The organism is Nocardia bhagyanarayanae (assembly GCF_006716565.1).
Lineage (GTDB): Bacteria > Actinomycetota > Actinomycetes > Mycobacteriales > Mycobacteriaceae > Nocardia > Nocardia bhagyanarayanae.
Genome location: NZ_VFPG01000001.1, coordinates 3,562,557 through 3,619,354, shown reverse-complemented (window position 1 = coordinate 3,619,354; position 56,798 = coordinate 3,562,557). Strand labels below are relative to the sequence as shown.

Annotated in this window: 58 protein-coding genes and 1 pseudogene (2 of these 59 cut by a window edge); 14 read left to right on the top strand and 45 right to left on the bottom strand. The window is 69.8% G+C overall.

Annotated features, from left to right (window positions below; genetic code table 11):
* Together FB390_RS15320 and FB390_RS15315 are read left to right on the top strand one after the other, a co-directional pair.
* Positions 1-1,074, top strand: partial view of a BTAD domain-containing putative transcriptional regulator gene (locus FB390_RS15320; protein WP_221639271.1) — the 3' portion only. Its footprint begins 63 nt before the window's first position; only the last 1,074 of its 1,137 coding nucleotides appear in the window; the start codon falls outside the window, past its left edge; its stop codon occupies positions 1,072-1,074.
* A 105-nt stretch (positions 1,075-1,179) separates the two neighbouring features.
* Positions 1,180-1,521 (top strand): peptidoglycan-binding domain-containing protein, encoded by a 342-nt coding sequence (locus tag FB390_RS15315; RefSeq protein ID WP_246124035.1) that lies wholly within the window; start codon positions 1,180-1,182, stop codon positions 1,519-1,521.
* A gap of 70 nt (positions 1,522-1,591) precedes the next feature.
* On the opposite strand, the gene FB390_RS15310 is transcribed toward FB390_RS15315, so the two are convergent.
* The 5 genes from FB390_RS15310 to dxr form a co-directional block, all read right to left on the bottom strand.
* Positions 1,592-3,379 (bottom strand): penicillin-binding transpeptidase domain-containing protein, encoded by a 1,788-nt coding sequence (locus FB390_RS15310; RefSeq protein ID WP_141809550.1) that lies wholly within the window; start codon positions 3,377-3,379, stop codon positions 1,592-1,594.
* A 112-nt stretch (positions 3,380-3,491) separates the two neighbouring features.
* Positions 3,492-4,355, bottom strand: a complete 864-nt coding sequence (locus tag FB390_RS15305) for a GNAT family N-acetyltransferase (RefSeq protein ID WP_141809549.1) — start codon at positions 4,353-4,355, stop codon at positions 3,492-3,494.
* Between the two features lie 69 nt (positions 4,356-4,424).
* On the bottom strand, positions 4,425-5,582 hold the full coding sequence (gene ispG / locus FB390_RS15300) for a flavodoxin-dependent (E)-4-hydroxy-3-methylbut-2-enyl-diphosphate synthase (protein ID WP_141809548.1): 1,158 nt from the start codon (positions 5,580-5,582) through the stop codon (positions 4,425-4,427).
* A 180-nt stretch (positions 5,583-5,762) separates the two neighbouring features.
* Complete coding sequence (locus tag FB390_RS15295) at positions 5,763-6,959, bottom strand: M50 family metallopeptidase (protein ID WP_141809547.1); 1,197 nt, start codon at positions 6,957-6,959, stop codon at positions 5,763-5,765.
* 210 nt (positions 6,960-7,169) lie between these two features.
* Positions 7,170-8,309, bottom strand: a complete 1,140-nt coding sequence (gene dxr / locus FB390_RS15290; protein ID WP_141809546.1) for a 1-deoxy-D-xylulose-5-phosphate reductoisomerase — start codon at positions 8,307-8,309, stop codon at positions 7,170-7,172.
* 152 nt (positions 8,310-8,461) lie between these two features.
* On the opposite strand from dxr, the gene FB390_RS15285 reads away from it, so the two are divergent.
* Both FB390_RS15285 and FB390_RS15280 read left to right on the top strand, forming a co-directional pair.
* Complete coding sequence (locus FB390_RS15285; RefSeq protein ID WP_141809545.1) at positions 8,462-8,731, top strand: DUF2631 domain-containing protein; 270 nt, start codon at positions 8,462-8,464, stop codon at positions 8,729-8,731.
* Positions 8,732-8,763: 32 nt separating this feature from the next.
* Positions 8,764-9,705 (top strand): dihydrodipicolinate synthase family protein, encoded by a 942-nt coding sequence (locus FB390_RS15280; protein WP_141809544.1) that lies wholly within the window; start codon positions 8,764-8,766, stop codon positions 9,703-9,705.
* A gap of 170 nt (positions 9,706-9,875) precedes the next feature.
* Here FB390_RS15280 and FB390_RS15275 read toward each other — a convergent pair whose 3' ends face one another.
* Positions 9,876-10,835, bottom strand: a complete 960-nt coding sequence (locus FB390_RS15275) for a LysR family transcriptional regulator (protein ID WP_141809543.1) — start codon at positions 10,833-10,835, stop codon at positions 9,876-9,878.
* 86 nt (positions 10,836-10,921) lie between these two features.
* On the opposite strand from FB390_RS15275, the gene FB390_RS15270 reads away from it, so the two are divergent.
* Positions 10,922-11,347, top strand: a complete 426-nt coding sequence (locus tag FB390_RS15270) for a DUF5997 family protein (protein ID WP_141809542.1) — start codon at positions 10,922-10,924, stop codon at positions 11,345-11,347.
* Positions 11,348-11,396: 49 nt separating this feature from the next.
* Here FB390_RS15270 and FB390_RS15265 read toward each other — a convergent pair whose 3' ends face one another.
* The 3 genes from FB390_RS15265 to FB390_RS15255 all read right to left on the bottom strand — a co-directional run bounded on the left by FB390_RS15265 (position 11,397) and on the right by FB390_RS15255 (position 14,956).
* Complete coding sequence (locus tag FB390_RS15265; protein ID WP_141809541.1) at positions 11,397-13,022, bottom strand: serine/threonine-protein kinase; 1,626 nt, start codon at positions 13,020-13,022, stop codon at positions 11,397-11,399.
* Positions 13,023-13,039: 17 nt separating this feature from the next.
* Complete coding sequence (rlmN, locus tag FB390_RS15260) at positions 13,040-14,149, bottom strand: dual-specificity RNA methyltransferase RlmN (RefSeq protein WP_141809540.1); 1,110 nt, start codon at positions 14,147-14,149, stop codon at positions 13,040-13,042.
* Positions 14,150-14,257: 108 nt separating this feature from the next.
* On the bottom strand, positions 14,258-14,956 hold the full coding sequence (locus tag FB390_RS15255) for an alpha/beta hydrolase (RefSeq protein ID WP_141809539.1): 699 nt from the start codon (positions 14,954-14,956) through the stop codon (positions 14,258-14,260).
* Positions 14,957-15,132: 176 nt separating this feature from the next.
* Here FB390_RS15255 and FB390_RS15250 point away from each other — a divergent pair, with 176 nt between their 5' ends.
* Positions 15,133-16,077: an AraC family transcriptional regulator gene (locus tag FB390_RS15250; RefSeq protein WP_246124034.1), complete on the top strand. Its 945-nt coding sequence runs from the start codon at positions 15,133-15,135 to the stop codon at positions 16,075-16,077.
* Between the two features lie 3 nt (positions 16,078-16,080).
* Here FB390_RS15250 and FB390_RS15245 read toward each other — a convergent pair whose 3' ends face one another.
* The 6 genes from FB390_RS15245 to rpsB all read right to left on the bottom strand — a co-directional run bounded on the left by FB390_RS15245 (position 16,081) and on the right by rpsB (position 20,893).
* Complete coding sequence (locus tag FB390_RS15245) at positions 16,081-16,449, bottom strand: LapA family protein (protein WP_141809538.1); 369 nt, start codon at positions 16,447-16,449, stop codon at positions 16,081-16,083.
* 69 nt (positions 16,450-16,518) lie between these two features.
* On the bottom strand, positions 16,519-17,514 hold the full coding sequence (locus FB390_RS15240; RefSeq protein ID WP_141809537.1) for a phosphatidate cytidylyltransferase: 996 nt from the start codon (positions 17,512-17,514) through the stop codon (positions 16,519-16,521).
* A gap of 45 nt (positions 17,515-17,559) precedes the next feature.
* Positions 17,560-18,117, bottom strand: coding sequence for a ribosome recycling factor (gene frr / locus FB390_RS15235; RefSeq protein ID WP_141809536.1), 558 nt, complete (start codon positions 18,115-18,117; stop codon positions 17,560-17,562).
* A gap of 50 nt (positions 18,118-18,167) precedes the next feature.
* Positions 18,168-18,896 carry a UMP kinase gene (pyrH, locus tag FB390_RS15230; protein ID WP_141809535.1) on the bottom strand — a complete coding sequence of 243 codons (729 nt, stop codon included), beginning with the start codon at positions 18,894-18,896 and terminating at the stop codon, positions 18,168-18,170.
* A 259-nt stretch (positions 18,897-19,155) separates the two neighbouring features.
* On the bottom strand, positions 19,156-19,980 hold the full coding sequence (gene tsf / locus FB390_RS15225) for a translation elongation factor Ts (RefSeq protein ID WP_141809534.1): 825 nt from the start codon (positions 19,978-19,980) through the stop codon (positions 19,156-19,158).
* Between the two features lie 97 nt (positions 19,981-20,077).
* Positions 20,078-20,893, bottom strand: a complete 816-nt coding sequence (rpsB, locus tag FB390_RS15220) for a 30S ribosomal protein S2 (RefSeq protein ID WP_141809533.1) — start codon at positions 20,891-20,893, stop codon at positions 20,078-20,080.
* Between the two features lie 1,087 nt (positions 20,894-21,980).
* Here rpsB and FB390_RS34255 point away from each other — a divergent pair.
* Positions 21,981-22,472, top strand: a pseudogene (locus tag FB390_RS34255) (M23 family metallopeptidase); the annotation flags it as partial.
* 152 nt (positions 22,473-22,624) lie between these two features.
* The gene (locus tag FB390_RS15210; protein ID WP_141809532.1) at positions 22,625-23,143 is read left to right on the top strand and encodes a DUF1990 domain-containing protein; all 519 of its coding nucleotides are present in this window, start codon (positions 22,625-22,627) and stop codon (positions 23,141-23,143) included.
* Positions 23,144-23,485: 342 nt separating this feature from the next.
* On the opposite strand, the gene FB390_RS15205 is transcribed toward FB390_RS15210, so the two are convergent.
* Positions 23,486-24,448 carry an alpha/beta fold hydrolase gene (locus tag FB390_RS15205; RefSeq protein ID WP_141809531.1) on the bottom strand — a complete coding sequence of 321 codons (963 nt, stop codon included), beginning with the start codon at positions 24,446-24,448 and terminating at the stop codon, positions 23,486-23,488.
* Between the two features lie 168 nt (positions 24,449-24,616).
* Here FB390_RS15205 and FB390_RS15200 point away from each other — a divergent pair, with 168 nt between their 5' ends.
* Positions 24,617-25,255, top strand: a complete 639-nt coding sequence (locus FB390_RS15200) for a TetR/AcrR family transcriptional regulator (RefSeq protein ID WP_141809530.1) — start codon at positions 24,617-24,619, stop codon at positions 25,253-25,255.
* Positions 25,256-25,316: 61 nt separating this feature from the next.
* Here the strand turns inward: FB390_RS15200 and FB390_RS15195 are convergent, their stop codons facing one another.
* On the bottom strand, positions 25,317-25,619 hold the full coding sequence (locus FB390_RS15195) for a GAF domain-containing protein (RefSeq protein ID WP_141809529.1): 303 nt from the start codon (positions 25,617-25,619) through the stop codon (positions 25,317-25,319).
* Positions 25,620-25,852: 233 nt separating this feature from the next.
* On the opposite strand from FB390_RS15195, the gene FB390_RS15190 reads away from it, so the two are divergent.
* Positions 25,853-26,575: a GAF and ANTAR domain-containing protein gene (locus FB390_RS15190; RefSeq protein ID WP_185757040.1), complete on the top strand. Its 723-nt coding sequence runs from the start codon at positions 25,853-25,855 to the stop codon at positions 26,573-26,575.
* Between the two features lie 22 nt (positions 26,576-26,597).
* Here the strand turns inward: FB390_RS15190 and FB390_RS15185 are convergent, their stop codons facing one another.
* From FB390_RS15185 to FB390_RS15115, 17 genes are all read right to left on the bottom strand, one after another.
* The gene (locus FB390_RS15185) at positions 26,598-27,296 is read right to left on the bottom strand and encodes a GAF and ANTAR domain-containing protein (RefSeq protein ID WP_185757039.1); all 699 of its coding nucleotides are present in this window, start codon (positions 27,294-27,296) and stop codon (positions 26,598-26,600) included.
* A 71-nt stretch (positions 27,297-27,367) separates the two neighbouring features.
* Positions 27,368-27,544, bottom strand: a complete 177-nt coding sequence (locus FB390_RS33530; protein WP_185757278.1) for a hypothetical protein — start codon at positions 27,542-27,544, stop codon at positions 27,368-27,370.
* Between the two features lie 61 nt (positions 27,545-27,605).
* Positions 27,606-29,507: an alkyl/aryl-sulfatase gene (locus tag FB390_RS15180; protein ID WP_141809526.1), complete on the bottom strand. Its 1,902-nt coding sequence runs from the start codon at positions 29,505-29,507 to the stop codon at positions 27,606-27,608.
* A 45-nt stretch (positions 29,508-29,552) separates the two neighbouring features.
* Complete coding sequence (locus FB390_RS15175) at positions 29,553-29,867, bottom strand: DUF202 domain-containing protein (RefSeq protein WP_141809525.1); 315 nt, start codon at positions 29,865-29,867, stop codon at positions 29,553-29,555.
* Complete coding sequence (locus FB390_RS15170) at positions 29,864-30,229, bottom strand: YidH family protein (RefSeq protein ID WP_141809524.1); 366 nt, start codon at positions 30,227-30,229, stop codon at positions 29,864-29,866. Before FB390_RS15170 ends, FB390_RS15175 begins: the two co-directional genes overlap by 4 nt.
* Before the next feature lie 230 nt (positions 30,230-30,459).
* Entirely contained in the window at positions 30,460-30,612 is a 153-nt protein-coding gene (locus tag FB390_RS33525; RefSeq protein WP_185757038.1) for a hypothetical protein, read from the bottom strand.
* Between the two features lie 75 nt (positions 30,613-30,687).
* A complete protein-coding gene (locus tag FB390_RS15165; RefSeq protein ID WP_185757037.1) occupies positions 30,688-31,611 on the bottom strand; it encodes a tyrosine recombinase XerC in 924 nt (307 codons plus the stop codon).
* 183 nt (positions 31,612-31,794) lie between these two features.
* The gene (dprA, locus tag FB390_RS15160) at positions 31,795-32,925 is read right to left on the bottom strand and encodes a DNA-processing protein DprA (protein WP_246124033.1); all 1,131 of its coding nucleotides are present in this window, start codon (positions 32,923-32,925) and stop codon (positions 31,795-31,797) included.
* A gap of 313 nt (positions 32,926-33,238) precedes the next feature.
* Complete coding sequence (locus FB390_RS15155; protein ID WP_141809522.1) at positions 33,239-34,747, bottom strand: YifB family Mg chelatase-like AAA ATPase; 1,509 nt, start codon at positions 34,745-34,747, stop codon at positions 33,239-33,241.
* The gene (locus FB390_RS15150) at positions 34,747-35,103 is read right to left on the bottom strand and encodes a YraN family protein (protein WP_141809521.1); all 357 of its coding nucleotides are present in this window, start codon (positions 35,101-35,103) and stop codon (positions 34,747-34,749) included. The genes FB390_RS15155 and FB390_RS15150 overlap by 1 nt, the downstream gene beginning before the upstream one ends.
* A 226-nt stretch (positions 35,104-35,329) precedes the next feature.
* Positions 35,330-35,635, bottom strand: coding sequence for a DUF2469 domain-containing protein (locus FB390_RS15145; protein WP_011210678.1), 306 nt, complete (start codon positions 35,633-35,635; stop codon positions 35,330-35,332).
* Positions 35,636-35,758: 123 nt separating this feature from the next.
* A complete protein-coding gene (locus FB390_RS15140) occupies positions 35,759-36,514 on the bottom strand; it encodes a ribonuclease HII (protein ID WP_141809520.1) in 756 nt (251 codons plus the stop codon).
* Positions 36,515-36,571: 57 nt separating this feature from the next.
* Entirely contained in the window at positions 36,572-37,342 is a 771-nt protein-coding gene (gene lepB, locus FB390_RS15135) for a signal peptidase I (protein ID WP_425465867.1), read from the bottom strand.
* Positions 37,343-37,425: 83 nt separating this feature from the next.
* Positions 37,426-37,767 (bottom strand): 50S ribosomal protein L19, encoded by a 342-nt coding sequence (rplS, locus tag FB390_RS15130; protein WP_011210681.1) that lies wholly within the window; start codon positions 37,765-37,767, stop codon positions 37,426-37,428.
* A gap of 183 nt (positions 37,768-37,950) precedes the next feature.
* Positions 37,951-39,123, bottom strand: coding sequence for a serine hydrolase domain-containing protein (locus FB390_RS15125; RefSeq protein WP_141809519.1), 1,173 nt, complete (start codon positions 39,121-39,123; stop codon positions 37,951-37,953).
* Positions 39,120-40,430, bottom strand: a complete 1,311-nt coding sequence (locus FB390_RS15120) for an FAD-binding oxidoreductase (protein WP_141809518.1) — start codon at positions 40,428-40,430, stop codon at positions 39,120-39,122. The genes FB390_RS15125 and FB390_RS15120 overlap by 4 nt, the downstream gene beginning before the upstream one ends.
* Before the next feature lie 37 nt (positions 40,431-40,467).
* Positions 40,468-40,956 (bottom strand): DoxX family protein, encoded by a 489-nt coding sequence (locus tag FB390_RS15115; RefSeq protein ID WP_246124032.1) that lies wholly within the window; start codon positions 40,954-40,956, stop codon positions 40,468-40,470.
* 181 nt (positions 40,957-41,137) lie between these two features.
* Here FB390_RS15115 and sigJ point away from each other — a divergent pair, with 181 nt between their 5' ends.
* Entirely contained in the window at positions 41,138-42,034 is an 897-nt protein-coding gene (gene sigJ, locus FB390_RS15110) for an RNA polymerase sigma factor SigJ (RefSeq protein WP_141809517.1), read from the top strand.
* Positions 42,035-42,041: 7 nt separating this feature from the next.
* Here sigJ and FB390_RS15105 read toward each other — a convergent pair whose 3' ends face one another.
* From FB390_RS15105 to FB390_RS15090, 4 genes are all read right to left on the bottom strand, one after another.
* Positions 42,042-42,914, bottom strand: a complete 873-nt coding sequence (locus FB390_RS15105) for a hypothetical protein (protein WP_141809516.1) — start codon at positions 42,912-42,914, stop codon at positions 42,042-42,044.
* A 33-nt stretch (positions 42,915-42,947) separates the two neighbouring features.
* Complete coding sequence (locus tag FB390_RS15100; protein WP_185757245.1) at positions 42,948-45,338, bottom strand: Tex family protein; 2,391 nt, start codon at positions 45,336-45,338, stop codon at positions 42,948-42,950.
* A gap of 589 nt (positions 45,339-45,927) precedes the next feature.
* The gene (locus tag FB390_RS15095) at positions 45,928-47,562 is read right to left on the bottom strand and encodes an AMP-binding protein (RefSeq protein ID WP_141809515.1); all 1,635 of its coding nucleotides are present in this window, start codon (positions 47,560-47,562) and stop codon (positions 45,928-45,930) included.
* Positions 47,559-49,202, bottom strand: a complete 1,644-nt coding sequence (locus FB390_RS15090) for an AMP-binding protein (protein ID WP_141809514.1) — start codon at positions 49,200-49,202, stop codon at positions 47,559-47,561. Before FB390_RS15090 ends, FB390_RS15095 begins: the two co-directional genes overlap by 4 nt.
* A gap of 96 nt (positions 49,203-49,298) precedes the next feature.
* On the opposite strand from FB390_RS15090, the gene FB390_RS15085 reads away from it, so the two are divergent.
* The 3 genes from FB390_RS15085 to FB390_RS15075 all read left to right on the top strand — a co-directional run bounded on the left by FB390_RS15085 (position 49,299) and on the right by FB390_RS15075 (position 51,919).
* Positions 49,299-50,150, top strand: coding sequence for a helix-turn-helix transcriptional regulator (locus FB390_RS15085; protein WP_141809513.1), 852 nt, complete (start codon positions 49,299-49,301; stop codon positions 50,148-50,150).
* Between the two features lie 86 nt (positions 50,151-50,236).
* Positions 50,237-51,421: an outer membrane protein assembly factor BamB family protein gene (locus tag FB390_RS15080; RefSeq protein ID WP_141809512.1), complete on the top strand. Its 1,185-nt coding sequence runs from the start codon at positions 50,237-50,239 to the stop codon at positions 51,419-51,421.
* 129 nt (positions 51,422-51,550) lie between these two features.
* Entirely contained in the window at positions 51,551-51,919 is a 369-nt protein-coding gene (locus FB390_RS15075) for a VOC family protein (protein WP_141809511.1), read from the top strand.
* A 76-nt stretch (positions 51,920-51,995) separates the two neighbouring features.
* Here FB390_RS15075 and trmD read toward each other — a convergent pair whose 3' ends face one another.
* From trmD to ffh, 7 genes are all read right to left on the bottom strand, one after another.
* Entirely contained in the window at positions 51,996-52,679 is a 684-nt protein-coding gene (gene trmD, locus FB390_RS15070) for a tRNA (guanosine(37)-N1)-methyltransferase TrmD (RefSeq protein WP_141809510.1), read from the bottom strand.
* A gap of 61 nt (positions 52,680-52,740) precedes the next feature.
* Positions 52,741-53,265: a ribosome maturation factor RimM gene (gene rimM / locus FB390_RS15065; protein ID WP_141809509.1), complete on the bottom strand. Its 525-nt coding sequence runs from the start codon at positions 53,263-53,265 to the stop codon at positions 52,741-52,743.
* Positions 53,266-53,508, bottom strand: coding sequence for an RNA-binding protein (locus FB390_RS15060; RefSeq protein ID WP_067782143.1), 243 nt, complete (start codon positions 53,506-53,508; stop codon positions 53,266-53,268).
* The gene (gene rpsP / locus FB390_RS15055) at positions 53,508-53,939 is read right to left on the bottom strand and encodes a 30S ribosomal protein S16 (RefSeq protein ID WP_067782140.1); all 432 of its coding nucleotides are present in this window, start codon (positions 53,937-53,939) and stop codon (positions 53,508-53,510) included. Before rpsP ends, FB390_RS15060 begins: the two co-directional genes overlap by 1 nt.
* Before the next feature lie 221 nt (positions 53,940-54,160).
* The gene (locus tag FB390_RS15050) at positions 54,161-54,715 is read right to left on the bottom strand and encodes a dihydrofolate reductase family protein (protein WP_141809508.1); all 555 of its coding nucleotides are present in this window, start codon (positions 54,713-54,715) and stop codon (positions 54,161-54,163) included.
* Between the two features lie 102 nt (positions 54,716-54,817).
* Entirely contained in the window at positions 54,818-55,912 is a 1,095-nt protein-coding gene (locus FB390_RS15045; RefSeq protein ID WP_141809507.1) for an amidohydrolase family protein, read from the bottom strand.
* 146 nt (positions 55,913-56,058) lie between these two features.
* Positions 56,059-56,798 carry the 3' portion of a signal recognition particle protein gene (gene ffh / locus FB390_RS15040; RefSeq protein WP_141809506.1) on the bottom strand. It continues 829 nt past the right edge of the window, so only the last 740 of its 1,569 coding nucleotides appear in the window; its start codon lies beyond the right edge, outside the window; its stop codon occupies positions 56,059-56,061.

Here is a 56,798-nt window from a genome sequence, read left to right as displayed (position 1 = left end):
CTGGTCGACGGCCATCACATCGCGCTGTCCGGCGCGAAGCCGCGCGCGCTGCTCGCCGTGCTCGTCGTCAACAGACGCAGGGCGGTCCCGAAAACCGTGCTGCTCGAGGCGGTCTGGGGCGACGACCCGCCGCCGCGCGCCATGGACGGTCTCTACGCGTACGTGTCGAACCTGCGTACCGTCCTGCGCGGGGCCGGAATTCCGGATCGCGACGTCCTGCGCACCGTCGACGCGGGCTATCTCCTCGACATCGCCGACGAGCAGTGCGACGTCGGCCGCTTCGAGGCGGCGCGCGCCCGCGGCGCGGCGGCCGCACGCGACGGCGACTCCCGCACGGCCGCAGCGTGTTTCGCGGCGGCGCTGGACGAGTGGAGCGGCGCGCCACTGACCGGACTGGACGAACTCGCCTTCGCCGCCAACTTCGCCACCGACATGACCGAGCGCAGGCACGACGTGCTCGTCGACCGGATCGCCGCCGACATCGCCGACGGGCGCGCGAGCGCGGTGATCGGCGAGCTGACCGCGACGACCGCCGAACGCACCGTGGACGAGCGGGTGTGGCGGCTGCTGATCAAGGCGCTGTACGTGTCCGGACGGCAAGCCGACGCTCTGACCGCCTGCCTGCGGTTGCGCCGCAACCTGGTGCGCGAGCTCGGCGCCGATCCGCAGCCGGAGACCGTGGACCTGGAGGACGCGGTGCGCAACCACCGGGTGCCGGCGGAGACACCGTCCACCCGCGGCGCCACCACCCGCGACCTGCCGAACATCCGACGCAGGGCCTGGCTCCGCGTCGGCGACGGCGAGCGAATCCCGGTGCCGCCCTCGGGGCTGCGGATCGGCCGCGAGTCCGACAACGACATCGTGCTCGACGACGCGCGGGTCAGCCGCAAGCACGCGCGGATCCTGCACCGCGACGACGGGATCTTCATCAGGGACCGGGATTCGGCCAACGGGGTCTACGTGAACGAGGTGCCGATCCGCGCCGACACCGCGCTCAGCGACGGCGACGTCATCCGGGTCGGTTCGACGCGGCTGCGGTACGGGGCCAACGAGGAGCCCGCGTCACCGGCCTGACCAGGCGATTGCAGAAAGTCTCGAGATTCGCCGAAGGCGAGGGCCATAGCTTGGCGGCAGGGAGCACCGCTCCCGGTCCTTAGCACTCGACAATGGATGGTTCCCATGACTTTTCGTACCCTGATCGCCGCCACCGCCCTCGCCGCCGGACTACTGACGGCGACCGCGCCCGCGTGGGCCGCCCCGGCCCCGAGGGACAGCGATCCCGCCGAGCGCGCCAAGGGCTGCGGATACGGCGACTCGCACCCGACCCTCAGCAGGGGAAGCAGCGGCGACGCCGTCCGGCAGGCCCAGTGCCTGCTGCACCTGCACGGTTACCCGGTGAAGATCGACGGCGCCTTCGGGCCGGACACCGAGCAGGCCGTCGAGAAGTTCCAGTCCGCGCACGGCCTGAAGATCGATGGCGTGGTCGGGCCGGATACGTGGACGGCGTTGTACTTCTACTGATCTCGCGGGCGCCGCACCGGCGCGTGCCGCCCGGTGGCCCGGCGTCGTCGGGCACGCCGGGTGGCCGCCGTCAGTATCCGGTCGGTAGCGCGGCGAACATATCTCTGGTCACCGCGACCGCGTGGTCCGAGCTGCCGCCCTTGACCAGCAATGTCGCGAAGGCCATATCGCCGCGGTAGCCCACGAACCACGAGTGCGAGCCGCCATCGACCTCGGCCTCACCCGTTTTTCCGTACACCTCGCCCTGATCGGCGATGCGCTCGGCGGTGCCGCCGGTGACGACCTTGCGCATCATCGCGCGCAAGCCCTCGATCACCTCCGGCGCGATCGCGGGCCGCTCCCCTTCGACGGCGGTGGGCCGCCCTGCGATCAGGTACGGCACGGGCGCCGAGCCGTGCGCGATGGTCGCGGCCATCACCGCCATGCCGAACGGGCTGACCACCACCTTGCCCTGCCCGATCCCGTCCTCGGTGCGCTGCACCAGATCGTCGGCGGGCGGCACCGATCCGGACGCGGTGGGCAGCCCGACCACCGAATAGTCCTGGCCAACCCCGAGTTTCGCGGCCGTCACCGCCAGCGCGTCGGCGGGCAGCTGGCTGGCGAGCTTGGCGAAGGAGGTGTTGCAGGACCGTTCGTAGGCGGTGGCCATCGGCACGTTGCCGACGGTGAAATGGTTGTAGTTGGGAATGGTGCGCTCGCCGATGACGATGCTGCTCGGACAGGGCAGCACGGTGTCGGGCGTGGCGAGTCCCTCGGCCATGGCCGCGGCGGCGGTCACCGTCTTGAACACCGAGCCGGGCGGATACTGGCCGATGGTGGCCACCGGCCCGTCCCGGTCCGCCGCCGTGTTCTGCGCGACGGCGAGGATCGCGCCGGTGGAGGGGCGCAGCACGACCATCATGGTCTGCTCGGTGCGCAGGTCGACCGCGCGCTGGGCGGCGTTCTGCACGTAGCGATCGATGCTCAGCGCGAACGACGGCGCCGGTTGCGCGGGCACCTCGGTGAGCACGGCGGTGTCGGCGCCGTTGGCGTTCATGGTCACCACGCTCCAACCCGATTTGCCGTCCACCTCGGCGATCACCGTCTGGCGTACCTGCGTCATCAGATCGGGGGCGAACCTGCGGTCGGTGGCCACCATGTCCCACTCCTGGGTCAGCGTCACACCGGGCAGCCCGATGAGTTCCGAGCCGACCTGGTTGTATTCGATCTCGGTGAGCAGCAGCACGGTGTAGGCGCCGTCGGTGTTCCGCGCGGCCTTCAGGATGGTCTCGGGGGTGAGGCGCTCGTCGAAACGCAGCAGTGCTCGCGACAGCGCGGTGGACACCGCGGCGGGATCGGCGGCGTCGGCCGCGGTGAAAGCGACGCGAGAGACCTTGCCGGGCACCAGGACATCACTGCCGGACTGCTCGTTCACCCTGGCGCGCGGGGCCGGGTTCGCGCGCAGCTCCATGGTCTGGGTGTCGCCGAGTTCGGGGTGGATGTTCGAGGACGTCCACCGCACCATCCAGCGGCCGCCGGTGCGGCCCATCTGCAACTGGCCGGTGTAGGTCCAGGTGCGGTCCTTCGGTAGCCGCCACTCGTAGGTGTAGTCGACGGTCGCGGTGTCACCGGTGACGCGGGCCGCGCCCGTGCGCGCGGTCAGTTCCTCCGCCTGTAGGTTCTGCCACGCGGAAGCCAATGCGGCAGTGGCCTTCTCGGGCTGGCTGGTCAGTTCGGCGGCGGCGGTGAGATCGTTCTCGGCGAAGGCGGCGACGAAGGCGTCGGCCGCGGGCGCCGGGCCCTGCGGACCGGCCGAGCAGCCCGCGGCCGCGGCGGCGAGCACCGCGACGGCCAGCGGAATCAACATGCGTGTCGACATCGCTGCCGATGGTACTGGCCACTGGCGGGCAAATGCCTGCGGCGCACCGTTTCTCGGGTGATCGGGTGGTGTCGTTCCCGGCCGCGTGAGCTACCTGTGTCCGGTAAGCCGTTCAGTCCAACAGGACGGTGGCGAACGTCGCGATCTGACGGAATCCGACGCGGCCGTAGGCGCGGCGGGCCACGGTGTTGAAGTCGTTCACGTACAGGCTCGCGGTGCGCCCGGAGGCCACCACCGCGTTGGCCACCGCCGCGGTGCCGCTGGTGCCGACGCCTTTGCCGCGCCGGTCCGGATGCACCCACACGCCCTGGATCTGGCCGGTGCGCCGGGACAGCGACCCGACCTCGGCCTTGAAGACCACCTCGCCGTCCTCGAAACGCGCCCAGGCACGGCCGGATTCGATGAGATTCTGAATGCGGCGCCGATAGCCGCGGCCGCCGTCGCCCGCCCTCGGGTCGACGCCGACCTCCTCGATGAACATGGCGATCGCCGCGCTTAGGTAGCGGTCCAGCTCGTCCGGTCGCGCCCTGCGCACCTGCGGGTCGGCCGTGGCCAGCGCGGGCTGGCCGAGCGCGAGCAGCGGTTGGGCGCCGCGCAGTTCGCGCTCCGGGCCCCAGCTGTCGCTGAGCATCTCCCACAGCGGTAGCGCGAGCTCTTGGCGGCCGACCACCGAGGAGCAGATCCGCGGCCAGCGCGTCGCGCGGTCGGCGAAGGCGCGCAACGCGTCGTTGTCGCCGCGCAGCGGCACCAGGTTCGCTCCGGAGAAGCAGAGGGATTCGGCGGGGCCGCCGCGGCTCCACAGCTCACCGTGCCCGCCCCGGGCGTCCAGCCCGTATTCCTGCAATCGGGCCGCGATCATGCACGAGGCGACCGGATCGCTGTCGAGCACTCGCAGGACCTGCGCCAGATCCCGGTTGGCGAGCTGACGCGCGGGGGCGTACTTCGCTCTTCGCGTCGGCTCCAGCAGACTCCGCACAATCGACAGCCTGCCACGAACGCGCCCAATGCGGTACGGGTATCCGAAACCCGCTGGTCGCGGCGGGTCTCAGCCGACGGTGACGACCGGCTCCCCCGCGCCCGCGCTCTCGCCCATCTCCTCGGCGATCCGCATGGCCTCCTCGATCAGGGTCTCCACGATCTGCGCCTCCGGCACGGTCTTGACGACCTCGCCCTTGACGAAGATCTGCCCCTTGCCGTTGCCCGAGGCCACACCCAGATCCGCTTCGCGCGCCTCACCGGGGCCGTTCACGACGCAGCCCATGACCGCGACCCGCAGCGGCACCTCCATGCCCTCGAGACCGGCGGTCACCTCGTTGGCCAGCGTGTAGACGTCCACCTGGGCGCGACCGCAGGACGGGCAGGAGACGATCTCGAGCTTGCGCGGACGCAGGTTCAGCGACTGCAGGATCTGCCCGCCGACCTTGACCTCCTCGGCGGGCGGGGCGGACAGCGAGACCCGGATGGTGTCGCCGATGCCCTCGCTCAGCAGCGCGCCGAACGCGACGGCGGACTTGATCGTGCCCTGGAACGCCGGACCGGCCTCGGTCACACCGAGGTGCAGCGGGTAGTCGCACTGCGCGGCCAGCTGCCGGTAGGCCTCGACCATGATCACCGGGTCGTTGTGCTTGACCGAGATCTTGATGTCGCCGAAGCCGTGCTCCTCGAACAGGCTCGCCTCCCACAGCGCCGACTCCACCAGCGCCTCGGGGGTGGCCTTGCCGTACTTCTCCATCATCCGCTTGTCCAGCGAACCGGCGTTCACGCCGATGCGGATCGGAATGCCCGCGGCGCCCGCGGCCTTCGCGACCTCCTTGACCCGGCCGTCGAACTCCTTGATGTTGCCCGGGTTCACGCGCACCGCGGCGCAGCCCGCGTCGATGGCGGCGAAGATGTAGCGCGGCTGGAAGTGGATGTCGGCGATGACCGGGATCTGCGACTTGCGGGCGATGGTCGCCAGCGCGTCGGCGTCCTCCTGGCGGGGACAGGCGACCCGGACGATGTCGCAGCCCGAGGCGGTGAGCTCGGCGATCTGCTGCAGGGTCGCGTTGACGTCGTGGGTCTTGGTGGTGGTCATCGACTGCACCGAAATCGGGTGGTCGCTGCCCACGCCGACACCACCAACCATGAGCTGACGGGTCTTGCGCCGGGGCGCGAGAACGGCCGCGGGAGCGGCGGGCATCCCCAGTCCGATTGTGCTGGTCACTTTCGGCTGCCTACTTTCCGTACGTTTGCTGCGGGCCGTTCGCCTACCGAGCTTAGCCGCGCGCGGTGGACCACCACCCTGTGACGCCCGTGACACGGCATGACAACGAGTTGTCCCGCGATTGCCGGCGACAGATTACCCCGCGTCCCCGGCGGATGTTCTTGTGCGTCGGCGGCGCACTCAGGGAAACAGCCGGATCGGGTTGACGATGTCGGCGGCCAGGGTGAGCACCATGTACGCGCCGCCGAGCGCCACGGCGACGTACGTCGCGGGCAACAATTTCAGGTAGTCGACCGGACCGGCGGGCGCCAGACCGCGCCAGCCGCGGATCGTGTTGCGGATCTTCTCGTAGAGCACCACGGCGATGTGACCGCCGTCCAGCGGCAGCAGCGGCAGGATGTTGAACGCGCCGAGGAAGAAGTTCAGGCTCGCCAGCATCAGCACGAACACCTGCCACAGGCCCGCTTGGGCGCTCTCGCCGCCGATGCGGCTGGCGCCGTAGATGCTGACCGGGGTCTCCGGGTCGCGCGTGCCGCCGGTGACCGCGTCCCACAGCGCCGCGACCTTGGCGGGCATCTGCGCCAGCGACTGGAAGGTGCGCACGAACAGGTCGCCGGTGAAGGATGCGGCGGCGGGGATGGCCGTGACGACGTTCTCCTTCTCGATCGGCGGCACGTTCAGGGTGACGCCGACCGCGCTGACCTCGGTCTTCGCGCCTTCCTTCGTGTAGCGCGTCACCGGCTGCGGCGAAACCGTCAGCTGCACCCGCTGTCCGGCGCGGTCCACGGTGTAGGTGATCGGCCCCTGCTGCTTGCGGGTCTGCTCGGTGAACTCCGCCCAGGTGTCGACCGCGACGCCGTTCACGGCGGTGATGGTGTCGCCGGGCTGGAGTCCGCCTTGCTGCGCGGGCCCCGGGCCGGTGCACTGCTGCAGCGTCCCGTCCGGATTCGCGTCCGCGACGCAGCTCAGGGTTCCCACCGTCGGCGTCGGCTCGTCCAGCCGCGGCAGGCCCCATCCGACGGCGAGCACCACGATCAGCAGGAAGCCGAGCACGAAGTTCATGACGATGCCGCCCACCATGACCACGAGCCGCTTCCACGTCGCCTGGCGGTACATCGCGCGGTCGAGGTCTTCGGGCCGCACCTCGTCCAGCGCGGTCATGCCCGCGATGTCGCAGAAGCCGCCGAGCGGGATGGCCTTGACGCCGTATTCGGTCTCGCCGCGCTGGAAGGACCACAGGGTCGGGCCGAAGCCGACGAAGTAGCGGCGCACCTTCATGCCGGTGGCCTGGGCCGCCCACATGTGTCCGCATTCGTGCAGGGCGACCGAGATCAGGATGCCGAGCGCGAACAGCACGAACCCCATGGCGAACACCATTTGCTCTCCAGCCCTCCTGCGTTGCGCAGCTCGTAGACATCCCGCGCACGCGCCGGCGCGGCCGCGAGCACCCAGACCACACTAATGGACGCGGCCGGACCGAGTCCGTACCAAGCCCGCGCGCGGGTACGCGCATGCGGGCGAAGCGCACGCCCGATCCGTACGCCTCAGTCTGCCAGCGCCCCGCCGGGCGCGCCGGATACCGGTGGTTCAGGCTCCGACGACACGCCGGGCGTAGTCGCGCGCCCAGCTGTCGGCGGCGAGCACCTCGGCCAGGCTCTGCGGCTCGGCGCGCCACTGGTCGGCCGCCTCCACCGCGCGGGCCACCGTCCGCACGATCGCCGGGAAGCCGATGAGACCGTCGAGGAAGGCCTGCACCGCGATCTCGTTCGCGGCGTTGTAGACCGCGGTCACGCTGCCGCCCGCGATGCCCGCCTGCCTGGCCAGTTCGACCGCGGGGAACACCTCGCTGTCGACCGGTTCGAAGGTCCAGGTGGCGGCGGTCCCGAAATCACACGGAGCCGCGGCGCCGGGCACCCGGTCCGGCCAGCCGAGGGCCAGCGCGATCGGCAGCTTCATGTCCGGCGGGCTGGCCTGCGCCAGCGTCGAGCCGTCGGTGAAGGTGACCATCGAGTGCACGATCGACTGCGGGTGCACGGTGACGTCGATGCGGTCGTACGGAATGCCGAACAGCAGGTGCGTCTCGATGAGCTCGAGGCCCTTGTTGACCAGCGAGGCCGAGTTCAGCGTATTCATCAGACCCATCGACCAGGTCGGATGCGCCTTGGCCTCGGCGGGGGTGACCGATTCGAGCATCTCGGCGGTCCAGCCGCGGAACGGCCCGCCCGACGCCGTCAGCACCAGCCGGTCCACCTCCTCGGCGCGGCCACCGCGCAAGCACTGCGCCAGCGCCGAATGCTCCGAATCCACCGGCACGATCTGGCCGGGCGCGGCGGCGCGGGTCACCAGCGAACCGCCCGCGACGAGCGACTCCTTGTTGGCCAGCGCGAGGCGGGTGCCCGACTCCAGTGTCGCCAGGGTCGGTTCCAGGCCGAGCGAGCCGACCAGCGCGTTGAGCACCACGTCGGCCTCGGTGCGGCGCACCAGTTCGGTCACCGCCGCGGGGCCTGCGAGCGGAATGTCCAGCGCCGCGGCGGCGGCCGGATCGGCGACGGCGACATTGCGGGTCCCGGTGGCCGCCATCTGCGCGGCGAACAGTTCGGTATTGCCGCCGCGCGCGGCCAATCCGACCACCTCGAACTTGTCGGGGTTGGCGGCGATCACCTCGAGCGCCTGGGTACCAATGGATCCGGTGCTGCCGAGCAGTAGGACTCTCACGATGTCGGACACCCAGTCATTGTGTCCTACCGCGCACGGGGTCTCGTCGTGCCCGTCGAGCGCGGCCCGACTACCAACGACGCGGCGTCGTATGTCACGATATCGACCAGTAGCCCAAGAGTGCGTACCGGAAGTTCGGTACCCGAACCACCTGAGGAGCGATCGTGGCCGCCACGGACATCGAACCCGCCAACAACGAGCGCGCCATCGTCACTCACGTGGACACCGCCGAGGTCCCCTCCGCGGAGTGGGGCTGGAGCGGCGAGTCGCGCCGCACCTTCCGCATCGCCGGTTGGATCGTCGCGTTCATCCTGCTCGCCATGATCATCGGCAACCACAAGGGCTTGATCGAGGACATCTACCTGGTCGGCTTCGCCGCCCTCATCGTGGTCATCCTGGTGCGCGACTCGATCCTGCGGCGCAAGCCCAGGTAAGGCCCCGGCCAGAGCTGCCGCCCGCGCCGCGGATGACAGTCGGAGAGCGGGCGCGGTCCGCGCCACGGTGGCCCGGCACGGTCGAGACCGATCCCATCCTCGCCACAGTCACGCCGTTCGCCCGCGACGGCGCCGTCGATACCGGAGCGCTGCGCGAGTATCTCGGCTTCCTGCACCACGCGGGAGTCCCCGCGATCCTCGTCAACGGCACGACCGGCGAGTTCTCCAGTCTGACTGTCGCCGAACGCAAGTCGATCCTCGAGCACGCCCGCGAGTACTGGCCGGGGCAGCTGATCGCGCACATCGGCGCGACCGCATACGGCGACGCGCTCGAACTGCTCGACCACGCGCGCCACCACGCCGACGCCGTCGCCGCGATCGCACCCTATTTCTTCGCCGATCCGCCGGAAGCAGGGGTCCGCGAGTTCTTCGGCGTGCTGCTCGCTCGCACCGAACTGCCGCTGCTGCTGTACAACTTCCCGCGCCACACGCAGACCCAGATCTCCCCTGCGCTGCTCGCCGCGCTCGCCGCCGAATACCCGATGCTGGCCGGAATCAAGGACTCCGGTGGCGACCTCGAGGTCACCAGCGCCTACGCCGCGACCGGTGCGGCGGTCTTCGTGGGCAGCGACGGCGCCGCCGCCCGGATCCGCGAACTCGGCGTGCACGGCATCGTCTCCGGCGGCGGAAACCCGGTGCCGGAACTGCCTGTCCGCATCGCCGCGGCCGTTCGTGAGGGCGATGTCGACGCGGCCGGGCGCTGGCAAGCGGTGTTCGACGAATGTCGCGCCCTCCGCCACGGTTCCGGACTCACCGACATCGCGTTCGTCAAAGCCGCTCTGGCCGAACGCGTCCCCGGGTTCCCGGCCGCCGTGCGCAGCCCGCTGGTGACCGCGGGCGATGCCGCGATCGCCGAGATCCGTGCGCACCTACGGCACACGATCCTGCCGCGCGTCCACGAGGCCACGCCGTAACGAAGATCGGCATCGCCGGGCCGCATCGCGTCCGTCCAGGCGTTCGCCTCGAACTCGCCGCGGCTGCCGAGACCATCGATGAAAACCGTTGTGCCGAGGCCGTAGCCGGAGCGGAGGGCGCCATCGGCGAACACACGATCTGGCGCGCGTTCCATACGGAATAGCGCCGATCAGCGACCGCGCCGCTTGCCTGGCTTCTTGGCGCCGGAGGAGCGTGCACCGCGCGCCGGGGTCGCGCTCTTCCCGGCTGCGGTTTTCTTCTGTGACGCGGGCTTTTTCGCTTGCTTCGGTCGCTGCGCGTCACCGGCCGACGGCGAACGCGAGCTGCGTTCGGAGCGGCCGCGCACCACGCCGACGAATTCCTCCACGAGCTCGGTGGTCTCGGCTGTCGGCCAGGCCAGGGCGATCTCGGTGTCCGGGTGCTCGGTGACGGTGCGGTAGACCAGGTCGCGGCGGGCGTGCAGGCGCGCGATGGAGTGCGGGACGATGGCGAGTCCGACTCCGGCGGCGACCATTTCGAGGGTGACCGCCGCCGCGTCGATGTCCGAGGCGTCCTGCATGCGCTCGTCGGCCAGGTCCGCCGCGGTGACCTCGGTGAAGAGCGAGATCGGGTGCTCCTTGGGCACCACGACGACCGGCACCTCCCTGTACAGCGGAATCGCGCTGAGCCCCGCGCGGTCGATGGGCAGGCGCACGAAGCACATGTCGACCCGGCCCTCCCGCAGGGCGGTCAGCTGGTCGGCGGCGGCGAGCGGAATCGTCCGCAGGGGGATCTCGGGAAACCGCTCACCCCAGATCCGTTCCCACTTCGACACCGTGACGCCGGGCACGAAACCCACCCGTAGTCCGGCCGAGACCTCCGGCTCCAGTTCCGGCTCGGCCACTTCCCGGCGCGCGATGACCTCGCGGGCGGCGGCGAGCAACTCGCGCCCCTCGTCGGTGAGCTGCGTCGGCTGGGCGCCGGGGACGAACAGCTTCGTGCCGAGTTCGGTCTCCAGATCGATGACCGTCCGGCTGAGCCGCTGACGCGCGATGCCGAGGCCCTTCGCCGCCCGCGCGAAATGCAGCTCCTCGGCCACCGCGACGAACCAGCGCAACCGCTCTACGTCGATCGACTCCACCTGACTCATTCGACCAAGGGTATTGCACGGCGTGCGCGGGCCCGGACGGTCGCCGCGACGACGGGGGCGCTCCGGCGGTCGACTAGGCTGTCCCGGTGAGCCCGGACAAGAAACCGCAGATGATGAAGCCGCTGACCGCGGCGGACAAGCTCGGCATCTACCTCCCCGCCGCGCCGGAGGAGTTCCGGAACTCGCCGATCTCCCGCGCCGACCTCGACCGGCTGCGCACCGATCCCCCGGCCTGGCTCACCGAACTGCGCCGCACCGGCCCCTTCCCGCGCGACATCACCGCGCGCAAGCTCGGCATCTCCAACAGCGGCCTGGCCCGCGGCGGCGTCTCCGACGCCCTCACCGCCGACGAGATCGCCGCCCTGCTCGCCGACCCGCCGGAATGGCTGACCCGCGAACGCGAGAACTACCAAGCCGTCCTCCGCGAGAACGAGCGCGTCAAGGCGAAGGAAGCCGAACGCCGCGCCACCACCAACCGCCCGGCGAAGAACCGCTTCGGCACCGGAGCCTGAGCGGCCGGAGCCCGACGCGGCTCCGGCCCGAGCGGGAGCGGGGTGCGCCTCAGAGTGGAGCGTCGCGGACCTTCGCCGAGAGTTTGTCGTCGAGCGTCGTGGGGCCGTGGAAGGTGAACACCCAGCGGTCGCGCGACGGATCGGAGAAGGTCGAGAGGACCAGTGCGACCTCGCCGTAACCGTCGTTGTAGCGGAAACGTTCGTCGGTCCTGGTGCCCTCGGTGCTTGAGCCTTCGGACTTGGCCCGGGACTTGAACGTGGTCACCGCCCGCCGCGCCGCCTCGGCGCTCGGAAAGGCGTAGAAGGTATACGCGAGCTTCGCACCGTCCGCCAGCAGACACTCCCAGCGCGCCTGCCACTTGTCGAAGGCCGATTCGTCGCCTTTCTCGGCGCGCCAGTCCTTCCACTCGGATGCCGGACGGCACGAGGCGCCGTTGTAGCCCTTACCGGTCTCGCGGTTGCCGCTCGGCAGCATCCCGGGAAACGCCGCCGACATCGCCGACAGATCCTTGTGTCCTTTGGAGCGTCCGGTCAGCTGCGACACCCAGGTCGAATCGTCGGTGAACACAAAGGTTCCGCATCCGGCGAGCAGCACGAAGACGAGGCCGAGAATCACCGCGAGCACCTTCGCGCCGGAACCTCCGCGCCGGGGCGGGACGGGCGGTCGGTATCCGGCGGGGACGGCGCCGTAGCCGGGCGGATAACCCTGCGGCACACCGGCATTCGCATAGTGCGGACCGGGCGGCGCGGGTTGGGCGTAGCGCGGCGGGTGCGCCAACGGCATCGGGTTCGGCGCCGAGCTCTGCGGATGCGGTCTGGGCTGCGCGACGGCGTGCGGCACGCTGACCGGTCCACGCAACGCGTGCTGCACGGCCGCGGCGAACTCCGCGCACGAGTCGAACCGATCCGCGGGCCGCTTGGCGAGCGCGCGATCGAGCACCGCGTCCAACGCGGGCTGCAGACCGGGACGCACCGAACTCAGCGGCGGAGGCGGCTGCTTCAGATGACCCTGGATCACCGCGACGGCCTGCGGCGAGTCGAACGGCACGGTGCCGGAGAGCAACCAGTACAGCGTGCAGGCCAGCGAGTACTGGTCGGTCCGGTGATCGAGCTGCGCGCCCGTCAGCTGTTCCGGCGCGGCATACGCGAGAGTCGCGGTGAAGGTGCCGGTCTGGGTGAGCTGCCTGGTGTCCTCGCGCGGGCGCGCGATGCCGAAATCGGTGAGCAGCACTCGCTCCTGCCCGGCCGAGCGGGAGAGCAGGATATTCGCGGGTTTCACGTCGCGGTGCAGCACGCCCATGCGGTGCGCGTAATCCAGCGCCAGCGCGGTCTCGCCGACGATCTGGGCAGCCCGCTGCGGCGGCAGGGTGGCGGGATCCACCGAGGACGCGTCGACGCCATCGATGAACTGCATGGAGATCCACAGCTGCTCGTCCTCGATGCCGCGGTCGAAGACGGTCACGATATTCGGATGGTCCAGCTGCGCGACCAGGTCGGCCTCCCGCTCGAACCGCGCGCGAATCTCCGCGTCGGAGAACAGTTCCCGATTCAGCAGCTTGAGCGCGGTACGGCGGGGCAGTCGCGGGTGCGCGGCCAGATAGACCGCGCCCATGCCACCCTGCCCCAGCAGTCGTTCGATGGCATATCCGGCGAATACGTCACCTGGCTGCAGCAACGGCCCCCCCTCGGGATTCAGTTCTCGGCGGCCAGCTGCCCGCAGGCGGCGGCGATCTCCTGGCCGCGGGTGTCACGGACGGTGCACGGCACGCCCTGGGCATTGACCCGGCGAACGAACTCCTGCTCGACCGGCTTCGGGCTGGCGTCCCACTTGCTGCCCGGGGTCGGATTGAGCGGGATGACGTTGACGTGCACGCGCGAGCCCAGCGCCTTGTGCAGTTTGGCGCCGAGCATGTCGGCGCGCCACGGCTGATCGTTGATGTCGCGGATGAGCGCGTACTCGACCGAGACGCGACGGCCGGTCGTGTCGGCGTAGTAGCGCGCCGCGTCCAGCACCTCGGAGACCGGCCAGCGGTTGTTCACCGGCACGAGGGTATCGCGCAGTTCGTCGTCGGGCGTGTGCAGCGAGACGGCCAGCGTCACCGACAGACCTTCGTCGGCCAGCTTGCGGATAGCGGGCGCCAGGCCGACGGTCGAGACCACGACGTTGCGCTGCGAGATGCCGAGCCCGTCCGGCGCGGGCGAGGTGATGCGGCGCACCGCGGCGACCACCCGCTTGTAGTTGGCCAGCGGCTCGCCCATGCCCATGAAGACGATGTTCGACAGTCTGCCCTCGCCGCCCGCCACCTCGCCGTCGCGCAGCGCCGCCGCGGCGGCGCGCACCTGGTCGACGATCTCGGCGGTGGACAGGTTGCGGTTCAGCCCACCCTGCCCGGTCGCGCAGAACGGGCAGGCCATGCCGCAACCCGCCTGGCTGGAGATGCACAGGGTGTTGCGGTCGGCGTAGCGCATGAGCACGCTCTCCAACAGGGTGCCGTCACCGGCGCGCCACAGCGTCTTGCGGGTCTGTCCGTCGTCACAGGCGACGTGCTTGACCACCGAGAGCAGCGGCGGGAACAGCGCCGAGCCGACCTTCTCCCGCACCGCGGCGGGCAGATCGGTCATCAGCTCGGGATCGGCCTGCAACCGCCCGAAGTACTGCCGCGCGATCTGGTCGGCGCGAAACTTGGGCAGGCCAAGCTCCTCGACCGCGGCGCGCCGCCCCTCGGCATCGAGATCGGCGAGATGCCGCGGCGGCATGCCACGGCGCGGAGCGTCGAAAACCAGGGGCAGGGAGGCGGTCATAGTCCTTCCAGTCTCTCATCCGCCCCTGGCGCTCGAATGCTCAGGCCGAAACAGTGCGCGACGACACAAACCCGCGCACCGCCGCCGGCCGCCGTTCGGACGCTCGGATCAGGACAATCCGAGGTCGCGGACCGCCTCCTCGATCAAGTCGACGATCGCGCCTGGTCGCGACGCGAGCGAGGCATGGCTCGCGTCCAGCTCGATGATCTTGCGTGGCTTCATGCGCTCGGCCATCCTGCGCTCGTTGTCGGGGTCGATCATCCGGTCGGCAGTCGAGACCTGGTACCAGCTCGGCTTGTTCTTCCACGCGGGCGCGGTGACGGCGTCACCGAACGTCGAGGCCAGCGGAGCTTTCTGCGTGACAGCCATGACCAGCGCCTCGTCGTCGGAGAGATCCTGGGCGAAGCTCTCCTGGAACTTGTCCTGCCTGATCCACAGGTAACCGTCGGAGTCCGGTGCGATGTTGTCGAAGGCCGCGGGCGGCAGTTCCTGACTGATCTGCCCGGGGCTCTCCCCCGCGTCGGGCGCGAAGGCCGCGACGTAGACCAGGCCCACCACGTTCGGCAGGTCACCGGCCTCGGTGATCACCGCCCCGCCGTAGGAGTGGCCGACGAGCAATACCGGCCCGTCGACCTGTTCGATCATCTGTCGCGTGCGGGCCGCGTCGTCGGCCAGCGACGTCAACGGATTCTCGACGGCGCGCAAATTGACGAAGCCGCGCTTGCGCAGTTCGACGATCACTTTGCCCCAGTGGGCGGCCCCGCCCCAGAAACCGTGCACCAAGACGATAGTCGGCTCAGCGGACATCGCGAGTATTCCTTTCGATTGATCGGTCGGGTTCGAACGCATCCGCGGAATCGCCCGCCGCCACCTGTAGGCGCCTGGTGTTCCTGGCGGGCCGAGAACAACGGTATGCGGACATGCGAGCAAAAGCTATGCTCCAAATGCCGAATTTGTTTGCCGATACGCCGGAGTAGTGCACGTTGTTCACTCGTACCGAGACCTTCGACGCACTGTCGGAAATCCTCGACGCGGTCCGTCTGCACGGCGACATCGTGCTGCGCTGCGCGCCTCCGCCGCCGTTCCGCGTGACCGTGCCCGGCGGCGTGCGAATGCTGCACATCGTGGAACAGGGCGAGTTGCGGCTGCGCGCCGAAGGCGGCGGCGAGATGACGCTCGAGCCGGGCGATCTCGTGCTGCTGGCCCGTGGTGACGCGCATACGCTCTACACCGATCCGAACATGCCCGAACGACCGCTGCGCCCCAGCGACTTGTTCCGCACCGACGACGAACTCGCCGACCCCGGTACTCCGCGCTGGGTGACGGGGACCTTCGCCGTTCAAGAAGCGATCGCGGGCCCCTTGCTGTCGGTGCTGCCCGCTGTCGTCCACATTCCGGCGGGTCGCGGCGATCTCGAATGGCTGGCGGTCAGCCTGCGGCTGCTGCTCGCAGAGGTGACCGCCGCGAGCCCCGGCGCGGCCGTGATGATCTCGCGCATCCTCGATCTGCTGTTCATCCACACCCTGCGCACCTGGTTCGCCGGCAACAGCGCATCACCCGGCTGGCTTACCGCGGCCATGGATCCGGCGCTCGGCCCGGTGCTCGCCGCCATCCACCGCGACCCTGGGCGGCCGTGGACGGTGACCGACCTGGCGGCGACGGCCGCGCTGTCCAGGTCGTCCTTCGCCGAGCGGTTCACCCGCCTGCTCGGCAGCCCGCCCGCCGCCTATCTGACCGAACGCAGACTGGATCGCGCCGCGCACCTGCTGCGCGCCACCACCGAGCCGGTATCGAGGATCGCCGACGACGTCGGCTATCGCTCCGACGCGGCGTTCAGCCGAGCCTTTCAACGCAAGTTCGGGGCGCCCCCGCTGCGCTGGCGCCGATCGGGCGCTCGCCCGAACGGGGACGGATTCGCATCGGCCTGAGGCTCAGCGCTTGGCCGCGCGCCGCAACTGCATGATGCGCATGCCGCCGACCAGCGCCATCACCAGTGCCCCGAGGATCACCGAGAGCAGCACGGCGACGCCGAGCGGGAGGTGGAAGTTCCAGAAGAACATGCTGACCTCGACGGTCTGCAAGTTCTGCAGGATGAAGATGAGCAGCAGGATCATGATCAGCGTGCCCGCCACCAGCCCCACCCAGGCGTAGCCGGTCCGCGAGGAGATCGAGGGTTTTGCGCCCGTCATCGGGGGCTTGGTCGCGGGCGGCGACGGTGGAGTACGCGGCGGCGTGGTCGGCGGGACGGTCGGCTTGTCGCGCCGGCTCGCCTCGGGCTCGTGCTCGGCATTCGTGGACATGCCTCGATCATGGACGATCGCTCTCGCGGTCGCCGGGATTTGGCGGCATGTCGTCCGGGGACCGGCCGATCAGAGCAGCGTGCTCAGCACCAGCCAGGAGACGAACGCGGACGGCAGCATCGAGTCGAGCCGGTCCATGATGCCGCCGTGCCCGGGCAACAGGGTGCCCATGTCCTTGATGCCGAGTTCTCGCTTGATCTGCGATTCGATCAGATCACCGACGGTCGCGACCAGCACAAGCCCCACACCGAGCACCACGCCGATCATCGAATTGGCGTCCAGCAGCAGGGTGACCGTCAGCAGACCGCCGATGACGCTGAACACCAGCGAGCCGCCGAAACCCTCCCAGGATTTCTTCGGACTGATCGACGGAACCATCGGATGCTTGCCGAACAGCACACCCGCCACATAGCCGCCCACGTCGGAGCAGACCACCAGGATCATGAAGGTCAGCACCCGCAGGTTGCCGTCGGGCTCGAGCAGCAGCAGCGTGGCGAAGGACGCGAGCAACGGAACCCACGCGAGGGTGAAGACCGCGATCGCCGTGTCGCGCAGGAAGTTCCGCGGCGCGGTCTGCAGACCATGGTCGAACAAACGCCACACCATGCAGGTCAGCGCGGTGGCCGCGAACGCGCCCGCGACACCGCTCGCGCCCCACGGCCAGCCGAGCCAGAACACCGCCTGACCGCCGACGATCAGCGGAATCCGCGGGACGAGCACGTCGGCCTCACGCAGCCGCTTGGCCACCTCCCAAGTCGCCACGCCGACACCCGCCGCGGCGACCGGGATGAACACCAGAGGCGCGAACAGCAGGATCGCGATGAGCGAGAGGCCGAGCCCCAAGCCGACCGCGAGCGCGGCGGGTAGGTTTCGGCCCGCTCGCGACGTCGCGGCGGCGGGCGCCGGGACAACGGGTTCGGCGGGAACGGGATGCTCGGGGAACTGTCCGGCCGTGTAGTCACCCGATTGGCCCGGGGTGTCTGCGGGGGCGCCGCTCCCCGGGGTCGGCTCCTCGGCCGCACCCGTTGCGGCGGCATTGTCGGCCACGATTGTCCCGTCGCTCACTCGTTGTTCCTCGTCCCCCGCCCGTGCGGGCCCTCGGATCTGCCGTCAGACCTCGAGCAGTTCGGCTTCCTTGTGCTTGACCAGCTCGTCGATGCTGTTCACATATTTGGCGGTGGTCTTGTCGAGCTCCTTCTCGGCGCGCCCGACCTCGTCCTCACCCGCCTCGCCATCCTTCTGGATGCGCGAGAGTTCGTCCATGGCCTTGCGGCGCACGTTGCGAATCGCGACCTTGGCGTCCTCGCCCTTGCTCTTGGCCTGCTTGACCAGCTCGCGGCGGCGTTCCTCGGTGAGCTGCGGGATGGAGATGCGCAGGATGTCCCCGTTGTTGGTGGGGTTGACACCGAGATCCGAGTTGCGGATCGCGGTCTCGATCGCACCTAGCTGCCCGGCCTCGTAGGGCTTGATCACCACCATCCGCGGCTCGGGCACCGTGATGCTGGACATCTGGGTGACCGGGGTGGGCGATCCGTAGTAGTCCACGACGACCCGGGAGAACATGCCCGGATTCGCGCGTCCGGTGCGGATGGTCCCGAGATCGTCCTTCGCCACCGAGACGGCCTTCTCCATCTTCTCCTCGGCGTCGAAGAGCGCTTCTTCAATCACGACCGTTTCCTCCACAGCGTCGTCATCGTCATGATCCGCGGGTCGCGGTGTCAGGACCGAACCAATGTGCCGATCTTCTCACCGGCGACCGCTCGGGCGATATTGCCCTTCGTCAACAGATTGAACACCAGGATGGGCATCTGGTTGTCCATACACAGGCTGAAAGCCGTGGCGTCCGCGACCTTCAGGTCGCGCTCGATGGCCTCTTTGTGCGTGATCTCGGTGTACATCGTCGCGGTCGCGTCGACCCGGGGGTCCGCGGTGAAGACGCCGTCGACCGCCTTGGCCATCAGCACCACGTCGGCGCCGATCTCCAGGGCCCGCTGGGCCGCGGTGGTGTCGGTGGAGAAGTACGGCATGCCCATGCCCGCGCCGAAAATGACGACTCGGCCCTTCTCCAGGTGGCGCTTGGCGCGCAGCGGCAGGTACGGCTCCGCGACCTGGCCCATCGTGATCGCGGTCTGCACCCGGGTGTCGATTCCCTGCTTCTGCAGAAAGTCTTGCAGCGCAAGGCTGTTCATCACGGTGCCGAGCATGCCCATGTAGTCGGAGCGGGCCCGCTCCATGCCACGCTCCTCCAGCTCGGCGCCGCGGAAGAAGTTGCCGCCGCCGATGACCACGGCCACCTGCACGCCGGTCGCGACGACCTCGGCGATCTGCTCGGCGACGGTCTGCACGACGTCCGGGTCGAGGCCGACCTTGCCGCCGCCGAACATCTCGCCACCCAGTTTGAGAAGTACCCGGCGATATCCTGGGCGTTCGGTCCCCGGGTCCGTCATCGGTGCTCTTCTCCTTCGGCGATGGTGGTGTTCTCAGCATGCTGAGACATCAGGGGTAAAGCGGATAGGTTTGCGATCCCGCAACACAAGGCGGTCACTATCCTGCCCTACTCGGTTTCGGCGACCGCAGAAGACCCCCTCCGACACCGCGCTCGCGTCGGGAAATGGGGCCGGTCGATGCCGCCGCGTCGCGGCCGGACGCGGACAGCAGAAGGCCCCTCCCCTGTCGGTGGGACGGAGGAGGGGCCTTCGCAGGCTGTCAGGCCTGGCCGACCTCGAACCGCGCGAAGCGGGTCACGGTGACACCGGCCTCGTCCAGCAGGGCCTTGACGGTCTTCTTCGAGTCGGTGACCGACGCCTGCTCGAGCAGGACGACGTCCTTGAAGAAGCCGTTGACGCGGCCCTCGGTGATCTTCGGCAGCGCGGCCTCGGGCTTGCCCTCCTCGCGAGCGGTCTGCTCGGCGATGCGGCGCTCGTTCTCCACGACGTCGGCCGGAACCTCGTCGCGGGTCACGTACTTGGCCTTCAGCGCGGCGATCTGCATGGCGGCGGCGCGAGCGGCCTCGGCGGCAGCCTCGCCCTCACCCTGGTACTCGACCAGCACGCCGACGGCGGGCGGCAGGTCCGAGGAGCGCTTGTGCAGGTAGGTCGCGACCGGGCCCTCGAAGGACACGGCGCGGCGCAGCTCCAGCTTCTCGCCGATCTTCGCGGCGAGCTCCTGCACGGCCTGGTCGGCGGTCTTGCCACCCAGGTCGACGGCCTTGAGCGCGTCCAGGTCGGCGGGGCGGGCCTTGGCGGCCGCCGCGACGATCTGGTTGGCCAGACCCTGGAACTCGTCGTTCTTGGCGACGAAGTCGGTCTCGGAGTTGATCTCGATCAGCACGCCGTCCTGCGCGACGACCAGACCCTCGGCGGTGGCGCGCTCGGCGCGCTTGCCGACGTCCTTGGCGCCCTTGATGCGCAGGACCTCGACGGCCTTGTCGAAGTCACCGTCGGTCTCTTCGAGGGCCTTCTTGCAGTCCATCATCCCGGAGCCGGTCAGCTCCCGGAGCCGCTTCACATCGGCAGCGGTGTAGTTCGCCATCGGTGGCGAGCCTCCTTTGGAGAAGTTCAGTTACTGGGCAGCGGTGATCACCATGGCATTCCTCGGTGATCACCGCTGGAACAGCGGGTTACGAGCCTCAGGCCTCGGCCGGGGTCTCGGCGGTGGGCTCGGCGGCGGGGGCGGCCTGCGCAAGCAGCTCCTGCTCCCACTCGGCGAGCGGCTCGCCCGCACCGGCTTCCGGCTTCTCGTCACCGGAGGCGATACCGGCCCGCGCCTGCACGCCCTCGGCCACCGCGGAGGCGACGACCTTGGTCAGCAGAGCAGCGGAACGGATCGCGTCGTCGTTACCCGGGATCGGGTAGTCGACCAGGTCGGGGTCGCAGTTGGTATCCAGGATCGCGATGACCGGGATGTTCAGCTTGCGCGCCTCGCCGACGGCGATGTGCTCCTTGTTGGTGTCGACGACCCAGATGGCCGAGGGCACCTTCTGCATGTCGCGGATACCGCCGAGGGTCCGCTCCAGCTTGTTCATCTCACGCGTGAGCATGAGGATTTCCTTCTTGGTGCGACCCTCGAAGCCACCGGTCTGCTCCATGGCCTCGAGCTCCTTGAGGCGCTGCAGGCGCTTGTGCACGGTGGAGAAGTTGGTGAGCATGCCGCCCAGCCAACGCTGGTTCACGTAGGGCATCCCGACGCGAGTCGCCTCGGCCGCGATCGACTCCTGGGCCTGCTTCTTGGTGCCGACGAAGAGGACGGTGCCACCGTGGGCGACGGTCTCCTTGACGAACTCGTAGGCCTTGTCGATGTAGGTCAGCGTCTGCTGCAGGTCGATGATGTAGATGCCGTTGCGGTCGGTGAAGATGAACCGCTTCATCTTCGGGTTCCAGCGCCGGGTCTGGTGTCCGAAGTGTGCGCCGCTGTCGAGCAGCTGCTTCATGGTTACGACAGCCATGGCTCCCGTATCTCTCTTTCGTTGCCGGTTGACGCAGTGGGTCGGCGACCCGCTGCCCTGGCGCCTCCGAATCGTCGGACCCGATCGCTTCATCGATCGGGACCAGCCGGCGATTCCCTGTTCCCAACTGGCACTGCCGCGAACGAGCACTCTCGGAATTCGGGAGCTGAGGTTCGAACGGCGCCGCTACGAACAAGCACGGGTGGCGCGCGAAGTCGGTCCGTGCCGGGCACAGACCGCTCGATCAGTCTACGACCAGGTACGTCCCTCACCTAAATCGCCTGGTCGCGAGGTTGTTACCAGGAGAAACGGGCGGTTTCCACAGGTCGGGAAGTTGTCCACACTCGCCGAATCGGGGATGTTCCGCCGACACGGGTCGGGCGAAGGTCGAGTGCATGCACCGACTTTCCCTCTCGATCACCGTGATCCTGCCGTTGCTGTTCGTGCTCGCGCTGTGCGTGGGGTGGCCTGCGACGGCCGACGCTCGGCCGCCTGCGGGTCCCGAGTGTTCGGCAACGACGTGCTTCGCCGATCGCGTGCGAGACGCACCGGGCGCGCCGACGGCCTCCGATCCCGTCGTGGACTGCTGGGACATCCGGTGTCCATCGGATGTGGCGCGGGATGCGCCGAGGCGTACGCCGGGCGCTGTGCCCGACCACCTTTGCTTCGGTTCGGTCTGTCTGCCGCCACGGGCGCGGAATCTGCCTTTCCGTCAGCTCGCGCCACTTCCGCTGCGCGTGCCAGGCGGCCGACCGGGATCCGCTCCCGACGCGTGCGTCGGATCGGTTTGTCTGTCCATTCGCCCCCGAGACATATCGTCACCGCTGCCCGTGGCGCCGACATCCGAGACGTTTCGCGCGGCGCCTGCCTCGGCCGAGATCCCCGGCGGTTCGGCTTCCTCGGTGCCGCGGTAGTGACCGTGACACCGGGCGAGTCGACCCTGCGCCGCGACAGCGAGGTCCGCGTTTCAGGCGCATCGAGGACCGCAGCCGACACGCGGTTCATAGAGCAGCGGCTGGAACGGACGAGGTCGGGCTGCCGCAGCAGGTGTTGCGATACCCGGCTGCGGCGAGCGGCAAGATCGCCGGTGCTGCTGGCGTTGGTCGCGGTCCTGCTCGCGGCCTGCGAAGGGGCCACGGCGGCGGCCGCACCCGGCGGTGAGTTCGGCTGGCCGCTGCGGCCCCGTCCCACGGTGGAGCGACGGTTCGACCGGCCTGCCCAGGACTGGCTGCCCGGCCATCGTGGTGTCGATCTGGCCGGGACGCCGGGCCAGACGGTGGTCGCGGCGGGAGCGGGCATCGTCGTGTTCGCCGGTGAAGTGGCGGGCAAACCAGTCGTATCGATCGACCACCCGGGCGGGCTGCGCACGACCTACGAGCCCGTTCGAGCGCGGGTCTCGGTCGGAGCGCGGGTGGCACGTGGCACTCCGATCGGCACGCTCGAGGAAGGTCACGCGGACTGCGCTGCTCCCGCCTGTCTGCACTGGGGTCTGCGCCGGGAAGCGGGACGGCGCGGACGCCCGGAATATCTCGATCCGCTCGGCCTGGTGCACTTCGCGCCGCTGCGCCTCGAGCCGGTCGAAACGGGTCCGGGTGCGCGGCCGGTCGGAAGCGCCACCTCCGAAGGGGTGGTGCACGATATGTACCGAGTTGCCTGGCAATGGTCTGGCGGTGAGGGAGCGCACGGCACGCGTCGCTTCCTAAGCGTCCGGATGCGGACCATGATCGAGGTATGGAGAACGAACTCGGTGGTCCGTGGTTCACCTATCGGGAGATCGGCGCTACCAGGGGCGAACTTCCGGAGGGCTACCACCGCTTCCGCTTGCGGCGGCGGCTCGGCACCGGCCGGGAACTGTTCGAGCGGGCCGGGGCGGAAATCCTCGCGTACCGAATGCAGAAGGGCGTCGGCATCTTCGGGCACGCGAGCACGCCGACGGCCGAGCCCGGCACGGCGCTCACCGTGCGACTCGGAATCGGTCCGATCGCCCTCGTGGCGCCCTGCCGCGTGGTGTACGTGCTCGAGGACGAGAACCGGCGCGGTTTCGCCTACGGCACGCTGCCCGGCCACCCCGAGATCGGCGAGGAACTGTTCGCGGTGGAGTACGACCCCACCGACGACTCGGTCCACGGCTTGATCACGGCCTTCTCCCGCCCCGCATCCTGGTACACCAAACTCGGCGGCCCAGTGTCCCGCCTCATGCAGCGCGTCATGGCGGGCCGCTACCTGGCCACCCTCCCGACGAGGCCCTAAGACCGCCTCGGGGCTCAGCTCGAGCGCATTCGGCGGCTGCGCCAGCGGCACGAGGACATCGATTTGGGGCCATCGGAGTCGAAGGGGCGTCGATGGGTTGCGTCGCGGTTGGAGTCGTGTTCCAGTCCCTGATCCGGACCGCTACCGGCATGGCAGCTCGAACCGACACCCCGTTCGGCAGAGATGCCCCCTCAGACCGCGACCGAGAGGGCCAGAGCCAGCTGCCCGCGACTTCCTGCCCGGCCACGATAGCCAGGCCACCGCTCGTCACCACCGAAAACTGAAATCGCTGGCGGTCATCTTGCCGCCGAGGGCGCGGCTACCGCCTAGGGATTCGCGAGATTATCTGCGGACGTCCGAGGCAGTCCACCGGTTCCGGTACGGGGCCAGGAACGCGGTCAGCGCCGCCAGCATCGCCCCGGGGGCTTCCTCGGCGGGATAGTGGCCGCACTCGGGCAGGACGAGGCTGTCCACGTCGTCGGCGGCGAGTGTCATCGTTTCGCCGACCGAGGCGCCCAGGTTCTGCGCTCCCCCGATCGCCAGGACAGGCAGGGTCAGCCGCCGGGTCTTGCGGTCCTGGTTCTGCGCGATGGTCGTATCGAGTGCGCGGTAGAACTCGAAGCTGCCTCGCAGCGCCGCGGGGTCGGTCGCGAGGGTGTCGATGTAGTGCTGGACGGCGTAGGCGGGCAGCGGTCTGGCGGATTTTGTGGCGAACTGGTGGCCGAAGAAGAGGTGTTCGCGTCCGCTGATCAGCTGCTCGTTGAGATTGGCGTGGCGGTTGAAGGCGAAATGCCAGAGGCGGTCGTTGGCCTGCTGGCTGCCGAACAGCGGCGGTGAGGGCGACAGTCCTGGGATCGCGGCTTCGGCGACGGCGAGGCGGTCGAGCCTGGTTGGGTGATCGGCTGCCAGGGCATAGCCGGTCCACATCCCGATGTCGTGGCCGACCATGGCGAAGTGCTCATGCCCGAGCGCGTCCATCAGCGCCACCATGTCGCGGGCGAGCGTGCCGGTGTCGTACCCGCCGCGGGGCTTGTCGGACAGCCCGACACCGCGCGGATCGACCGCGACGACCTGGAAGTCGCGGGCCAGCGCAGGCATCAGCAGCCGCCAGGCATACCAGGTCTGGGGCCAGCCGGCCAGCAGCAGCAACGCCGGGCCTTCACCGCCGGTGACCGCGTGCAGGTGTAGTTCGCCGATGTCGACATAGCGGCTGGTGAAGGTGTCGGTGAATCCGGTCGGAAGGTTGGGCACTTGTGAGACGGATCCGGGGCCATCGGGGGTGGGCAGTCCTGGCGACAGAGTCATGATCATCCTTGGTTGCGGGGCTGGACAGGGGTTCATGAGATGGCCGAGGCGGCGGTTGCGGTGGTCACGCTAACCATCTTGGATCGATCAGTCAAAGATAGTTGGACTGTTCGATCCAAGATGGGGGTAGGCTCATATCGCACGTCACACACGACAGGAGGGTGCGGTATGTCGGGCCGCAAGCAGTTCGATGTCGATGCGGCCCTGGACCGGGCCATGCGAGTCTTCTGGCAGCTCGGGTACGCCGACGCCTCACTCGATGCTCTCGGTTCGGCCACCGGTCTGGGCCGCGGTTCGCTCTACGGCACCTTCGGCACCAAGGAAGTGCTGTTCCGCCGATGCCTGGACCACTATTCCTCGATCTACGGCGCGCAGTACGAGCACGCGCTCTGCGCGCACCCCCATGATCCGGTGCGGGCGGTGCAAGCATTCTTCGACGTCACGCTGGACCGTATCGCCGATCCTTCGGTCCCCGGGGGGTGTCTGATCGCCCAGTCCGCCGCACAGTCCCCGACGCTGACACAGGACAGCGGCATGCAGGTGCGCGGGCTGCTCGAGACGCAGCGCCGGCGGATCCGCACCGCGCTGACGCACACTCAGGCCGACACCGCAACCCTCGACGAGCTGGCGACCTATGTCGTCGCGGTCAACCAGTCGCTCGCGGTCCTGAGCCGTGCCGGCGCACCGGTGGCCGAGCTGCGCGTCGTGGCCCGGCTGGCCGCCACCACGGTGGCGCACACCCTCGCCACGGCAGCGACCCCCGACGTCGCCGAGACCGGGTTCCCCCCGGGCACGCCGGGGCAATAGACCAGGCCGAGGTCGTCGTCATCGGCCCAGCCATGACGCCGGCGGTGAGCCGGAAAGATCTTCACGCGGAATGGTGCTCGCGAACGTCGGCGACGGCGACCGGTTCGCCGTGGCGCAGCGCGTCCAGCGCGGGTCCGCGCTCGCTGCTGCGCTGGCTGAGGGCGACGTCCGCCAGCGCGGCCGGCGTCGCCGTGACGACGCCGGAGTATCCGTCGGCGACGAGCAGCACCGCGCAGCCCGCCAGATCGAGCGCGTCGGTGGCGCTGTCGATCACCCGGTGCAGCGGTTCGACGAGATCGCCCGGTTCGGGCAGCAGCCCGACGAGCCCGGACAAGGCTGTGACAAGCAGCTCGCTGTCAGACATACCGAACCACCCCTGTACCGGCGAACCCCGCGCGCCCGCCTCGGAGATACCGCACCGCATCTGCCAACCCTCCATGGTATGGACGGTCGGCGACACGCCGAAACACTCGGCCGCCATGGCGATTCGACGCATGACGCCGCAAGTGCGGTCGACACGAACGCTATTCGGGTGCAAACATGAAAGGCGAGGCTCCACTTCCGCTCGACTCATTGCGATCACTCAGGGAGACCCCCATGGGAGCGCACGCGCCGCTGCTGGACGTGCTTGTGCGGTCGGTCGGCACACTGGCGAGCGATTTCGATGTCGTGGAGCTATCGCAGCAATTGGTCGACGCGTGTGCCGAACTGACGGGCGGCGCCGAGGCCGGTTTGTTCCTCGGCGACCATCGCGGCGAGCTGCGGGTGCTCGCGGCCACCGACGAGCGAGCGCGCTGGCTTGTCGAAACCGTCGACGGACCGACCAGGCAGGCCTACCGCACCAGCAGCCCCGCGATCGTGGACGACCTCGCCGCCGCCACCCTGGTCTGGCCCGAATTCGCCAGGCACGCACTGGAACACGGCTACCGCTCGACCTACGCCCTGCCGCTGCGGCTGCGCGCCGACAACATCGGCGCCCTGACCATCTTCGGCGCCGCGCCGGGAGCGCTGGACCGGGCCGCCGTGCGGTCGGGACAGATCCTCGCCGACCTCGCGGCCATCGGCATCGCGCAGCACGTGCTGCGACCGAGGATCGAGCCGATGCAGGCCAGACTGCCGGTGGCGTTGCAGGACCGGGTGGTCGTCGAGCAGGCCAAAGGGGTGCTCGCCGAGCGCGGCGACCTCGATATGACCGAGGCGTTCGGCCGCCTGCGCGCGCACGCGCGACGGTGCGGGCTACGGCTCGCCGAACTGGCGGGCGCCATCGTGGCGGGCAGCGTCGATGCGGCGGTCGTGCTGGCCACGCCCGCCGAGCGCTAGGCCTGGGCGTAGCGGTGGTGGTTCAGCGGGCTTCCTTGTCGAAACGGATGCGCCGCCGCAGCACGCGCTCGGCCGCCTCCGCCAGCGAGATGCCCTGGCGCACCGCGTAAGTCCGCAGCGTGGCGTACGCGTCCCTGGGGCAGACTCCGCGCTGGGCGATCACCATGCCCGCCGCCTGGTGGATCGACGCGCTCGTCAGCGGCCGGCGCAGCCACTCCCCCGCCTGCTCGGCGGCACCGGACCTGGCCGAGACCAGGTGGGCGGTGATGATGTCGGCGATGTGGAGTCCGGCGGACATCATCGACCTGTTCGGGCGACCGGGGCTGGCCCGGTACAGATCGAGCGCGCCGAACCGCACCGCGCCCGAGCGCAAGGGCATCGCGGTCATCGCGCCGGAAACCGGTTCCCGGGCCAGCGCGGCGGCGAAGCCCGGCCAGCGCCCGCAGTTCGCGGTCAGATCGACGACCGAGACCGGCACGCCGGTGGCCACCGCGTCCACCGCGGGCCCCTCGCCGACCGTCGCCTGCACCGTCTCGACCCGCGCCGCGACCTCGTCGCTGCTGCACCAGGGCTGCACGCCCACATCGCGTTCGTCGATCATGATGGCGGCCCGCTGCACCGGAAGCACCTGCACGGCGGCCTGGCACGCGGCCGAGATGTCGCCCCCGCCTCGGCGCAGCGCCGAGAGAAATCTCTCGGTGAGTAACTCGAACTCCGCCACGCCCATCCTATGAACCGCCTGGAATCGACCGGCAGCCGCCAGAATAGCGAACTTCGCTCGCGGCGTGGCGGCTACAGCAGGGCGGTCAGCGCCTCGCCGAGCGCAGCGGCCTCGGCGTTGTCGATGGCGGCGAGGGCCGAGCGCAGCGCCGCGGCCGCGTGGCGATCGCGCGCCTTCGTCGCGGCGGGCAACGCCGTGCGCAGTCGCTCGCGTAGCGGCCCGGACCTGTCGACGGTTTCGGTCGACATGGGCACCGACCGTACGCGGGCCCGGCTACGCCGGTCGAGGGGATTTCCGGCCCTCGGCGGCTCACGGTGTCACGATGGCGAAGTCCGGGTCCGGCTCGTCGAACACACCGACCAGGGCGGCGAGCTTGGTCGGATCGCCCTCGATGCCGATGTCGCCCGCGGCGGCGGCCACACCGAAGTCCTCGCCCTGCAACAGGACTCGGATCATGGTCGCCCTGGTGAGGGTGAACTCGGCGTCGGCGTCGGGCAGCGCGACGCCCTCCGGCCGGTCGTAGTGGGTCAGCCTGCCGTTGCGCAGTTCCAGCCGGTGCACGCGGCCCTCGTCGGTGAGGTCCCAGTCGGTGATCACGTGCATGTCCCATGCCTTGGGACCGTCCACGCGCAGCGCCATGGCGTCGAAGATCTGCTCGATGGTGAGCGCGCCGAGCATGGACTGCGAACTCGTCTTGGTCGGCGTGCCGAACGAGCCGTAGCGCAATTCGTACGCGCCGCTGAGGTAGAAGTTGCGCCACGTCGCGTTCTCGGCGCCGTAGCCGAGCTGCTCGTAGGCCGCGGCGAGCAGGTCCTTCGCCGCCTCGTTGCCGGGTTCGGCGAAGACCACGTAATCGACCACCTGCGCCACCCAGCGGTAGTCACCCTCGGCGTACGACTCGCGCGCCTTGCGCAGCACCTCCTCGGCGCCGCCCATGAATTCTACGTGGCGACGGGCGGATTCGACCGGCGGGTGCTCCCACAGGTGGGCCGGATTGCCGTCGAACCAGCCGAGGTAGCGCTGGTAGATCGCCTTGACGTTGTGGTTGACCGAGCCGTAGTACCCGCGCGCGTGCCAGGCGTTCTCGATCGCGGGGGGCAGCGTCAGCTGCTCGGCGATCTCGGCGCCGACGTAGCCCTGGTTCAACATGCGCAGCGTCTGGTCGTGCAGGTAACCGTATAAATCACGTTGCAGGGCAAGGTATTCCACCAGGCGTTCGGTGCCCCAGGTCGGCCAGTGGTGCGAGGCGAACACGACGTCGGACTCGCGCGCGAACAGATTGATGGCCTCGGTGAGGTACTTGGCCCACACATGCGGATCGCGCACCAGCGCGCCGCGCAGGGTCACGATGTTGTGCAGGGTGTGGGTGGCGTTCTCGGCCATGCAGAGGGCGCGGCGATCGGGGAAATAGAAGTTCATCTCGGCGGGCGCCTCGGTGCCCGGCGTGATCTGGAAGACGATCCGCACGCCGTCGACGGTCAGTTCCTGGCCGGTCTCGGTGATGTCCACCGTCGGCGCGATCAGGGTGACCGTGCCGATCGAGGTGGTCTGGCCGAGACCCGCACCCACCTGACCGAGCGGGCCCCTGGGCAGCACGGCGCCGTACATGTAGGCGGCGCGGCGCGCCATCGCGGTGCCCGCGTAGACGTTCTCCGACACCGCGTGCTCCAGGAACCCGGCGGGCGCGATGACCGGAATCCCGCTCGTCGCAGCGTCTTCCGGAGTGACCACCCCGTGAGCGCCGCCGAAGTGGTCGACGTGCGAGTGGGTGTAGATCAGCCCGGTGACCGGACGGTCGCCGCGATGCTCGCGATACAACCGCAGACCCGCGGCCGCGGTTTCGGCGGAGATCAGCGGATCGATCACGATGACACCCTGATCGCCTTCGACCAGCGTCATGTTCGACAGGTCCAAGCCGCGGATCTGGTAGATCCCCTCGGTCACCTCGAACAGTCCCTGCGCGGCGACCAGCCCGGACTGCCGCCACAGGCTGGGGTGGACGGAAGCGGGGCACGGCTCACGCAGGAAGCCGTAGGAATCGTTGTCCCACACCACGGATCCGTCGTCCTGGGTGACCACGCCGGGCTCGAGCGCGGCGAGGAAGCCGCGGTGGGCGTCGGCCAGGTCGGCATCATCGGCGAACGGCAGCATCGTCTCGGCGCGCTGCCGCGCGGCGACGATCACCTCGGTCGGCTCGGTCACGTCGGGCATCGTCCTCCTCCTTCTTCTCTGCCGAATCGTCTGTCCTGGAATGGATCACCTCGGTGGTTCGGTGAAACCCAATGCGATTGCGACGCCGCCGGCGAACAAGATCGCCAGCGCCGTCGCGGCGATGACGCCGTCGGGTCGGCCGCGGCGGCCGTGGCGCAACCACCGGCTGCGCAGATAGCCGGCGACCGCCACCGCGAACATCGTCAGCGCCGCGACGGCGGGGGCGATCGCGGCGTCACGCCAGCCGGAACCCAGCACGTGGTCGATGCACAGCGCGGCCACGACCATCGCGCTGATGGCCGTGCGCCGCCAGGCGAGCGCGGTCCGCTCGGCGGCCAGACCCACGTCCCTGGCGGTCATCGCAGCAGCACCGCGATACACGCCATGATCGACACGATGCCGATGCCCGCCGACAGGACCGGCACCAGCACCGTCTCCGGCAGCGGTTCCGCGCGGCGAATCGCGCGGCCGACCCGGCGCCAATGCAGGTAGCCGCCGAGCGCGACGACGACCGCGAGGACGATGCAGCTGAGCGCGAGTACCCGCCGCAGACCGGACATGTGGAACGGCTGGACCAGAGTGTGCACCGCGACACCGCCGGCGAGCAGGCCGAGAGAGGTGCGCATCCAGGCCAGAAAGGTCCGTTCGTTGGCGAGGGTGAAGCGGTAGTCGACGCCTTCCTCGCCGTCCTCCGATTCCGAGCCGACTTCCGGGAGCGTCACGCCGCCCCCTCGCCGACGGCCCTGGCGACGGGCACGGCCACGATCGAATCGCCCGGGCGGTCAAGGACGTCCGGGGTCACGCTTCCGCCGCCAGGGTGCACGGGCACCACTCCGTCTCTGGTCAGTTTCGTACCGCAAGCAAACGTTCCGCAACGTCAGCGTAGTGGCAGACCGAGCGGTCGTCCACGAGCCTCGCGGCAGCGCGCCACCCGCCGCGTCGCGCCCCGGAATCACACCGAAGCGGCGTCGTGGAAGGTCATCGCGAGCCGGTCCACGGTCGAGGTCAGCGGCGCGCGAGTGGGCAACTCCAGCGCGGCCAGTTCCGCGGCGCTGGGGTGGTCGCCGGGTGAACTCGCCGTCGACGGCAGCCGATGGATGAACACCCCCGCGGTGCCGCCGGACAGTGCCCGAAGGTCCGGCGCCCTCGGGTCGTCGCGGGCGCGACGCCGACCGGTGGCTCACGCGCGAGGGTGGGCCTGGTCGTGGACCTTCTTCAGACGTTCGATGGAGACGTGCGTGTAGAGCTGGGTGGTGGCCATGCTGGCGTGGCCGAGCACCTCCTGCACCACACGCAGGTCCGCGCCGCCCTCCAGCAGATGGGTGGCCGCGCTGTGGCGGAGGCCGTGCGGACCGATGTCCGGAGCGCCGGGGATCGCCGAGACGACCTCGTGCACCACGGTCCTGGCCTGCCGCTGGTCGAGCCGTCTGCCGCGCCTGCCGAGCAGCAGCGCGCGCCCCGATTCGGCGGTCGCGAGCGCGGGGCGGCCGTAGCGCAGCCACTCCCCCACCGCGCGGTCGGCGGGTGCGCCGAACGGCACCGAGCGCTCCTTGTTCCCCTTGCCGAGCACCCGGACCAGGTGCCGCTCCCGGTCCACGTCGTCGACGTCCAGACCGCAGAGTTCGCTCACCCGGATTCCGGTCGAATACAGCAGCTCGACGATCAGCCGGTCCCGCAGCGCCATCGGATCGTGCTGCGCCGCACCGGATTCCGCCGCGTCCATGGCCTCCACCGCCTGCTGCCTGCCCAGCACCGCGGGCAGCGTCCGGTGCGCCTTGGGCGAGCCGAGCCGCAGGCCGGGATCCACTTCCAGCCTGCCGGTCTTGGTGAGCCATCCGGTGAACGTGCGCGCCGAGGACGCACGCCGCGCCATCGTCGTGCGGGCCGCGCCGTTCGCCGACTGCGCGGCGAGCCACGACCGCAGCAGCGTCAGGTCCAGCTCCCGGACCGCCGAATCCGGGGAGCGGGCGTACAGGTGCGCCAGCAGCGACCGCGCATCGCCGAGGTAGGCGCGCACGGTGTGCGCCGAGCGGTTGCGGCCGAGCCGCAGGTGTCGGCCGTACTCCGTCAACAGCGCGTCCAGGTCCTCCGGCAACTCTTCCACCCCACCACCGTCGCCCGCTGCGCAGCCGTTGGCAAGAAACCGCGCCGGGCTGTACGTCTCGACGTGCCGTACGTCGCAGGGAGGACCGCGGATGACGAACGATGCCGAGTGTCGCCCTGACGACCGCCATGCACGTCGTCACTACGGGTCCGGCGGCAAATCGAGAACTTGGGCAGATCATCCCTAGCGTCCTCCTGACTTCCTGAGTGCCTTGCGGTGCCAACCGGTTTCGTCGAGGCCGACCAACCCCGCGATCTCGAGTGCGACCAAGGCGGCGCGGATCGCGGGTAGGGAGAGCGGGCAGTGGCCGGTCAGTTCGTGCGGCAGGCGGGAGCCGATGGCGGGGAGGGCGGCGAAGACGGCCGCCTCGTCCCCGGTGAGGTGCTCGGGGGTGTCCGGAACGGTGCCCGCGCTACCGGGCAGCGACAGGCGCAGCGGTCCCGCCTCGTCGATCACTTCCTCGGTGCGGGTGACGAGCAGGGCTTCGCCGTCACGGATCATCCGATGGCAGCCCGTCGAGGCCGCCGAGGTGACCGGTCCGGGGATCGCCAGGGCAGGGCGGCCCAATCGCCGCGCCCATTTCACGGTGTTGCGCGCGCCGCTGCGCAGACCCGCCTCGGTCACCAGCACACCGTCGGCAAACGCGGCGATCAGGCGGTTGCGGGCCAGGAAGTGGTGCTTCCTGGCAACGGTGCCCGGTGGGTACTCACTGACCACCAAGCCGACGTCCGCGATCTCGGCGAGCAGCCGCTCGTGCTGGGCCGGATACGGGCGGTCCACGCCGCACGCCAGCACCGCGATGGTCGGCCCGTCGACCGCCAGCGCCGCTCGGTGCGCCATCGCGTCGACACCGAAAGCCGCGCCGGACACGATCGTCCAGCCCTGGGCGGCCAGGTCCCCCGCGATCTCGCCGGTGACCCGATTGCCGTAGCCCGTGCTGCACCGCGATCCGACCACCGCCAACGCCCGCTCGCTCGACTCCAGTAGCGAGCGCGGCCCGCGCACCCAGAGCACCAGCGGGACCGCGCCGTCCGGATCCCGCCCCGCCTCGAGTTGGCTCAGCCCCAGCAGCCGCCACGCGGGCCACTCCGGGTCGTCGGGCGTCACCACCCGGCCACCGATCCGCTCGATGAGCTCCAAATCGTCCGCCGCCGAATCGATCTCGCGCCGCCGCCTGGTCGGTCCGCGCAGCGACTCCGGCAACTCGCACTCCCGCACCGCCCGCGCGGCCTCCACGACCCCGACCGACTCGATCAACGCGGACAACGCCGCACAGGGCCCTTCCACGACCCGCGAGAGGTACACCCAAGCCAACCTCCGCTCGTCCGCCTTCCCAGCACCGCTCGCCACCGCAACAGACGCTCGCCGACCACTCCCGCTTTCGGCGCAACCCGCGACATCGAGCTCCGCTCCACACTCGTTCTGCTCAGCTATCCGCACCGCTCGGCGCGCGCCGGTCATCGTGCGACCCCGCCGCGACCGTTGCCCTGCGAGCACATCGCCGCCGCACGGCCATGCCCCGTCGCCCGCCGTCGAGCCGACGCAGCCCTTTTTGCCCGGCGACCGCGCAGCACCTTCGTCAGCCGCCGCGACACCTCTGCACCGAAACCCTTGCCCCACCGCGCGTTCACTGCGCACCCCGCTGGCGGAAGTTCAGCGCCAACATGACGTCCTGCGCGCTGGGCACATCGGCCCCGCGCAGATCGCAGACCGTCCAGGCGACGCGGATGGCGCGGTCGGCGCCCCTTGCGGACATGCGTCCCATGCGCAACGCCGCCTCGACCGGGGCGACGGATTCGCGGGGCAGCCGGAAACGTTGGCGCAGTGCGTGTCCAGGGACCTCCGCGTTGGTGAGCCAGCCGTGCTCGCGCCAGCGGTGCAGCGCCGCCTTCCTGGCCGCCGCGACGCGCTCGCGAACCACAGCGCTGCTCTCGGCGGCGTCGGAGCTGAACGTCGCGCCCGACTGGCCGTGCATCTGCACCCAGATATCGATGCGGTCCATCAGCGGCCCGGATAGTTTGCCGAGGTAGCGGCGGCGAGCCAGGGGTGCGCAGATGCAGTCCACATCGCGGGCGGGCGCGCACGGGCAAGGGTTCGCGGCCAGGACCAGCTGGAAGCGGGCCGGGTAGCGCGCGACCCCGTCGCGGCGGGCGATGCGAACTTCGCCTTCCTCCAATGGAGTTCGCATCGCTTCGAGGACCTTGACGCCGATCTCGGCGCATTCGTCGAGGAAGAGCACGCCTCGGTGGGCGCGACTCACCGCGCCGGGACGCGCCGAGCCCGAGCCTCCGCCGATCATCGCCGTGACCGAGGTGGAGTGGTGCGGCGCTACGAACGGCGGCACGGTGATGAGCGGATGATCGCCGGACAACGCGCCCGCCACCGAGTGGATCGCCGTCACCTCCAGCGCCTCCGCCTCCGACAGCGGCGGCAGCAGACCGGGAAGACGTTGCGCCAGCATGGTTTTGCCGATGCCCGGCGGCCCGGTGAGCAACAGGTGGTGGCCGCCCGCCGCGGCCACCTCGAGCGCCCAGCGTGCCTCGTCCTGACCGACCACCTCGCTGAGATCGCCGTAGGACCGCGCCGCGTCGGGCAGTTCGCCACTCGGCTCCGGCAGCGCCCCCTCACCGCGCAGCCAGGCCACCACGGCACGCAGGCTCGGCGCGCCGAATACCTCGATGTCTTCCACCAGTCCCGCTTCCGCCATGGCGCATTCGGGCACCACCACCGTCGACCAGCCCGCGTTGCGCGCGGTGATCACCGCGGGCAGGATGCCGCGCACCCGGCGCACCCGCCCGTCCAGTGCGAGCTCGCCGAGCAGCACGGTCTTGGCCAGCCGCTCCGAGGGCACCGCGCCCGCCGCGTCCAGTACCGATACCGCCAGTGCCAGGTCGTAGACGCTGCCGATCTTGGGCAGGGTCGCCGGCGACAAGGCGAGGATCACGCGGCCGTCCGGCCACTTCTCCCCCGAATTGGCCACCGCCGAGCGGACCCGGTCGCGCGATTCGGAGAGCGCGGTGTCGGGCAGGCCGACCAAATGCACCGACGGCAGCCCCTGACCGATATCGGCCTCGATCTCGACCAACTGCCCGTCCACGCCGGCCACCGCGACGGAGTGGGCGCGCCCGAGCGCCATCAGAAGACCGCCTCGAGATGGTCGATCACCGGGTTGTGGCCGGGCTGGATCATAACCGAGATCACGTCGAAGCGGATCCGCCGCCACGGGCCGTCCTGTTCGGCAAGCCAGAGCAGTGCGAGCCGCCGGATGCGCTGCCGCTTGGTGAAGGTGACGGCCTCGGCGGGCGTGCCGAAGCCGAGTCCGCGGCGGGTCTTCACCTCGACGAACGCGGTGGTCTCGGAGTCACGCGCGACGAGATCGAGTTCGCCGTACCGGCAACGCCAGTTGCGCACGACGATCTCCATGCCCGCGTCCTGCAGGAACCGTGCCGCCAGCTCTTCCCCGTATGCGCCGAGCGCCTGTTTGTCTGCCACCCGACGATCGTGACCGCAGCGCGCCGCGGTCCGCTCGCGGTGACCTGGGGCGATGCCCGCCCTGTGGACTACGGCGCCGGTGTGGACAACACGCCGCCGCGGATTCCGAAGCGAACCAAGCTGTCAGGACGCCGTGGTAGTGGCGCTGCACGGACCGTGCAGCGCCGACCCGCGCACGGCCGAACGGAGGGGCCTCGCCCTCCGCCGGCGCATCCGCGGGGCGCGGTTACTCGGGAAGCCGCAGGTCCGGCTTCTCCAACTCCTCGATGTTGACGTCCTTGAAGGTGATGACCCGGACGTGCTTGACGAAGCGGGCGGGCCGGTACATATCCCACACCCACGCGTCGCTCATGCGTACCTCGAAGTACACCTCACCGTCGGCGTTCTGCGGACGCAGCTCCACGGAGTTGGCCAGGTAGAAGCGGCGCTCGGTCTCCACCACGTACGAGAACTGACCGACGATGTCCTTGTACTCGCGATACAGCGAGAGCTCCATCTCGGTTTCGTACTTCTCGAGGTCCTCGGCACTCATCGGGTGGGACGTCCTCCTTCTCGCGGCACTGCATCGTATCGGCGGCGTTCGCGTGGCCTGCGTGGTTACCTCGCGCTACCGCCTGCTGGCCTGACGCTCACACCGTCTGGTCGTCTCTCCACATCATCTCGCATGGGCGGCATCGGTAGCCACTCGGCTGTCCTCGAGTCCGTCGGCGAGCACCGCGTCGGCGTACTCGACGGCCGGGTCGAGCGGCCGCAACCCCGCCGTCTCGCGCACATTGCGCCACGATCGCCGGTGTTCGCTGCACGGACCGAGTTCGTTCAGCGCGGCGGTGTGTTCGGGCGTGTTGTAGCCCTTGTGCGCGGCGAAACCGTAGCCGGGGAATCGCTGATCCATCTCCACCATGATGCGATCGCGGGTCACCTTGGCGAGAATGCTGGCCGCCGCGATGCATGCCGCCGCAGCATCACCACCGACCACGGGCAGCGAAGGCACCGGAATACCAGGGACGCGGAACCCATCGGTCAACACATAGCCAGGAGTGTGCCCAAGGCCCGCGACAGCGCGGCGCATCCCTTCGATATTGGCCACGTGAATGCCGATCGAGTCGATCTCCCACGCCGGGATCACCACGACCTTCCAGGCCAGCGCCAGCCGCGTGATGACCGGATACAGCTCCTCGCGGGTGGCTTCGGTGAGCTTCTTGGAGTCGTCCAGGCCCGCGAGCTTGTCGTAGGCCTTCGGGGCCAGCAGGCAGGCCGCCACGACCAGCGGTCCGGCGCACGGGCCGCGACCGGCCTCGTCCACGCCCGCCACCGGGCCGAGCCCGCTGCGGATCAGCGCCGCCTCCAGCGTGCGCAAGCCGCCCGCTTTGCGCATCACCACGCGCGGCGGCCACCCGTTGCTTGCCGTCATTCGGTTACCCACTGCTCCGGCCTGCCCCACCGTCCAATTATCCTGCGGCCGCGCCGATCAGTTCGGCTGCGGGTCCTGGGAACGGATGAGCCCCATCCGATTCGGCGGCCAGATCTTCATGACGGCCTTGCCGCGCACGTTGTCGATGGGAACGGTGCCCTGCAATTCGTCGCCGACGTGGGCGCGGGAGTCCGCGGACTGGTTGCGGTTGTCGCCCATCACCCACAGGTGCCCCTCCGGAACCTTCACCGGACCGAACACGCGGCCCGCGGGATAGGTCGGGTTCTGCTGGCCGGGCAGCCAGCGGTAGTCGTTCTCGACGTAGGGCTCGTCGAGGGGTTTGCCGTCCACCATGACCCTGCCCTGCGCGTCGCAGCACTGCACGGTCTGGCCGCCGACCGCGATGACGCGCTTGACCAGGTCGTTCTCGTCGGGCGGCACGAGGCCGAAGAAGGAGAAGAAATTCTGCACGCCGCGCACGACCGCGTTGTCCGAGCGGATCGACTGGTAGCGGGTGTTCCAGGAGGGCGGTCCGACGAAGACCACCACGTCACCGGGTTGCGGGTCGCTGCCGTAGTAGCTGACCTTCTGCACGTAGATGCGGTCGCCGATCTGGAGGGTCTCCTCCATCGACTGGGACGGGATCACGTACGGCCGCCCGACGAAGCTGACCATCAGCGCGGCGATGACGGCCGCGATCACGATGAGGACCGGCAGCTCCTGCCAGAACGGGCGCTGCTTCTTCGGCTTCTTCGCCTGCCGCCTCCTGCGGCGTCCCCCCTCGTCGTCCGATCCGGACACCGACACCGACCCACTTTCGTCTGCCACGCGGAACAGACTAGCCCGGCACCATGACTCGCGTCCGGTGCCGGGCCAGTGAAGATCACTCGTGCCGGGTCAGGGCGAAGCGCTCAGCGCTTTTCCTTGATCTTGGCTGCCTTACCGCGCAGGTCGCGCAGGTAGTACAGCTTCGCCCGGCGGACGTCACCGCGGGTCACGACGTCGATGTGGTCGATGTTGGGGCTGTGCACCGGGAAGGTGCGCTCCACGCCGACACCGAACGACACCTTGCGCACGGTGAAGGTCTCGCGGATGCCACCGCCCTGGCGACGGATCACGACGCCCTTGAAGACCTGGATGCGCTCCTTCGAGCCTTCGATGACCTTCACGTGCACATTGAGGGTGTCACCCGGACGGAAGTCGGGGACATCGCTGCGCAGCGACTTTTCGTCGACGAAGTCAAGGGTGTTCATTTCCATCCTTCTGGAGTTCGCGCGAACAGAGGACCCTGGCGGCACGGTGCGTGCTCGACCGGTTCATGCTCCGAATTAAGGGATGCTCCCGGGGTCGACATGCACCCAGGGCAACCTGTGCATTGTGCCAGACCAGGGGGCCACGCCGAAAATCGGGTCCGTCGGGTCGAGGCTGCGCTTCCCTCAGTGATCCAGTTCCATCGCGGCCCAGTGCAGCGCCGCCGCCAACCGGTGGTTCTCCGCCGCGGTGAAGGCGAAGGCGGCACGGCGGCGAGTGTATCCGTACGCGACGCCCGACCGCGGATCGGCGAAGCCGTCCGATCCCGCCGAACCGGTGTGACCGAAAGCCCGCGCACCGAGGAACGGGTACGACAGCCCTTTCGCCTCGAAACCGAGGGCGAACGCGGCGTCACCGCGCACCAGATCGGGTCCAGGGGCGTGGATCGCCGTGAACTCGGCGAGGGTGTCCGGATGCAGCAGCGGAGGGCGGCCGTTCAGCTCCGAGATGGCGGCGGCGTACATGCTCGCCACACCCCGCGCGCTTCCGACACCACCGGCCGAAGCCGGCCCGCGCGACCGCACCTCGCGGCTGTTCGGCAACAGCATCACATCCATCGGTGTGAACGCCGGTGTGGCGGCGAGGTTGTACGAGATGCCCGCGATGCCGTGTGGACTCGGCGAATTCGCGGCGAAGGCCGCCTCCATGTCCGGGGTGGCCAGCCACGGGAGGATCTCGCGGAAGCGTCCGTCCTGCGCCTCGGGCAGACCGAGATAGAGATCCAGCTCGTAGGGCGCCCTGATCCGTTCCTCGAAAAGCTCCTGGATGGAACGGCCGACCAGGCGTCGCACGACCTCCCCGAGGATGGCGAAGGTGACGAATCCGCCGTACCCCTGGGCCGCGCCCGGCCGGAAGTGCGGATGCTGCTGAACGATCAGTTCCGCGACGATCCGGTCGTCGGCCAGCTGCGCCACCGTGAAGCCGCCGTCGATCCCGATCAGCCCGGCACGGTGGGTCAGCACCTGCCGCAGCGTGATCGCCGACTTGCCGGCCGCCGCGAAGTCGGGCCAGTAGTGGGCGACGGTCCGGTCAAGCTCGAGCACCCCGTCCTGCACGAGCAGCGCGACGACCAGCGTCGCGGCGCCCTTCGTGGTGGAGTGCAGGCCGGTCAGCGTCTCGCCGGTGACCTCGGGCCCGGCCCAGAGATCGACCACCTTCCTGCCGTGCACGAATCCGGCCAGCTGCGCACCGGATTCGCCGTTCTCCTCGGCGACCACCGCGGCGAATTCCGCCCGGACCGCCTCGAATCCCGCCGCGACGGTGCCGTGCACGACCGTCGTCTCGACGTCCGCGCTCATCCGAGCACCGGGTAGTTCGCGCGGAAGACACCCCGCGGATCACGGGCCCGCTTGATGTCGGCCAACCTGTCCGCCGTCGACGCGTCGAAGGCCGCCGACGCGCGCTCCCCTGGCGTCAGGAACGTGTACGGCTTGCCCGCACCGAGATGGCCGTCCAGCGCGCCGACGATCCGCCGCTGTTCGGCGGTCACCGCCTCGGCGAGGTGCGGCAGACCCAGGCCGAGCAGGTACAGCAGGTACGGCTCGCGCACCGCGCCGCGAGCGCCCGGCCGCGGCCCGGTCGCGGCGAGCGCGCCGCCGAGGTGGCGGATCTGAAGGTTCACCAGCGGCGCGAGCGGGTCGTCGAGCAGGACCTTCGCCACCGCGTCGTCGAGATCGGTCAACAGCTCGGCGCGGGACAGCGCCGGGCTTGGATCGGTGGGTTCGGCGGTGATGTCGCCGAGGTTCGCCACCGCCAGCTCGCCGCGCTTGTCGGCGACCGCGCCGCCGATCGCGTCGACTCCGGCGAGCAGCTCCCTGGCCGCCTCGGCGTCACCGAGGTAGGCGACGTCGAGCGCGACCATCGGTGGGGCGTCGGGGAATTGCAAGCGGTGGTACCACAGCGACAGCTCGTCGGGAGCCCGCTCGGTGAGCTCGGTGAACGCCTCGAAGACGGCGCGGGTAGCGGTGCCCGGCCACATCACGCGACCACCGTAGAACGCGGGCGCGGGGTGCAGGTCGAATTCGAGCGCGGTCACCAGCGCGTAATCACCGCCGCCGCCGCGCAACGCCCAGAACAGTTCCGGGTCGGACGCGGCGGTGACGCGCGCGGCACGGCCCTCGGCGTCGACGATCTCGAACGCGCGCACGTCGTCGCTGGCCCAGCCGAACTTCCTGCCGAACCAGCTCAAGCCGCCGCCGAGGGTGTAGCCGGTGACGCCGACGACCGGGTTGCTGCCCGCCAGTCCGGTCAGTCCGTAAGCGGCGACGGCGGATTGCACCTGCCCCCAAGTCGCGCCCGCGCCGACGCGCGCCCACCGCTCGTCGGCGTGCACCTCGATGCCGTCGAGGCGCGCGGTGCGGACCAGGATGACGCCGTCACCGTTTCCGGACGCGCCGTGGCCGGTCGGCTGGGTGGCGACCGTCAGACCCGTAGTGCTCGCGTGGCGGACCAGCGCCCCGGCGTCCTCGGCATCGGCGATCTCGACCACCGCGGCCACGGATTGGCGCACGGTGAGATTCCACGCCCGCGCGGCACCGTCGAATTCCTCGTCACCGGGCAAGAAGACGCGGCCGCGAACGATGCCGCGGAGATTCTCCAGTGTCATTTCTCTTCTCCTGTCTGTTGTTTCGATCGAAGAATTGCTAGGCGCGGCGGGAACGGCGCAGCGCGGCCCACGCTTGCGGCAGCGGTTTCGGATCGCGCCGGGCGGGCGGACGCAGCGCCCAGGACGCGACGGTGAGCCCGAGGAAGACCAGCGGGGAAATCGCCGCGGCCGCTGGGTCACCGGCGGCCAGGTGCGAGAGGGCGGCGCCGCCGTAGACGAAAGCCAGTCCGGCGTAAGCCCATTCCTTCAATCGCGGGGTGCCTGGCGCCAGCACCGCGCCAACGGCGGCGACCTTGGCGGCGCCGATGATGGTCGCGAAATAGAGCGGGTATTCGAGACGTTCGAAAGTGTCCTGCACATAAGGAATTCGCGCGAGATCCCAATACGCGCCGATCACCGATTCGGTCATCAGCAGGGCGGTAGTGCCACCGAAGGCGATCATCCTCGCGCGGGATCCGCGGTGCGAGACACCGTCTTCGTTCGGGATCGTCGTGAATTCCGCGGGAATCGCTGTTGCTGTCGTCATGTTTCGGCCTCCTCGTTCCTCCGGTCGGCGACGCGCTCATCGCGCACCGCCTCCTCGCTGTTCGACTGGATGACGGAGCGGAGCGCGGAAAGGTAACGAGTGTGACGTAGCGCACGCGAAGGGGAACGCTGTTACGTCTGGCGACCGCGCTTCGTCAGTAAGTCGACGGAGAGGACACGACGTGAACGACCACGATTTTCTGGCGGGGCGCTTCGAAGGCCACCGGCCGCATCTGACCGCGGTGGCCTATCGCATGCTGGGCTCGGTCGCCGAGGCCGACGACGCGGTCCAGGAGGCGTGGCTGCGGCTGGCCAAGGCCGACGCCGCCGAGATCGACAACCTGGCGGGCTGGCTGACCACCGTCGTCGGCCGGATCTGCCTCGACATGCTGCGGGCGCGCACTTCCCGCCGGGAGGAGCCGATGGCGGAGCGTCTGCCGGATCCGGTCGTCAGCACGGAGGACGGCACCGATCCGGAAGGCCAAGCGCTGCTGGCCGATTCGGTCGGTATGGCGCTGCTGGTGGTGCTGGAGTCGCTGAATCCGGCCGAGCGGCTGGCGTTCGTGCTGCACGACATGTTCGCGATGCCGTTCGATCAGATCGCGCCGATCGTCGGCAAGTCACCCGCCGCGGCCAAGATGCTGGCCAGCCGCGCGCGCAACCGGGTGCGCGGCCGGGCGCCGGTGCCGGACCCCGACCTGCCCCGCCAGCGCCGCGTCGTCGACGCCTTTCTGAGCGCGGCGCGGGGCGGTGACTTCGACGCGCTGCTGGCGATCCTCGATCCCGACGTGGTGCTGCACGCCGACGGCGGCGCGACGGTGCCCGGCGGCCTGCGCGTGGTGCGCGGCGCGGCGCGGGTGGCGGCGATGCTCGACACGTTCCACCGGATGGCCAACCTCTACGACACCCAGCCGGCCCTGGTCAACGGCGTTGCCGGACTGCTCAATACGGCCGGAGGCAAGCCGATGTCGGTGATGAGCTTCACCGTGACGGACGGCCGGATCGCCGAGATCGACATCCTGTCCGATCCCGAACGTCTCGCCCGCCTCGACCTGGTCCAGGCCGACGACCGTCGATGAACGCGGGTCAGTGCTCCTCGTCGTGCTCGGCCGCCCACGGCAGGTGGTGGTGCCGGTGCGGGGCGGGCGGCGCGGGCACCACCGTCCTGGTCAGCTCCGCCTCCGCCGCCGTGCGCACATGCTCGACATCGGGCTTGCCGGCGACCAGGTCCTGCACGAAGATCTTCGCCCGGATGACCGGCCTGCGATACCGGCGTTCCCGCACGATCGCCCGGTACCTCAGCCGCCGCCGGTCGGCGTAGCGCCACCGGGCCCACGGCGCGCCCGGCCTGCTCAGGCGCAGCGCGCCGACCACGAGCAGCGGCGGGAAGAACATGCCGAACAGGCCGGTCCAGATCTTGCCTTTGGCGATGACGATCGCGGCGAGCATCAGGTTCACGAGCGCGAACACGGTCGCCACGATCCGCGCGCCGGTGCCGATGGACGCGCGAAAGTCGTTGATCTCCAACAGCGACAGCGGATGGAAGCCGAGCAGCAGCAGCCCGGTCACCGCGAGCGCGACGAACACGGCGTCCACCGAGGTGCGGCCCTGTTCCTCCCAGTACACGTCGCGCAGGTAGTAGATCAGCGCGAACTCGTCGAGGACCAGCGCGGCGCCGACGCCGAAGGCCGCCGACAACGCGCCCGCGGTGACACTGCTGCCGTCCTCGAAGACGGCGACCAGGCCGAGTCCGGAGCCGAGCACCAGGATCACGCCGAACACCATGTGGTGGATGTGCACGGTGCCCGCTCGAAGGTTGCCCGGCCACCAGCGCACCTTCGCCCTGATCATCCGGACGCTGAGCCGGATGAACAGGAACCCGATGATGAAGCCGAAGAGGAAGCACAGCAGGGGTAGGCGGCCTTGCGCGATCACATCGTCTTCGAGCCACCGTCGCATGGCCGCCTACATCCCTCCGCCCCGCGCTGGCGCCTACTGTCCGAAACCGGCCCGGCGCAGCGCGTCGGCCATGGAACCGCTCGGCGCGGGGGCGTTGCGCCGCTGATTGCCCTGACCGCGGCCCTGCTGCTGCCGCCCTTGACCATTCTGCCGCTGCCTGCCGTCGCCGCCCTGACGTCCGCCGCCCTGGCCGCGGTTGCCGCCGCGCTCGTTCTTCGCGGGGGCGCCGGGCTCGTCGTCCAGACGCAGCGAAAGTCCGATGCGCTGACGGGCGACGTCGACCTCGAGCACCTTCACCTTCACCACGTCGCCGGACTTCACCACCTCGCGCGGATCCTTGACGAAGGTGTGCGACATGGCCGACACGTGCACCAGACCGTCCTGGTGCACGCCGACGTCGACGAACGCGCCGAACGCCGCGACATTGGTGACCACGCCCTCGAGCACCATGCCCGGCTTCAGGTCGGCGACCTTCTCGACACCTGCGGCGAACTCGGCGGTCTTGAATTCCGGGCGCGGGTCGCGGCCGGGCTTCTCCAGCTCGCTGATGATGTCGGTGACGGTCGGGACACCGAACTTCTCGTCGGTGAACTCGGCGGGCCGCAGCGCGCGCAGCACGGTGGTGTTGCCGATCAGCTCGGACATCCCGCGGCCGGTGGATTCCAGGATGCGCCGGACCACCGGGTATGCCTCGGGGTGCACCGCGGAGGTGTCGAGCGGGTCGTCGCCGCCTCGGATGCGCAAGAAGCCCGCGCACTGTTCGAACGCCTTCGGGCCGAGCCGAGGCACGTCCAGCAGTGCGGTGCGGCTGCGGAACGGACCGTGCTGATCACGGTGCGCCACAATGCTCTCCGCCACCGACGACGCGATGCCCGAGACCCGGGACAGCAGCGGCACCGAGGCGGTGTTCACGTCGACGCCGACCGCGTTCACCGCGTCCTCGACCACCGCGCCCAGCGAGCGGGCCAGCAGCGTCTCGGAGACGTCGTGCTGGTACTGGCCGACGCCGATCGACTTCGGGTCGATCTTCACCAGCTCGGCCAGCGGATCCTGCAGGCGGCGCGCGATGGAGACCGCGCCGCGCAGCGAGACGTCCATGTCCGGCAGTTCCTGGGAGGCGTAAGCGGAGGCGGAGTACACCGACGCACCCGCCTCCGAGACCACGATCTTGGTCGGCTTGTTCTCCGGGATGCGCGAGATCAGCTCGGCGGCAAGGGCGTCGGTCTCGCGCGAGGCGGTGCCGTTGCCGATCGCGATGAGTTCGACGCCGAACCGCGCGACCAGCGCGCCGAGCACCGCGAGCGACTTCTCCGTCTGCCCCTGCGGCTTGTGCGGGTAGATGACCTCGGTGGCGACGACCTTGCCGGTGGCGTCGACGACCGCGACCTTCACACCGGTGCGGTAGCCCGGGTCCAGGCCCATCGTGGTGCGGGTGCCCGCGGGCGCGGCCAGCAGAAGATCGCGCAGGTTGGCGGCGAACACGTCGACCGCGTCCTTCTCCGCGGCCTGGCGCAACCGCATGCGGATGTCGATGCCGAGGCTGACCTGGAGCTTGGTGCGCCACGCCCAGCGCACCGTGTCCAGCAGCCAGGAATCGGCGGGGCGGCCCTTGTCGGCGATGCCGAACCGCACCGCGATGCGACCTTCGTAGACGCTGCGCTCACCTGGTTCGGGCTCTTCGGTGTCCGGCTCGAGGTGCAGGGTGAGCACGTCCTCTTTCTCACCGCGCAATAGCGCGAGCACGCGGTGCGAGGGCAGCTTGTGGAACGGCTCGCTGAACTCGAAGTAGTCGGCGAACTTCGCGCCCGCCTCCTCCTTGCCCGGCCGCACCGTCGAGCTGATCTGGCCCCGGTTCCACATCAGCTCGCGCAGCTCGCCCACCAAGTCCGCGTCCTCGGCGAACCGCTCGACCAGAATGGCGCGGGCGCCGTCGAGCTGCTCGGCGGTGTACTGGCCGGGATCGGTGGCCGGATCGCCGATCAGCGCGTCGGCCACCGGCTCGTGGCCGGCCTCGCGCGCGATCTGCGCCTTCGTGCGCCGCTTCGGCTTGAACGGCAGGTAGATGTCCTCCAAGCGGGCCTTGGTCTCGGCGAGCATCAGCTGCCCGAGCAGCGCGTCGTCGAGTTTGCCTTGGCCGCGGATGGATTCGATGATCGCGCCACGGCGCTCGTCGAGTTCGCGCAGGTAGGACAGCCGCTCGTCGAGCTGGCGCAGCTGAGCGTCGTCCAGCCCGCCGGTCACTTCCTTGCGGTAACGCGCGATGAACGGCACGGTCGAACCCGCGTCCAGCAGTTCCACCGCGGCGCGGACCTGGCTCTCGCGCACACCGAGTTCCTCGGCGATACGCCTGCCCACGCTGGCCAGCGGGGCGCCTGTCGGTGCGGCGGCGGTCGTGTCGGTGCTGTTCGGCTCTGAACTGGCGATCTCGGGCGCTGTCGTCACGACCCGCAACACTAGCTCCCCCGCCTCTCCGCGTTCTAGGCCGGTCGTGAGTGCCGCGGGAGATTCGCACCGGGCCGGCGGTTGTGAGCCGCTCAGGTTTTGGGCGTACGCTGGCCCGCCTCTCCGCGACCAAGGCCGGTCGTCAGAGCCGTGGGAGTTTCGTGCCGGGCCGACGGTCGGGAGCCGCTCGGGTTTTGGGCGTACGCTGGCCCGCCTCTCCGCGACCAAGGCCGGTCGTCAGAGCCGCGGGAGATTCGCACCGGGCCGACGGTCGGGAGCCGCTCGGGTTTTGGGCGTACGCTGGCCCGCCTCTCCGCGACCAAGGCCGGTCGTCAGAGCCGTGGGAGTTTCGTGCCGGGCCGGCGGTCGGGAGCCGCTCGGGTTTTGGGCGTACCCGGTGAGTTACCCGGATCTTGCGAAATCAGTTGTCGCCTCGGTAAGGGGATCTCCGTATTCGCTCCGGCCGTGCGCGGGTTGGCGACGGACAACATCCGGCCGCGCCCATCAGGCCCGAAGGAAGGGCTCGCGGTTCGGCGAGCCCGTCCTCCGGGGATGGGTGGCTCGGCTCGGGCTAGCCGAGCAGTTCCTTTGCTATCTCGCGCATCTCGGCCTTGCGGATCTTGCCCGTGACCGTCATCGGGAATTCGTCGACCAAGTGGACGTAGCGCGGGATCTTGAAGTGGGCGAGTTTGCCGGTGCAGAAGGCGCGCAGGGCCTCGGCGTCCAGTGGCGTGGCGCCCTCGCGCATGCGGATCCAGGCCATCAGTTCCTCGCCGTACTTCGCGTCGGGCACACCGATCACCTGGGCGTCCAGGATGTCCGGGTGGGTGTAGAGGAACTCCTCGATCTCGCGGGGGTAGATGTTTTCGCCGCCGCGGATGACCATGTCCTTGATCCGGCCCGTCACGGCGATGTATCCATCGGCGTCCATCACGCCGATGTCGCCGGTGTGCATCCAGCGGGCGGCGTCGATGGCCTCGGCGGTCTTGTCCGGCTGATCCCAGTAACCGAGCATCACCGAATAGCCGCGGGTGCACAGTTCGCCGGGCTCGCCGCGCGGAACGGTCAGACCCGTCGCGGGATCCACGATCTTGACCTCGAGATGCGGGCCGACGCGACCGACGGTCGCCGTCCGGCGATCGAGGTCGTCGTCGCGGCGGGTCTGGGTGGAGACCGGAGACGTTTCGGTCATGCCGTAGCAGATGCACACCTCGTGCATGCCGAGCCTGTCGATGACCCGCTTCATCACCTCCACCGGACACGGCGAACCCGCCATGATGCCGGTGCGCAATGTCGACAGATCCGGTGTCTCGCCCGTCTTTTCGAGGACCGCGTCCAGCTCGGCGAGCACCGCGATGAACATCGTCGGTACGCCGTAGAGGGAAGTGCAGCGCTCACGGACGACCGCGTCCAGGGTGGCGGCCGGATCGAAGGACGGCGCCGGAATCACCACCGCCGCACCGTGACTGGTGGCCGCCAAGTTGCCCATCACCATGCCGAAGCAGTGGTAGAAGGGCACCGGCACGCAGATCCGGTCCTGCTCGGTGTATCCGCACAGCTCACCGACGAAGTAGCCGTTGTTGAGGATGTTGTGATGACTGAGCGTGGCGCCCTTCGGGAAACCCGTTGTGCCCGAGGTGTACTGGATGTTGATCGGATCGTCCGCCGACAGCGCCTGCGCGACGGCGGCCAGCCGCTCGGCGTCGACCGGCGCGTCGGCCACCGCGGCCCAGTCCGCGCCGCCGAGGATCAGAACCTGGTCGAGGCCGGGACATTCGGGCCGGACTTCTTCGATCATCGCGACATAGTCCGAGGTCTTGAACTCCGGCGCGGCGACGAGCATCCGAACCCCGGCCTGGCGCAGCACGTATCCGAGTTCGCTGGTGCGGTAGGCCGGATTGATGTTGACCAGGATCGCGCCCAGCTTGGCGGTGGCGTACTGCACGAGGAACCACTCCGCGCAGTTGGGCGCCCAGATGCCGACGCGATCGCCCTTGGCGAGACCGCGGGCGGCGAGACCGGACGCTATCGCGTCCACCGCCGCGACGAGCTCGCGGTAGGTCCAGCGGCGTCCGGTCGGCAAGTCCACCAAGGCTTCCCGATCCGGATGCGCCGCCGCCGTGCGGTCCAGGTTGGCGCCGATGGTGTCGCCGAGCAGCGGCGCGTCCGAGGTGCCCGAGGCGTAGCTCGGCAGCGCGGGAATCATCGCGCGCCTCCCTGCTGCCGCAGCACGAAACGCTGCACCTTGCCGCTGGGCGTCTTCGGCAGGCTCGTCACGAAATGCACCCGGCGCGGATAGGCGTGCGCCGCGAATTTCTCTTTCACCAGTCGCTGTAGCTCGGCGGCCAATTCGGCGCTGCCCGCGGATCCATTGCGCAATACCACGAATGCCTCCAGCACTTCGCCGCGCAGTTCGTCCGGCAGACCCACCACCGCGGCCTCGGCGACCTGATCGTGCAGCACCAGCACGCTCTCCACCTCGAACGGACCGATGCGGTAGCCCGCCATGATGATCACGTCGTCGTCGCGGGCGGAGAAGTGGAAGAACCCGTCGGCGTCGCGGGATCCGGCGTCGCCGGTGAGATACCAACGACCGTCGGCGGTGTAGCGCTGCGCGGTGCGCTCCGGGGCGTCGAGATAGCCCAGGAACCACAGCAGTGGGCTGCGCTCGGTGTCGATCGCCACCCGGCCGAGTTCGCCGGGCGCGGCCTCGACGTCGGCGTCCTCGGCGAGCACGGCGCAGGTCCAGCCGGGCAGCTGCTTGCCCATGGAGCCGAGCGGGGCCGCGGCGCTGAGCTCGTCGTGCCAGGCGTTGCAGACGACCATGCCGTGCTCGGTCTGCCCGTAGTGATCCCGGACGGCGACGCCCAGGTTCCGCGCCGACCAGGCGACGACCTCGGGGGTGAGCGGTTCGCCCGCGGAGGACGCGCGACGCAGCGCGAAACCCGTTGGCGGCGCGGTGTCTTCGGCGCGCAGGGCGCGGTAGACGGTGGGCGCCGCGGCGAAGTTGGTGACCCCGAAGCGCTCCATGACCCGCCAGGTGAGCGACGCGGAGAAGCCCGCGTGCAGCAGCAGGCTGCGGGTGCCCGACGCGAGCGGGCTCAGGATCGCGTAGTAGAGCCCGTAGGCCCACCCCGGATCGGCGGCGTTCCAATAGACGTCGTCGGGCCGGACGTCCAGCGCGAACTCCTGATACGCGTGGAAGGACGCCAGCGCGCGCAGCGGGATCGGCACGCCCTTCGGGGTGCCGGTGGTGCCGCTGGTGAACAGCTGGACGAGCAGCCCGTCACCGCCGATCGCGACGGCGGCGGCGCGCGGGTCGTCGGCGGTGTACGCGTCGAGCAGGTCGGCGAAACGCAACGTGTCGGGTCCGACTTTCTCGGCGGATCCCGCGACGACCAGCCGCCACGACGCGTCGGCCGGAATGTCGTCGCCGGGAGCCAGCTTCGCGGCCTGATCGGCGTCCGCGACCACGAGCGCGGCGCGGCTGGCCGTCAAGCGGAACGCGATGGCGGGCGGCGCGAACGCGGTGAACAGCGGAACGTGCACCGCGCCGCGACGCCAGATGCCGAGCAGCGCCACGATCAGATCCGCGGACTTGCCCATCAGGGTCGCGACGCGATCGCCGCGCCCGACACCGAGTCCGGCCAGCGCCGCGGCGAAACGCGCCGAACGCTCGCGCAGTTCGCCGTAGGTGAGGTCGGTGGCGCTCAGGTCGGCGTCCACCACCGTGAACGCGACGCGGTCCGCCGGATGGCGGTCGCACAGCAGTTCGGCCGCACACGCCTCCGGTCCGTCGTAACACTCCAGCAGCTCGCGCACCCGCGCGTCCAGGTCCGTGCTCATCTCGCCTCTCCTCGTCGGTGATCCACGCCACCCTCGTGTCCCCTAGGATGTGGGTTGCATCACGTTCGTCACTACCCCCGAAAAGGGGTGAGTCGTTTGACCACCACTTCCCTGCTGCGCCCCCGCGACGCGGACGCGCTGCGCGCCGAGATCCGCTGGGTGGCGCACCGGGCGGGCGTCCCCGTCGTATTCGGTGGCGAGGTGCACGAGGATGCGTTGCTGCTCACCGAGTTCGTCGGGACGATGACCAACGGGCTGCGCGGCCTCACCGTGCTGCGCAGTTCGGGCCTCGGCGGCCGGGTCATGGATATGCGCAGGCCGGCGTCGGTGGCGGACTACCGCAATGCCGCCTCCATCACCCACCACTACGACGCTCCGGTCTCGGGCGAGGGCATCCGCTCGGTGCTCGCGGTGCCGGTGGTCGTCGACGATCGGTCGCGCGCGGTGCTCTACGCCGCGACGCGCGGCGCGAGCCCGCTCGGCGACCGGACCGCCGATCTGATGGTGCAGGCGGGCAAACGACTGGCCACCGAGTTCGCGATCCGCGACGAAGTCGACCGGCGGCTCCGGCTGCTGGAGATGACGACGCCGACCCCGGACACCGCGCCCGTCGTGACCGAGGAACTGCGGGACATCGGCGCCGAACTGCGCGGCCTGGCCCGCACGGCCACCGACGAGCGATTGCGCGCCCGGCTGCACGGAATCTGCGACCGCCTCGGCCGCGTCCTCACCGGCGAACCCGCTCCCGACGCGCCGCGCCTGTCCCGCCGGGAATTGGACGTGCTCGCCGAGATCGCGCTCGGCTGCACCAATCAGGAAGCGGCGCAACGCCTCTCGCTCGGCGCGGAAACGGTGAAGAGCTACCTGCGCAACGCCATGATCAAACTGGACGCGCGCACCCGCCACGAGGCCGTCGTCACCGCCCGCCGCCTCGGCCTCCTCCCCTGAGCCGGTCCGGGCCTCCCTCATCCACCACGGACCGTCGGTGCGCGGCGTGCCATGATCATGGGGTTGCTTTCGGGGAGGAGCCGCGGATGAGTGATCGACGACGTTCGAGTGTGGTGGCGCGAGTACTCGTCGCGATCGCACTGACGGCCGGACTGACGTCCTGCGATCCCGAGACGCCCCCGGCGATCGCACCATCGGACGCCCCGATTCTCGACCTGGAGGGCATCGTCCGGCTCGAGATCGGCCCGTACGAGGAAATCGCGGTCACCCAGTCGGGGATCTACGCGATCATCGGTGACGCGGTGGTCGGCATCGATCCGCGCACCGGTGACCGGCGCTGGACCCTGCGCCGACCTGGTACGCGACCGGACGCCAAGCGTACGAAGACGGTGCCCTTCCGCGATGTCCTGCTGGTGGGTTGGCAGGACGTACCCGGCCTGGTCGCCTACGACGCGGAGTCCGGCGAGGAGCTGTGGTCCACCTCGGCGGAGGAATGGTACGAAGGCGATGCTGTCGACGATCGGTTCGTCTTCCACAACCCGCGGACCAGGGCGCTCCGGTGGGCGGTGGACGCCGCCGCCCTCGGATGCGCGGTCCCGCTACCGAAGGACTTCCTGACACTGCTGTGGATCCGCGATGTCGTGATCTTCCGGTGCGGAACCCGGACTGAACCGGACGGCACCCCGATCGACCAGATCGTCGGCACCTTGTCTCCGGAAACGGGCGCCGTCCTCTGGCAGCGGCGACTGGCCGGCCGCGACACGCTGGCGCTGGAGACGACCAGCACGGCCTCGATCCTGTCGGGCGCGGAGCGCGAGATCGTGGACCTCCGCACCGGTGAGCCGATCGCCCGGCGCGGCGACGACAAAGGGCGCTATCGCCTGCCACGCCCGGACCGCTCCGCGCTCGTGATGGACAGCACCACGCTCGCCGACAACACCGCGATGCGGCTGGAAGAGCTGGACGGCACGGTGCGCTGGACCACCGCACTCGAGCGCGACGAGGAAGTCATCCCCTACTCGGCTACCAGTAGCAACGTCACGCTGGCCTCCATGCGCAAACGTCTCGACCACTATTCCGAGATCTCGCTGCTCGCCTACGATCTGCGCACCGGCGAACGCACCCTGGTCGCGGGCCCGAAAAGCAGTGTGCGTGGCGAGACGCCGATTCTGACCATGGCACTGGATCATTCGGAACCGCCGAGCGTGGCGCCCTGGGGGCTGATGGTCCCCGGGGCGAACGGCAGCATCGCTGTCATACCGGCTCGATAGCGAACTACCCCGCGCCTCTTCGATCTTCGGCGTGCCCGGGTCAATTCGCCCGGCCGCCAAGGGATTGCGGCGGGCATTGGAGGGCTCCCGGGTCGGGGCGGCGATGTGGCCCGCCCTACACTCCCTTGCGTGACAGAGCCTTTCCGTATCGCGGGATTGTCCCTGGACTGCGCCGACCCCGATGCGCTCGCGCGGTTCTACCTCGATCTGCTCGGCGGGCACACGCTGTGGAGCAAGGAGCGCAGCGCGGCGATCCGCATCCCGTCCGGTCTAGCGGTCATCGCGCAGCGGATCGCGGACTACAAGCCGCCGGTGTGGCCCGGCAGCTCGATCGTGCACTTGGATTTGGCGGCCGACGACGACCTGGACGCGTGCGAGCAACGCGCGCTCGCATTGGGTGCGGTGCCCGCGCCGACCCAGCCTGGCGACCGTTGGCGGGTCCTGCTGGATCCGGCCGGGCATCCGTTCTGCATCACGACGGCACAGTTGCCCGACTGAACGACACCTTCGATCATCCGGTCGGCCGGCAACCCGGAGGACGTTGGCGTCCTTGGGAATTCGGCCGCCGGATCGCTCACTCCGGCGGCAGCAGGTCCGGGCGGCGTTCGCGGGTGCGGGCCAGCGACTGTTCGCGGCGCCAGGCGGCGACTTTCGCGTGGTCGCCGGAGAGCAGGATCGGCGGCACGTCGAGGCCGCGCCAGCTGACGGGACGGGTATAGCTCGGGCCTTCGAGCAGGCCGTCGGAGAACGAATCCTCTTGATGGGACTGCTGATTCCCGAGCACGCCGGGCAGCAGCCGCACGACCGCCTCGGTCATCACCAGCACCGCGGCCTCGCCGCCGATGAGAACGTAGTCGCCGATGCTGACCTCTTCGACGCGCACCCGCCGCGCGGCGTCGTCGAACACGCGCTGATCGATGCCCTCGTAGCGCCCGCAGGCGAAGACCAAGTGCTGTTCGGTGGCCCAGCGCTGCGCGGTGGCCTGGGTGAACGGGACGCCCGCCGGGGTGGGCACCACCAGCAGTGCGTCGTCCGGGCACACCTCGTCCAGCGCGTCGCCCCACACGGTCGGCTTCATGACCATGCCCGGCCCGCCGCCGTACGGCGAATCGTCGACCGACTTGTGCACGTCGTGCGTCCAGCGCCGCAGGTCGTGCACCTCGACGGAGATCAATCCCTTGTCGATGGCCTTGCCGAGCAGCGCCGTGCGCAGCGGCTCCAGATACTCCGGAAAGATCGTGATGACGTCGAGCCTCATCCCAGCCCCTTCGTTCCACCGGGATTCCCGCGCCCGGTCGCGGCGGCGCGCGTCGTGCTCATCACTCGGGATCGAGCAGGCCCTCGGGCGGATCGATGACCACCAGCCCGTCGGCCAGCGACACCGTGGGCACGATCGCCGTGACGAACGGGATCAGGATCTCCCTGCCGTCGTCGGCGGCGCGCACCGAAAGCAGTTCTCCCGCCGCCGAATGCAGCACCTCGGTGACCGTGCCGACGACCGAGCCGTCGGTGAGCTGGACGGTCAGCCCCTCCAGCTCGTGGTCGTAGAACTCGTCCGGATCGTCCGAGGGCGGCAGATCTTCGCTGTCCACGACGAACAGCGTGCCGCGCAGCGCGTCGGCGGCGGTGCGGTCGGCGATCCCGGCGAGAAACACGAGGAGCCGGCCCGAGTGCTCGCGGGCCGACTCCACGGTGAAGTCGCGAACCTCCGACGAGCGCGGCAGGCGACCACGCAGGGTGGCGCCCACCGCGAAACGCTCTTCGGGTTCGTCGGTGCGGACCTCGACGACGAGCTCGCCGCGCACACCGTGCGACTTGGCGACCCGCCCTACGACGAGTTCCATCTACTGATCGGTGTCGACCACGTCGACCCGGATGCCCCGGCCGCCGATGCCCGCGACGAGGGTGCGCAGCGCGGTCGCGGTGCGTCCGCCACGGCCGATCACCTTGCCCAGGTCCTCGGGGTGGACGTGCACCTCGACGGTGCGCCCGCGGCGGCCGGTGATCAGCTCGACGCGGACGTCATCGGGATTGGCGACGATGCCGCGCACCAAGTGCTCGACAGCATCGGCCACGACAGCACTCATTACTCGGCAGCCTCGGTCGCGGCCTCGCCCTCGGCCTCTTCCTTCTTGGCCTTCTTCTTCGGGGTGACGGCCTCGGCGACCGGCTCGTTCTCGGCGGCGGCCAGCGCGGCGTTGAACAGGTCCAGCTTGGACGGCTTGGCCGGCTTCACCTTCAGCGTGCCCTCGGCGCCCGGCAGGCCCTTGAACTTCTGCCAGTCACCGGTGATCTCCAGGAGGCGCTGCACCGGCTCGGTCGGCTGCGCGCCGACGCCCAGCCAGTACTGCACGCGCTCCGAGTCGATCTCGATCAGCGACGGCTCTTCCTTCGGGTGGTACTTGCCGATGGACTCGATGGCCCGGCCGTCACGACGGGTGCGGGCGTCCGCGACGACGACGCGGTACTGCGGGTTGCGGATCTTGCCCATGCGGGTGAGCTTGATGCGAACAGCCATGCTGATCTGCCTCTTTCAGGTAGTTGGTCACGGCGCGATTCAGCGACCCGCACGGTCTGCGAGCCCGGTTTCGCGCTTGAAGTGTGTGACCGCCGCGCGGTACGTAACCGGAGACGGGCTGACACTGTCCGGAAGGACGGTGGTCCATTCTGCCAGACCCGTGCGCTCCGCCCGAAATCGCCTCGCGACCTCGATCACCAGGGGCTCGGCGACCGCGTCGATCAGGCGGGGCGATAGCGCAGCAGCACCACACCGGAACGGAACGGCTTGCTCTCGATGAGGCGCAGCGCCGGAATCCGCGCGCCCTCGGCGAACAGCCGCGCGCCGCGGCCGAGCACGACCGGGTAGACGAACAATCGGTACTCGTCGACCAGCCCGGCCTCGATGAGCTGGTGCGCCAGCGCGATGCTTCCAGTGCAGACGATGTCCTTGCCCGGCCGCTCCTTCAGTGCGCGCACCTCGTCCAGGCCGCGCAGCACCGTCGAGTTCTGCCATCCCGGATCGTCCATCGAGCGCGACACCACGTATTTCGCCATCTGGTTCAGGTCGTCGGTGATGCCGGTCCGGTCGTCGGTTTGCTGCGGCCAGTAACCGCGCATGTCCTCGAAGGTGACGCGCCCGAACAGCACCGCGTCGCAGGCGGCGGTGTGTGCCATGAGTTCGGCGAGGATGTCGGACTGATCGTCCACCGCGTCGTTGCCGACCGTGAACCACCCCTCCGTCGCATCGATCACCCCGTCGAGCGTGATGTTCTCCGTCACCACCAGATCTCGCATCGGCTGTCCTCCCTCGTTCGAAACGCCGTCCCCAGTACCGACGGGCCGAGGACGCCGGATTCATCGGAGTCGGCGTCGCCGCCCGCCCGGACACAATCGCTGTCAGCGGTGACCGGTGACCGGATCGGCGGCGCGGTGGACGCGGCCGCGCAGGACGACGAATTCCGGAGCGCTGAGGGTTGCCGGTGCGACGCGGGGATCTTCCCGGTAGACGACGAGGTCGGCGGGCGCGCCGTGCTCGATGCCGGGCCGATCGAGCCAGCCGCGCGCGTTCCAGGAGGCGGCGCCGAGCGCGTCGTGCGCGGACAGGCCCGCGCCGGTCAGCGCGATGATCTCGTCGGCGATGCGGCCGTGCCGGATGGAGCCGCCCGCGTCGGTGCCGGTGTAGATGGGCACGCCCGCGTCGTGCGCGGCGGCGACCGTCTGGCGCACGCGGCGGTGCAGGTCGCGCATGTGGGCGGCGTAGACGGGGAATTTGCCCGCACCGTCGGCGATGGACGGGAAGGTGTCGATGTTGATCATCGTCGGGACCAGTGCGGTGCCGTGCTCGACCATCATCTCGATGGTCTCGTCGGTGAGGCCGGTGCCGTGTTCGATGCAGTCGATGCCCGCGTTGATCAGCCCGGGCAGCGCGTCCTCGCCGAACACGTGTGCGGTCACCCTGGCGCCGTTGGCGTGCGCGGCGTCGATGGCCTCTTTCAGAATGGCGTCGCTCCACAGCGGACGCAGGTCGCCGACGGAGCGGTCGATCCAGTCGCCGACGATCTTCACCCAGCCGTCCCCGAAACGCGCCTGCTCGGCCACGATCTCCGGGAGGTCGCGCTCGTCGTCGAGTTCGATGCCGAGCTCGCGGATGTAGCGCTTGGGCCGCGCGATGTGCCGGCCCGCGCGGATGATCTTCGGTAGTTCCTCGTGCTCGTCGACGAAGCGCGTATCGATCGGCGAACCGGCGTCGCGCAGCAGCAGCGCGCCCGCGTCGCGCTCGGTCACCGCTTGGGCGATCGCGCCTTCACGGGTCTCGTTGCCGCCGCCGTAGCGGATGCCGACGTGGCAGTGCGCGTCCACCAGCCCCGGCACGATCCACCCTGCGGCGCATAGGGTTTCGGCGCCCGGCACTGGCTCGAAGGACACCAGCCCGTCGCGCACCCAGAGGTCGCGCACCTCGTCGTCCGGTAGAACCACGCCGCGTAGATGCACGGCAACCTCCTGGATGTCCTCGGCTGCCCCTCAACGTACCTGGCCGCGACCGCACTCACCGACCGCTCCGCAGCCGCACTTGGGCGGCCGCGGCAGCTCACCGTCGGGACGGTGCGCCCCAGCGGCACTTCACGGTCGTGTCCCGCCTACTTCTTCGGGAACTTGAGCTTGGAAAGGTCGAAACCGTCGAGCCCGGGCGGCAATTCGTTGAGACCCGCGGGCATGTTCGACAGGTCCGGCATTCCGGCGGGCATTTGGGGCATCCCCGGCATGCCCATGCCGGGCAGACCGCCGCGCACCTTCGGCGGCGTCGGCCCGCGACCGCCCTTCTTGCCCTTCTTACCCTTCTTGCCGCCACCGCGGCGCGAGCCCGGCAGACCCATCTGACGGCCCATCATGGCCATCATCTTCTTGGCCTCGAAGAAGCGGTCGACGAGCTGGTTGACCTCGGAGACCGACACGCCGGAGCCGTTGGCGATGCGCAGGCGGCGGGAGGCGTTGATGATCTTGGGGTTGTCCCGCTCGGCGGGCGTCATGCCGCGGATGATGGCCTGCACCCGGTCCAGCTGCTTGTCGTCGACCTGGGCGAGCACGTCCTTCATCTGGCCCGCGCCGGGCAGCATGCCGAGCAGGTTGCCGATCGGGCCCATCTTGCGGATGGCCAGCATCTGCTCGAGGAAGTCCTCGAGGGTGAGCTCGCCGCTGCCGATCTTGCGCGCGGCCTCCTCGGCCTGCTGCGCGTCGTAGACCTGCTCGGCCTGCTCGATGAGGGTGAGCACATCGCCCATGCCGAGAATGCGGCTGGCCATGCGATCCGGGTGGAAGACGTCGAAGTCCTCCAGCTTCTCGCCGCTGGAGGCGAACATGATCGGCTCGCCCGTGACGT

Coding starts and splice junctions, on each gene's coding strand:
- FB390_RS15050 (WP_141809508.1), bottom strand. CDS start 54,715: ATGCGAGATCTGGTGGTGACGGAGAACATCACGCTCGACGGGGTGATC.
- FB390_RS15210 (WP_141809532.1), top strand. CDS start 22,625: ATGGAGAACGAACTCGGTGGTCCGTGGTTCACCTATCGGGAGATCGGC.
- FB390_RS15195 (WP_141809529.1), bottom strand. CDS start 25,619: ATGTCTGACAGCGAGCTGCTTGTCACAGCCTTGTCCGGGCTCGTCGGG.
- FB390_RS15080 (WP_141809512.1), top strand. CDS start 50,237: ATGAGTGATCGACGACGTTCGAGTGTGGTGGCGCGAGTACTCGTCGCG.
- rimM (WP_141809509.1), bottom strand. CDS start 53,265: ATGGAACTCGTCGTAGGGCGGGTCGCCAAGTCGCACGGTGTGCGCGGC.
- FB390_RS15145 (WP_011210678.1), bottom strand. CDS start 35,635: ATGAGTGCCGAGGACCTCGAGAAGTACGAAACCGAGATGGAGCTCTCG.
- FB390_RS15120 (WP_141809518.1), bottom strand. CDS start 40,430: ATGACACTGGAGAATCTCCGCGGCATCGTTCGCGGCCGCGTCTTCTTG.
- FB390_RS15180 (WP_141809526.1), bottom strand. CDS start 29,507: ATGCCCGACGTGACCGAGCCGACCGAGGTGATCGTCGCCGCGCGGCAG.
- FB390_RS15255 (WP_141809539.1), bottom strand. CDS start 14,956: ATGTCCGCTGAGCCGACTATCGTCTTGGTGCACGGTTTCTGGGGCGGG.
- FB390_RS15315 (WP_246124035.1), top strand. CDS start 1,180: ATGACTTTTCGTACCCTGATCGCCGCCACCGCCCTCGCCGCCGGACTA.
- trmD (WP_141809510.1), bottom strand. CDS start 52,679: ATGAGGCTCGACGTCATCACGATCTTTCCGGAGTATCTGGAGCCGCTG.
- FB390_RS15155 (WP_141809522.1), bottom strand. CDS start 34,747: ATGGCGCTCGGGCGCGCCCACTCCGTCGCGGTGGCCGGCGTGGACGGG.
- FB390_RS15190 (WP_185757040.1), top strand. CDS start 25,853: ATGGGAGCGCACGCGCCGCTGCTGGACGTGCTTGTGCGGTCGGTCGGC.
- FB390_RS15280 (WP_141809544.1), top strand. CDS start 8,764: ATGACAGTCGGAGAGCGGGCGCGGTCCGCGCCACGGTGGCCCGGCACG.
- FB390_RS15245 (WP_141809538.1), bottom strand. CDS start 16,449: ATGTCCACGAATGCCGAGCACGAGCCCGAGGCGAGCCGGCGCGACAAG.
- FB390_RS15095 (WP_141809515.1), bottom strand. CDS start 47,562: ATGATTCCCGCGCTGCCGAGCTACGCCTCGGGCACCTCGGACGCGCCG.
- pyrH (WP_141809535.1), bottom strand. CDS start 18,896: ATGACGGACCCGGGGACCGAACGCCCAGGATATCGCCGGGTACTTCTC.
- FB390_RS15175 (WP_141809525.1), bottom strand. CDS start 29,867: ATGACCGCCAGGGACGTGGGTCTGGCCGCCGAGCGGACCGCGCTCGCC.
- tsf (WP_141809534.1), bottom strand. CDS start 19,980: ATGGCGAACTACACCGCTGCCGATGTGAAGCGGCTCCGGGAGCTGACC.
- rlmN (WP_141809540.1), bottom strand. CDS start 14,149: ATGACCGCCTCCCTGCCCCTGGTTTTCGACGCTCCGCGCCGTGGCATG.
- FB390_RS15140 (WP_141809520.1), bottom strand. CDS start 36,514: ATGACGGCAAGCAACGGGTGGCCGCCGCGCGTGGTGATGCGCAAAGCG.
- FB390_RS15115 (WP_246124032.1), bottom strand. CDS start 40,956: ATGACGACAGCAACAGCGATTCCCGCGGAATTCACGACGATCCCGAAC.
- FB390_RS15205 (WP_141809531.1), bottom strand. CDS start 24,448: ATGACTCTGTCGCCAGGACTGCCCACCCCCGATGGCCCCGGATCCGTC.
- rplS (WP_011210681.1), bottom strand. CDS start 37,767: ATGAACACCCTTGACTTCGTCGACGAAAAGTCGCTGCGCAGCGATGTC.
- FB390_RS15090 (WP_141809514.1), bottom strand. CDS start 49,202: ATGAGCACGGACCTGGACGCGCGGGTGCGCGAGCTGCTGGAGTGTTAC.
- FB390_RS15060 (WP_067782143.1), bottom strand. CDS start 53,508: ATGAGTGCTGTCGTGGCCGATGCTGTCGAGCACTTGGTGCGCGGCATC.
- FB390_RS15310 (WP_141809550.1), bottom strand. CDS start 3,379: ATGTCGACACGCATGTTGATTCCGCTGGCCGTCGCGGTGCTCGCCGCC.
- FB390_RS15275 (WP_141809543.1), bottom strand. CDS start 10,835: ATGAGTCAGGTGGAGTCGATCGACGTAGAGCGGTTGCGCTGGTTCGTC.
- FB390_RS15295 (WP_141809547.1), bottom strand. CDS start 6,959: ATGGTGTTCGCCATGGGGTTCGTGCTGTTCGCGCTCGGCATCCTGATC.
- rpsP (WP_067782140.1), bottom strand. CDS start 53,939: ATGGCTGTTCGCATCAAGCTCACCCGCATGGGCAAGATCCGCAACCCG.
- rpsB (WP_141809533.1), bottom strand. CDS start 20,893: ATGGCTGTCGTAACCATGAAGCAGCTGCTCGACAGCGGCGCACACTTC.
- FB390_RS33530 (WP_185757278.1), bottom strand. CDS start 27,544: ATGTCGACCGAAACCGTCGACAGGTCCGGGCCGCTACGCGAGCGACTG.
- FB390_RS15105 (WP_141809516.1), bottom strand. CDS start 42,914: ATGCGACGGTGGCTCGAAGACGATGTGATCGCGCAAGGCCGCCTACCC.
- FB390_RS15125 (WP_141809519.1), bottom strand. CDS start 39,123: ATGAGCGCGGACGTCGAGACGACGGTCGTGCACGGCACCGTCGCGGCG.
- FB390_RS15200 (WP_141809530.1), top strand. CDS start 24,617: ATGTCGGGCCGCAAGCAGTTCGATGTCGATGCGGCCCTGGACCGGGCC.